Consider the following 41693-nt stretch of genomic DNA (forward strand, 5'->3'; position numbering starts at 1 on the left):
GGTCAAGCCCGGAGCGGTGGTGTACGAGGTGATCGTTCGATGGTGATGTTCAGGCGCTGATGGCGCGGGCGATCAGGTCGGGGTTCACCTCCTCGGTCAGGAGGACTGTCTCGCGGTCGGCGAGGGCTGCGCGGGCTTGTTTGAGGGCCTCGAGTCCGAGGTAGCGGCGTTGTTCGGCCCATTCGTCGTGTTGCTCGGCCAGGACGGCACCGACGAGGCGGATGATCGCTTCGCGGTTGGGGAAGATGCCCACGACATCAGTGCGCCGGCGGATCTCGCGGTTCAACCGTTCGTTGGGGTTGTTGGACCAGATCTGTCGCCACAACACTTTCGGGAAGATCGTGAAGGCGAGGATGTCGGCGCGGGCGTCCTCGAGGTGCTCGGCTACTGCGGGGAGCTTGTCGTGCAGCCCCTCGAGGACGCGGTCGAACTGGGCGTGGACGGCTTGGGCGTCGGGTTGGTCGTACACCGAGTGCAGGAGGGCTTTGACCCAACCCCACTGCGATTTGGGGGTCGCGGCCATGAGGTTCGCGGCGTAGTGGGTGCGGCAGCGTTGCCAGGACGCAGCTGGCAGGGTCGCGCCGATGGCCTCGACCAAGCCGGTGTGGGCGTCACTGGTGACCAGGCCGACCGGGCCTTCTTTGGTCAGGCCGCGGGCGACGAGGTCGCGGAAGAACCCCAGCCAGCCCGCACCGGATTCGGTTGTCGCGCACTGGATACCGAGGATTTCGCGGTAGCCGTCGGCGTTGACGCCGGTGGCGACCATGACCGCGACCTTGACCACCCGCCCGTTCTCACGCACCTTCATCGTGAGCGCGTCGGCGGCCACGAACGTGTACGGCCCCTCGTCCAAGGGTCGGGTCCGGAACGCCTCGACCTGGGCGTCCAGGTCCTTGGCCATCTCGGAGACCTTTGACTTCGACAAGCCGGTGATGCCCAGCGTGCGCACCAGTTTGTCCATCCGGCGGGTGGAGACCCCAAGCAGGTAGCAGGTGGCCACGACGGTGGTCAGGGCGGCTTCAGCGCGGCGGTGCCGTTCCAGCAGCCACTCCGGGAAGAAGCTGCCTTCACGCAGCTTGGGGATCGCGATGTCGAGAGTGCCGGTGCGAGTGTCCAGGTCCCGATGCCGGTACCCGTTGCGCCGGTTCGTCCGCTCGGTTGACCGGGTCCCATAGTCGGCGCCGCACACACTGTCGGCCTGCGCCGACAACAAGGCGTTGACGAAGGTGGAGAGCAGGTCACGCATCAAGTCCGGGCTGGCCTGCGCGAGCTGCTCGTGCAAGAACACGTCAGGGTCGATACTGAGGTTCGCGGTCATCGCGATGCTCCATTCGAGAGTGCTGTGAGAGGTTCACTCGAAGGATCACGCGGTGACCGCACCTGCATCCAGCAGGGACACGCCACCGGTGTCGACGTACACCAACGCTACGGACTCAACTCCGCTCGCCCATCTGACGATGGCGGGGGGTGAGGGCCGCGTTTGCGTGAAGGCGAGCAGATGTTGTCATCGAAGCGACTCGAGGCCTGGGCCGGTCAGCTCGCCTCGGCGAGGTGCGCGTCCCGAGATGAGCATGAGGATCTCTACCGCGGGCCCGACGATTTGAGCACCTTCACCGCGAGACCACCCAAGGTCCTCCGCCGTGAGTTGCTTGCCAGTCAGGTTCTCGCGGAAACCTCCGAATCTTGTGCTCGTGGTGGCTTGATAGCTGATTGCAGTCTTCAGATCCTCGGCCTGGTAGGTGCGGTGCAGACCAACGGCGCGTCGAATGTCCTCGCCGTGCACGATCTCCTCCACCAGACGACTCGCCAACGGGGCCATGAACTGCGGTGGGCCCGAAGTTCGTTCAGCAACCTGTCCGAGCAGCGCGACAAGTTCGGCTGGATCACTTGAGTTGTAGCGCTTGAGCCCGAGGTCGTTTTGCCGATCGAAGTCGAACTTGGCTCTCACCATGGCGGTCAGGAAGGAGAGTGGTGTGGTGGTGGCCGTGTCGATCAGATGCGCGACCACCTCGCGAACCCGCCACCCCTGACACTGGGTCTCGATCGCCCAGTCATCGGGATCCAGTTGGCCAAGATCGCGGATGAGGGCGGCGCGCTCTTGGTGAACGGAGTCCCAGATCGGATCCATCAGAAGTCCTCACGTCGTCACTACATAATGTGTAGCAACAAGGTACTACACAAACTGGAGTTAGGCTTGACAGATGGCTGGTCGGCGCACTTACGGGTCCTACGACGACGGATGCGCGGCTGCGCACGCTCTCGACATCATTGGCGAGCGCTGGAGCATGAGCATCGTTCGCGAGCTAGTCCTGGGGCCGAAGCGATTCGTGGAATTGCAACGTGACGTGGCGGGCATTGGCCCCACCATCTTGGCGCGTCGCTTGGAGGGGCTCGCAGCAAAGGGCGTCTTACGTCGCAACCCAGGTGGGCGCGAGACCGGGGGGCACGTCTACGAACTCACCGAGTGGGGCTATCAACTGGAACATGTCAACGCGGCTCTGGGCGCGTGGGGGGCGCGGTCCGCAGCACTTCCACGGAAGGCAGCCATGACGCCCGACACAATCGTCTTGGCAATGCGCGCGCATCTCGCCCATGCCAGCGGCGTGCGGACCCCTCGTTCGGTTCTGCTCGACATCCGCGATACACGGACTCCCGGAACATCGACCGCGACCTACATCGCCTCACTCACCGCGCAAGGGGCAAGCATCGCGCGGACTGACACGCCCACTCCAGGCGGTTGCGATGCGGCGCTCACGTGTTCAACGGAGGCGCTCAAGAACGTGATCATTGTAGGGGCTGACTGGGGCAGAACCGATGATTTTCACGTCACCGGGGACCGCGCAGCCGTTGACGACCTCATCGAGGCGGCTCGATTCCGCTGAGGCCGCCCAACGATGCGCTAAGCGCATCCGCCACTCGGTCAAGCCTTTGTCAACCAACGTCTCCGGTCAGTACACCTTGCGGGGCGGGTTGCTCCATGAGGAGGGTCGCTCAGCGGGGAGGGTTGAGGACGGCGTCGGCCCCCGCGAGCGCGATGCGCGAGCGCACGTCGGCCGCCGCCTCAGCGAGACCGGCCGGCACGGTGGTGCCGACCAGAGCGTCCAACTCGGGCCAGACCATCGAGGTGAACCTGAGGTCGAGCACTTGCCCGCTGGACTGCCCGGGCAGCACCGTCGTGCGCAGCGGGCGGTGGAGGACTCGGCGTGACTCGCCGATGAGGTGGCCGACCGTCACGGGTTGACCCGAGCAGAGGATCTTGGTGACGACGGCCCCCGCGGGCTCGAGGCGCAGCCGCTCGAGACCGGCGATCACCATGGCCGCCGCGTCGGCGGAGTGGAGGTAGTCACGCGTGGTGTCCAGTGACACCCGGACCTGCAGTGGTGTGCCCAGGGCATCGGCGACGCAGATCGTGGAGATGAGCCCTTGGGCCTTGTCCAGACGTTGTCCCGGCCCATAGATGTTGGCCAACCGACCGATGAACGCTCGCACGCCGGTGCGCTCCGCGAGCCCTCGGACGGCAGCCTCCATCGCCACCTTGGCGTAGCCATAGGGCACGAGAGGGGCGACGGGCGTCTCCTCGGTGAAGGGCGGATCGGCCGACCCGGCGTGCACTCCCCCGGCGGAGGACGCGAGGAAGATCCCGCCGCGTGCCGGGTCGAGCAGCCCCTCGTGGATCAGGCCCTCGACCGCGCGCAGTGCCCCATCGTGGACATCGACCTCCTGGGCCAGGTCGTCCTCACTGGTCGCGACAACCCCGGCCCCGGCGCACCAGGCCAGAGCCCACTCACCGGTCACTTCGGCGGCGAACTGTCGCAGGTGGGCAGCCAGCGCCTCGATGCTTGCGCCCGGATCGGTCCAGGGAATGTCCGGGACGCGCACGGCATACCCCGCCGTGAGCCCGGCAGCGACGACCTGGCGACCGACCAGACCACCTCCCCCAACCACACAGAGGTGCGGTGCGGTCATCGCCGGTCGCGCCCCAACGGCCCATCCTGCGGGTCACGCACGGGGAGGTAGAGCGGCTTGCCCATTGCCATGTTGACCGCTCGACCGACGTACTCGGCGATGACGCCGAGACTGAAGAGGATGAGCCCGGTGGCGAACATCAGCATGAGCATGGTCGAGGTCCACCCCGGGTAGGCCCACTGGTTGGTGAGGCGTCCGACGATGAGGACCAGCGCCAACAGCGTTGCCAGCAGTGAAAAGCCAGCTCCCATGACCGAGACAGCGCGCAACGGCTTGGTCCCGCTGGAGAGGACCAACCGCCAGAAGTGCGAGAGCAGCGACCGCAGGTGGTAACCCGAGGGGCGGTCACCCTCGCGGCGCATCTCGACCGGGCTGGTCGTGGTGCGGCGGGCCACCCAGGAGACAGCCACGTCGAGGTAGATGTCGGGGCCGGCATACGCCGCGACGCTGCGGGCGACCTCGCCGAGGAGGAGTCGGTAGCTGTGGAAGTCGTCGGTGGGTATGCCGCTGGCGAACCAACCGACGAGCCGTTTGGCTCCCCGGGAGGCCAGGTTGCGGAGGGGGCCGTGGGGCGGTTCGTTGGTCGGTTTGGCGTAGACCACATCGGACTGGGTCCGCATCGCGGTGTCGAGCATTGATCCGATGGCGGCCGGGTCGTGCTGACCGTCCTCGTCGAGGGTGACGACCCACTCGCCGCCTGAGGCGGCGATGCCCGCGAGGGTGGCGGGATGCTGACCGAAATTGCGGCTCAACCAGACCGGTCGGATCCAGGGGTGACGTCGGGCCAGGTCCCGGATCGTCTCGTCCGAGGCGTCGGGTCCGTTGTCGTGGACGAGCAGCACCTCGGTCACCCGCAGCTCGCGACCCTCAGGAGTGGTCGCGCGGTGGACCAGAGGGGCGATCTCGTCCATCAGGGCCGGCAGCGTGGCGGCGCCCTGGTAGACGGGTATGACGACCGAGACCGTGTGGGCGGGCACGTCCAGGGTCTGGGTCACGCGATGACGATATCGAAGGGATCGAGCCGGGCCAGCACGTCCGGTGCGGTGAACCGGGCGCCCTTGACGCGGGTCTCACGGGGGTCGATGGCGTAGCCGGTCGCGCCGCTGAGGTCGGCCTCCCTCAGGTCCGCCCAACAAAGCGCGCACCGTCGAGTCGTGAGCCACAGAATCGGGCCAGGTCGCCGGAGAGCGCAGCGTCGACGACCGCGGCCGGCCCGAGGTCCTGCACCTGCTCGCGCAGGGACGCTCGGTTGGCCGTGATCATCAGGATGGATCAGTCGCGGGTGAGCTTGCGGTAGGTCACTCGGTGCGGGCGCGCGGCGTCTTCGCCGAGGCGCTCCACCTTGTTGGCCTCGTAGGACTCGAAGTTCCCTTCGAACCAGTACCACGCAGCGGGGTTCGCATCGGTGCCCTCGTAGGCAAGGATGTGCGTCGCGACGCGGTCGAGGAACCAGCGGTCGTGGCTGATGACGACCGCACAGCCGGGAAACTCCAGGAGTGCATTCTCCAGCGATCCCAGCGTCTCGACGTCGAGGTCGTTGGTCGGCTCATCGAGGAGCAGCAGGTTGCCGCCCTCCTTGAGGGTGAGCGCAAGGTTGAGGCGGTTCCGCTCGCCACCGGAGAGGATGCCGGCCTTCTTCTGCTGATCGGGACCCTTGAAGCCGAACTGACTGACATAGGCGCGCGAGGGGATCTCGACGCTACCGACGTTGATGTAGTCGTGGCCGCCGGAGACGACCTCCCACAGGTTCTGGTTGGGGTCGATACCACCGCGGCTCTGGTCCACATAGGAGATCTTCACGGTGTCGCCGACATCGACCGTGCCCGAGTCTGCCTTCTCGAGGCCGACGATCGTCTTGAAGAGGGTGGTCTTGCCGACGCCATTGGGGCCGATGACCCCGACGATGCCGTTGCGCGGCAAGGTGAACGAGAGGCCATCGATGAGAACGCGGTCGCCGAAGCCCTTCTTGAGGTTCTTGACCTCGATCACCTTGCTGCCCAGGCGTGGACCCGGTGGGATGGCGATCTCCTCGAAGTCCAGCTTCCGGGTCCGCTCCGCCTCCGACGCCATTTCCTCATACCTGGCCAGACGGGCCTTCGACTTGGTCTGGCGCGCCTTGGCGTTGGAGCGCACCCACTGGAGTTCTTCGGCGAGCCGCTTGGCCAGTTTGGCGTCCTTCTTGCCCTGGACCTCGAGGCGGGCTGCCTTCTTTTCGAGGTAGGTCGAGTAGTTGCCCTCGTAGGGGTAGGCGCGGCCCCGGTCGAGTTCGAGGATCCACCCGGCGACGTTGTCCATGAAGTAGCGGTCGTGGGTGACGGCGACGACGGCGCCGGGATACTTGGAGAGGTGCTGCTCGAGCCAGAGGACCGACTCGGCGTCCAAGTGGTTGGTGGGCTCGTCAAGCAGCAGCAGGTCGGGCTTCTGCAGGAGCAGCTTGCAGAGGGCAACGCGACGGCGCTCACCACCGGAGAGCGTCGTGACGTCGGCGTCCGGTGGCGGGCACCGCAAGGCATCCATGGCCTGCTCGAGCTGGGAGTCCAGGTCCCACGCGTCGGCGTGGTCGATCTCCTCCTGGAGTTTGCCCATCTCGGTCATCAGGGCGTCGAAGTCCGCGTCGGGCTCGGCCATCTCGGCGCTGATGGCGTTGAAACGGTCGAGCTTGGCCTTGATCTCGCCAGCGCCCTCCTCGACGTTGCCCAGGACCGTCTTCTCCTCATTGAGCACCGGCTCCTGCATGAGGATGCCGACGCTGTAACCCGGGGTCAGCCGCGCCTCACCGTTGGACGGCTGGTCCAGTCCGGCCATGATCTTGAGCACGGACGACTTTCCGGCGCCGTTGGGTCCCACGACGCCGATCTTGGCGCCGGGGAGGAACGACAGCGTGACGTCGTCGAGGATGACCTTGTCGCCGTGCGCCTTGCGGGCACGGGACATGACATAGATGAACTCGGGCATGCGACACAGGCTAGCCAAGCCCATGCCGCACCCCCGAATCCCCGAGCCTTCACGCAGCCGACTCGGCGGCTCCCTCCTCGACCTCGGCGCCGACCTCCGCGATGACCCCATCCTCATCCACAACGCCGTAGGGCACGGTGGTGCCGTCCTCGCGGCCGGGGCCGGTCGACGCGAAGCGTCCGCTGGCCATCGCGGCATACGCAGCGATCGCTGACTGGAGCGGGTCGGAACCCCCACCTTCCACGCTCTGGCGGGACACCTTGGCGAAGCCGGACACACCCCAACTGAGATCGTGCCCGATCTGCCGGGCCGTGATGTCGGCGGCGGAGCCCTTGCTGCCGTCCTGTCGGTCGAAGGTGCTGACTTCGAGCGCCCCGGTCACGACGACCGGCTCGCCACGATGCAACGAAATCGCCGCATTGGCCCCGAGTGACTTGTACGCCGAGATGTTGTAATAGCTGGTCGGACCGTCCTCGAACTCGCCCGTCCCGGGCCGGTTCTTGCGAGCATTGGTGGCGATCCGGAAGGTCGTCACGTTCGATCCGGCGTAGGTCTGTCGGATGACGGGGTCGGCGACCAATCGGCCGACCACCGTGATCGTGGTCTCGTTCATCCTCACGTCCTCTCTGCTGGCTCCCGAATGGAGCAGGTGAGTGGAGTCTTCGACGGTGAGGGTTCAATCGGCCACCACGAGCCCTTCGCCCTGTGGACGACACACCTGCCCGACCACTGCCTGTGGACAGCGGAACATCTGGGCGTCAGATCGCGCGCGCCCGATTCAACGCCTCGCGGGTCGCACGGTGGCGCGCCAGGACGGCGGCGACGGGGGCCGTGATCTCCCGATCTGCCACCGCGGCAATCGCCTCGCGCAACCTCGCCTCCACTGCGGAGGCGCGACGTCTGGCCCCGACACCAGCGAACGCTCGTGACAGGGCGGCGAGCAACAAGCCCAGGGCCAGCCCACCGACGATCAACAGGAAGGGCACTGGCACCACGCCACCGACCAGGGGCGGATCGGGCACGGGGAAGGACAGAGCCCCCAAACCCCACAGGAGCACGTACCAGAGCACCCCAGCGACCGCCGAGAGCGCGAGCAGCACGTGGACCACGCCGATCAGGCGCCACCAGATGGGGTTGCGGCCGCGCAGCGGGGTCGCCACGACGGCACGGTCCAGGTCATCGGTGAGGGAACCTCCGGGCGGGTCCGCCGCCGCATCCACCGCGTCGGCCCACGGTGTGGGCAAACCGGCCCCGGCGACCCCGGCGAGGTTGCGGGTCGCGAGCGCGACCGCCGCCTTTGCCGCTGGGCTGGGCGGTGGGATGGACGACCGGCCCAGGACGGATCGCACGTCCTGGTCGCGCACCTCGATGGTCTTGTCCTCGAGGCGCAGTCGCCGCAGAGGTCGGGGGCGAAAGGCCTGAACCCAGCGGGTGAAGGGCCAGCCGATGTGACCGGTTGCCTCCATGCGGTAGTCCCGCGCAACGGCATCGACCACCATGGGCACCCCGGCTGATCGAGCCAGGGCATCGATCAGTTCGTGCTGGTCGGCCGCAGCGACCGTGGGCTCACTGTCGGCGACGCCACCGGCCAGACGCTGGGCCGCACTGCGGACATCAGCCGCCAGCCGCGTTCGCGAGGCAGCCGCGCCGGCAACCGTGTTGGCGAGGCGCTGGCCGAGCGCGTCCAGGCCGGCGCCCGTTTGTGCAGAGACCGGGAGGACGGTGGCCTGGCGTACTCCGTCACGGACCAGGAGGCGCTTGAGGTCGGCGACGCACTCTTCGACCTCGTGGGGGGTGAGGCGATCCACCTGGTTGAGCACCACGAGCATCACGGCGTCATGGCTGGCCAAGGCCGCCACATAGTCATCGTGCAATCGGGCATCGGCATACTTCTGGGGATCGGTGACCCAGACGAACAGATCCACCAGGGCGAGGACCCGCTCGGCCTCGGCACGGTTGCTCACATCGCGGGAGTCGAAGTCGGGAAGGTCGAGCAGGACCAATCCTTCGAGACTCCCCACGGCGACAGACGAGGTCGAGGTGACGTGGTGTCTGGTCGACACCCCGAGCCAGTCGAGCAGGTCACCAGCTGGTTCGCTGCCCCATTGCGCAGCCGTCGGCGTGCTCGTCGTCGGCCGTCGGGCACCGACGGTGGCGACTCGGGCTCCGACGAGGGCGTTGAAGAGGCTCGACTTCCCACTTCCCGTGGCGCCGGCCAGGGCGACGACGGTGTGTCCACCGACCAACGCGCTGCGTTCACTCACCTTGCGGACCACATCGGTCGCCGCCCGCCGGGGTGCGTCCGGCAGTTGCTCACCACCTGACTCGACAGCCTCGCCGAGGGCTCCGGAGGCCGCCGCGAGCGCCTCTGCAGTCACGGGGGCGACCGTGGCACGCCCTGCCCTGATCGGGCTCATCGTGCCGCCTCGGCCACGGCCTGCGCGGCCCGGTCGAGTCGCTCGGCGGCATCATCGACGTTGCCCGCCTCGGTGATGGCGTCCTGGAAGCGGGCGCGCTCCGCGGCATACAGGTCGTCGACGCGTGCCAGGAGCGCCTTGCGGGCGCGGGCGGCCATCTCACGGACCGCCTGGTCTCCGAAGATGGCCTCGAGGACGCGCTGCGCCAGGACGGAGGTTCCCCCCGCGATGCCAACCTCCGCGCCGGTGAGACCGCCGGTGTGGGCGAAGGAGACGAGCATGAGGAAGAGGCCGATCCCGTTGACTCCGTAGGCCGCGACCCGGGCATTGGTGCGTCGGTTGCCGCCCTCACTGCGCACCATGTCGAAGATCTCGCCCTGCCAATCGCGGACCAAGCGGTCGACCCGATCCCGGAACCCGGGAGAGCCAGTGGACAGGTCGGCCCGGCGCCCCAGGATCCCCTCGCCGCCGGGCAGGCGGCGCAGGTCGCGGACCGACTCGTGCACTGCTGATTCCCCATGAGAGGTGACGAGAGCGGCGACCCCGGATTGCAGCGCTTCGCCGAGATTGGCTGCGGGAGCCGGCGCACCCTTGACGGCAGCCGTGAGGCGATCGCGCCACTTGCCGATCGTGGTCTCGACCTGCCGGAAGAACTCGCCGGTGCCGACGAACTCCTGCCAGCGCGCGAGTACCTCGCCGCGAAGGAGGGTGCCGTCGGTCATTCCGTCCTTGACCTCGCGGTGGGCTCTCTCGAACTCCTCGTCGATGGCGCGCCGCAGACCGTCCTGTGCCGTGCGTTGTTCGTGGGCCGCCTCGGCGAGCCGGCTCGTGCGGTCACCCAGCGAGGCAATAGCGCCCCGCAGCGTCTGGCTGACGACGATGGATCGCGCACGGGTGTCGGACGCGAGGGCGTCGAGCCATGCCTTGAGGCGCGCCATGGCCTCCTGCGGAAGATGACCTTGGGTGGTCAGGGTGGACTCGGGGATGGAGAACACGGGGGCGGTGGAGAGACCCTGCTCGCGCAGCATCGACACCAGGTGCGGGCGAATCTCCTCGACCGCCTCGGGTGGCACGCGGTCGAGGATGATCGCGACGGCCGTGCCCCGCTCCGAGGCTGTGCGGAGCAGGTCCCACGGCACGGCATCGGCGTAGCGGGCGGCCGTGGTGACGAAGAGCCAAAGATCGGCGGCAGCGAGCAACTGCCCGGCGAGTTCGCGGTTGGCCTGGACCACGGAGTCGATGTCGGGGGCGTCGAGCAGCGCCATCCCAGGAGGCAGGGCGGTCGAGCGGACCAGTCGCACAGTGCCGGGCTGCGCCTCGGCGGTCTCGGCGCCCGTGACCCGCGCCAATCCGGGCAGGATGCGGTCGTCCGCAAACCAGTGAGCGTCATCGGGGTGGTGGACGAGCACTGGCCGCGTCGTCGTCGGCCGAATGACCCCGGTGCGGGAGACCTGCGCCCCGACCAAAGAGTTCACCAGGGTCGACTTCCCAGCACCGGTGGAGCCACCGACGACAGCCAGGAGCGGCGCATCGAGGGCGCGAAGCCGGGGCAGAACGTAGTCGTCGAGCTGGCGAAGGAGGGCGATGCGGTTCTCCTCGGCCTGGTCTCGGCCGGCGAGCGGCAGGGGCAGAGAGGTCTCTGCAACGGCTCCACGCAGGCTGTCCACGGCGTCAACGAGCAGTTGGCTCTCGGCGGGGGCAGCAGTCACGGGCCCAGCCTAATGGGGTGCTCGCTGGCGACCCGCGCACGCCGGGATGGTCCTCACGGGCGAGTCTCAGGAGGGCGAACCCTGCAGCGCCCCCGGCAGGACTCGAACCTGCGACCTAGAGATTAGAAGGCTCTTGCTCTGTCCAGCTGAGCTACGGGGGCCGGCCCACACATGTGCGCGCAGGCAGTCTAGTGAGGTGTTGAGTCTCGAGCGCAGCGGCGCAGGGCCAACTCAGCGAGCGCAAGCGCCATGTCGGGCACGACGGCGTCGTCGAAGGTCGCTCGCGGTGAATGGTTGTCGTCGACCGTCGCCGGATCGACCCCAGGTGGTGTCGCCGATACGTAGAGGTAGGCGCCGGGCACCTCTCGCAGGACGAAGGACATGTCCTCGGAGCCGGCTTCCGGGTCCTTCATCGCGGTCCATCGCTGTGCACCGAAGAGGTCGATGACCGTGTCGCGAGCGAAGGCGAACTCGGCCGGATCGTTGCTCGTCAGCGGGTAACCATGATCCTGGACGATCTCAGCCGTCAGGCCGTGGGCAGCCGTGACGCCGTCGGCGACCCGAGTGATCTCGGCGAGGGTGAGGTCGCGCGCCTGGTCGCTGAAGGTGCGGACCGTCGCGTAGATCTCGGCGGTGTCGGCGATGATGTTGCACTTGGTGCCGGAGGTGATTCGTCCGACGGTGATGACGATCGGCTCGAACGCGCTGAAGCGGCGCGTGACCATCGTCTGCAGGGCCAGGACGATCTCGCACGCGACCGGCACCGGATCGAGGGCCCGATGAGGCGCCGAGCCGTGTCCGCCCCGGCCGGTCACGATGATCGTGACCTCGTCGGCGGCCGCCATCGTCGGCCCCGGCCGTCCGTACCAGACACCGTGCGGCTCCTCGGCCGCGATGACATGGATGGCGTATGCCGCATCTGCCCGCTTCCCCGCCACGTCGAGCAGGCCCTCCCGCACCATGATCTCTGCCCCGCCGGGGCCCTCCTCTCCCGGCTGGAACATGAAGATGACGTCGCCGGCGAGTTCATGGCGGACCTCGTGCAGGATCTGGGCGGCTCCGACGAGGCCGGCGACGTGGAGGTCGTGACCGCACGCGTGCATGACACCGGGCACGGTCGAGGCCCACGGGTCCGTGACCTCTTCGGAGACCGGCAAGCCGTCCATGTCCCCACGCAGCAGGACGACCGGGCGCTCTGCCAGATCTGGCGAACCATCGCCGCGCAGGACCGCCACGACCGAGGTCAGGTCGGCGCCGAGGGTGACCTCGAGGTCCAGACCAGCCAACGCCTCGAGGATGCGGGTCTGGGTCCATGGGTTGTCGAGGCCGAGTTCGGGTCGCTGGTGGAGTTCGCGGCGCAAGGCGCGCAGGTCCGGGGCAAGTCGTTCGGCGATCGCCCGCGTGTCGCTCATGGCAGGGCCCGACCGACGAAGGCGCGCCGGGAGCGCACGAGCCGATCGAGCAGGTCGCGTTCGGTCTGCAACGACTCACCGTCCGCGGCGCCGGCGATCATCCGCCGCCGCAGCAGGGCCAAGTCGCTCGCCGTGTCCTGGAAGGCTCTCATCGATGACAACCCGATCCGACCCGTGTTGGCCCGAGCCCAGGCACGCGCCTCACGTCGCCGACCCATGTTCGACAGCATCCAGACCTCGGCCGGCGAGAGCCAGCCCGCGTCGGCGTACGGCCGCAGGAACATCCCGATCAGGTTGCCTTCCCGTCGCCGAGCCCAGAGCACCAGAGCCACCCAGGCCAGGAAGATCGGCACCTCGATGAGGAGGTAGACCACGAACATTCCCTGCCCGCTCGTGATGGCCGCGAGGTTCCAGAGGGCATGGGTCAGGACGGCGACCAGGTAGCCGAGCAGTGGCGCGCCGATCTTGGTGACCCACGACCGCGAATGGGAGGCGATGCCGATCCCGATCCCCGTCATGACCGTGAACATCGGGTGCGCGAAGGGCGACATCAGGCCACGACTGATGAAGGTCGCCGTGAAGAGATCACGCCCCCCGTCATTCCAGGCCTGGGCCAAGTACTGGATGTTCTCGGTGAAGGCGAAACCCGCCGCGACGACCCCGGCATACACCATCCCGTCGATGAGACCGTCGAACTCACGACGCAGGAACCACCAGACGAAGAGGACGAAAACCCCCTTGGCGGCCTCCTCGACGAAGGGTGCGACGAGCACCGCGGTCGCGAGCAACGCGTCGCTCTCACTGACCGTCGCCTGGATCACCGCCATCGCGGAGGTGTTGATCGTGGCCGCGATGACGGCGGCCGCCAGGGCCCCCCAAAGAAAAGCGGCCACGAGGTAACGGGTCGGTTCGGCCTCGAAACGGTCGAGCCAGATGAAGGTCGGGATGACGATCAGGAGAGGCACGGCCGACACCAACAGGGCGAGCAACGCAGCCTGGACGCCGAAGGCCGCACCCATATAGGTCGACACCAGCAGCGCCAAGGCGAGCGCTCCCACGGCGAAGACCCCGGTGACCACCCAGGTGCGCACCAACCGACGCCCACTGCTGCGGTGGACGCCGTGTGCTCGCTCGAGGGCCGGAGCAGTCATGAGGGCAAACCTATCGGTCGAGGACCCCTATCGTTGGCCCATGCCGCACCAGCCCGTCGACCGTGCCCACACCGATCGGATCGTCTGGATCGACTGCGAGATGACGGGCCTGTCCCTCGACGCCGACGCCCTTGTCGAGGTCGCGGCGCTCGTCACGGACTTCGAGCTCAACCAACTCGGCGACGGTGTCGATGTCGTCATCCGCCCACCCGAGGCGGCCCTGGCCCAGATGGGTGACTTTGTTCGCGAGATGCACACCGGCTCGGGTCTCCTCGATGCCCTGGCCTCGGGGACCACCTTGGAGGATGCCCAGGCGCAGGTCATGGCCTATGTGACGCAGTGGGTGCCCGAGCCCCGCAAGGCGCCGCTCGGCGGCAACACCGTCGGCACCGATAGGGGCTTTCTCGCCCGCGACATGCCTGGGCTCGAGCAGCATCTGCACTACCGGGTCATCGACGTGTCCTCGATCAAGGAGCTCGCCCGCCGTTGGTACCCGCGAGCCTTCTTCGCCGCCCCCACCAAGTCGGGGGGACACCGCGCTCTCGCCGACATCCGCGAGTCGATCGCCGAGTTGCGTTACTACCGGCAAGCGGTCTTCATCGAGCCTCCCGGGCACACCAGCGAGGAGTTGCGCGCCTTCGCCCTGGAACACGTGGTCGACCATGGGTCGGCCGCTGAGGCGAGGTCATGAGCACCCCGTCCTAGCAGGTACGATTGTCGGCGCTGCCTCGGCTCCTCCCTCGTGGGTGGGTATGCCGCGGCACCACCTTGGTGGGTGTAGCTCAGCTGGTAGAGCACCTGGTTGTGGTCCAGGATGTCGCGGGTTCGAGCCCCGTCACTCACCCCACCCGCACAGCCCTCACGCCCCGCGTGGGGGCTGTTGCCGTTGGGCGGGATGATGGGGGCATGCTCGAGTTCTTCGCCAAGCCCGTCGTCCGGATCACGATGGGTGCTCTGGCGCTCCTCGCGCTCGTGTTCCTCGTCGTCACGCCGGCCTTTGCGCATTCGAATCTCCGATCGGTCGACCCAGCTGACGGGTCGACGATCACCTCTTCGCCGCCGGCACTCACCCTCGCCTTCACCGACGACGTCCTCGCCGACTTCACCAAGGTCGACCTGCTGGGACCCGATGGCAACCTGGTCGCCCTGGCGCCACCGGTCACAACTAGCGACACCGTCCTCCAAGTACTCCCTCCGCTCGCCAACGGGCTCTACCGGATCACCTTCCGCGTCGTCAGCGCCGACTCCCACCCCATCTCGGGCACGACGACCTTCACCGTCAACGCCCCTGAGCAGCAGTCGCCCTCACCGAGCGAAGCCGCCCCGACGAGCAGCAGCCCCACAGCGGTCGCCAGCCCCTCGGTGTCACCGAGCGCGTCAGAGTCCGCCTCGACCAGCACCGACGCGTCCCGTCCGACCGCAAGCGACACGGGGTGGTCACCGGTCAACCTCTGGCTCATCGGAGGCATCGTGGCGCTGATCGCGGCCGTGCTGGCCTTCCTCGTCACCCGCCGGCGGGATCGATACTGACCGGACGCGGCACCGATTTCCTCCCACGCGCCTGCGCTGGTACTGTCCTTCCTCGCGCGCCATTAGCTCAATTGGCAGAGCAGCTGACTCTTAATCAGCGGGTTCGGGGTTCGAGTCCCTGATGGCGCACCAACCGCAGCCCCGACCACCGGTCGGGGCTTCGTCGTTCGCCCAACGCACGCTCGATCATTGCCTGGGCGCGGGTTCCATCTCATAATCTGGCGTTACCTGTTCCATAACTGATCATTGGGGCACGATGCTCCCGTGACCACGATCGACATTCGCCTGGCCGAGACGACACTCTTCGCCGGTGGATCCTCGATGTGTTCCGCCCTGACCGCCCGGGCTGCCTTTCAGGAGGCCCTCCACGGGCGAGCATCCATCCTCGACCTGCGCAGCGGGAGCGAGCGGGCCCGCGAGGGCGAGCTCCCGGCATACCTCTCCTCCGGCGCCGAGGGCGGTCACCGTCGCCTCATCGCCCTGGTCGGCGCCGACGGCCTGACGTTGGACCTGCCGGCGATCGACGGCGGGTTCGCCGCGTGGCGTGACGCGGGTATGCCGGTGGGCTGAGCCCTAGAGGTAGAGCCCGGTCGGCTCGTGGTCACCGATCTCGGCCGCCGCGACGGCGTGGAGGTCTCGTTCCCGCAGGAGCAGGTAGTCCTTGCTCTGGAGTTCGACTTCGGCGCGGTCCTCCGGGTCGAAGAGGACGCGGTCGTCCACACAGACCTGTCGCACGTGCGGGCCCGTGGCCACCACGTGCGCCCAGACGAGACGCTTGCCGATGCTTGCGGTGGCGGGGATGAGGATGCCGCCGCCCGACTTGCGTTCACCGGGCTCCCCCTCGAGGGAGACAAGGATTCGGTCGTGGAGCATCCGGATCGGCAGTCGACCCTTGGACTTGCGCGGGCGGTCAGCCACGACGGCGCTTGCGGCGTCGACCGCCCCAGACCCGCAGCGCCACGACGACCACCACTGCGGCCGCAACCGCGGCGATCCGCTCGACACGCAGTTCCCCGTCCGGGGTGGTGGTTGCGGCGGCAAACCTGGCCTTGACCGCGTCGGTGTTCTGCTTGAGCAGGGCCTGCGGGGTGACCCGTGCGGCAAGTTCGTCGACGGTGCCGGCCAAGGACTGGCGCTTGGCCACGACGTCGGCCTGGAGGGCCTCGATGGAGGGGCTCATGCGGTCATCCTCTGCTCCTGCTCAGTCCAGTCCGAGGTCTCGACGCAGTTTGGCGACGTGACCGGTGGCCTTGACGTTGTACCACGCATGCTCGATCTTGCCCTCCTCGTCCACGACAAAGGTGGAGCGGATCACGCCGGTCACCTTCTTGCCGTACAGCATCTTCTCGCCGAAGGCGCCCCACTCCTTCATGACCGACTTGTCGGGATCCGACAGGAGGGTGATCGTCAGGTGGTCGCGCTCGCGGAACTTCGCCAACTTCTCCGGCTTGTCAGGACTGATCCCGATCACCGTGTAACCATGCGCTTGCAGTGAGTCGAGTGACTCGGTGAAGTCGCAGGCCTGCTTGGTGCAACCGGGCGTCATGGCGGCCGGATAGAAGTAGACGATCACCCGGTGTCCACGCAGTTGACTGAGCAAGAAATCCCGTCCGGCGTCATCGGTGAGCTGGAACTGTGGCGCGGCAGCACCGATCTTTAGACGATCGCTCATCAATCCTCCTTGGGGCTGGACGCACAGTCCAACCTACCGCCGTGGAGACAGAGCCCCAACAAGACAAGTCACTCGGGCCGATGGAATCTGAGCCTTGTAGCTCGGTTACATGTCCCCTCCGTCGCAGCACTAGCCTGAGGGGTGACGTCTCCACCACAACAAGGAATACAGTGAAGCGCGCGCTCATCACCGGCATCACCGGACAGGACGGCCTCTACCTGGCCGAGTTGCTCCTGGCCAAAGGCTACGAGGTCCACGGGATCATCCGCGGGCAGAACAATCCCAAGCGAGCCCTGGTCGAGGCCATCGTCCCCGAAGTGGTCCTGCACACCGGCGACCTGACCGACCTGTCGGGTCTGCTCCGCGCCCTGCACGCCTCGCAGCCCGACGAGGTCTACAACCTTGGTGCTGTCTCCTTCGTTGCTTACTCGTGGGAGAACGCGCAGGTGACCACGGAGGTCACCGGCAACGGTGTGCTCAACATCCTCGAGGCCATCAGGCTGTATGCCGGCGACGACGTCTCGAAGGTCCGCTTCTACCAGGCGAGCAGTTCGGAGATGTTCGGCAAGGTCCAGGAGGTCCCGCAGCGCGAGAGCACCCTGCTCTGGCCCCGCTCCCCCTACGGGGTCGCCAAGGTCTACGGGCACTACATGACCATCAACTACCGCGAGTCCTATGGCATGCACGCGAGCAGCGGCATCCTCTTCAACCACGAATCCCCGCGTCGCGGGCCGGAGTTCGTCACCCGCAAGGTGACCCTGGCAGTTGCCGAGTTCGCACGCGGCCGCACCGAGCCACTGGCGATGGGTAACCTCCATGCCAAGCGTGACTGGGGCTATGCCGGCGACTACGTCGAGGGGATGTGGCGGATGCTGCAGCAGGACACGGCCGACGATTACGTCCTGGCCACAGGCCAGACCCACTCGATCCACGAACTCCTCGATGTCGCCTTTCGACACGTGGGGATCGACGACTGGGCGGGCCACGTGACCCAGGACCCACGATTCATGCGGCCAGCAGAGGTGGACCTCCTCATCGGAGATGCCTCCAAGGCTCGCGACGTGCTCGGCTGGCAACCCACCGTCAGCTTCGAACGGCTGGTCACGATGATGGTCGACTCCGACCTGGCCGCCCTCGACGCCCGCCGGTCGTGACCTCACCTGTTGCGGTCGTCACAGGCGCTGCCGGTCAGGACGGCAGCTATCTGGTCGAGCGCCTCGTGCACGATGGGTATGCCGTGCACGCGGTCGCCCGCTCGGCTGACCGGGCTGCACTCCTCAGCGCAGACGACGTCACCATCCATGAGGTCGACCTGACCGAGCATGAACGCCTCAGTGGCCTCATCCTCGACCTCCGGCCTGACGAGATCTACAACCTCGGTGGACTCAGTTCAGTGGCGCACTCCTGGCAGGAGCCGATCGCTGCCGCCGAGGTCAGCGGAGTCGCCCCGATCGTTCTCCTCGAGGCGGCCCTGCGCCTTCAGCACCAGTCGGGACGACCGGTGCGCGTGCTCCAGGCGTCGAGCGCTGAGATCTTCGGCGAGCCCTCTGAAGTCCCGCAAACCGAACTCACGCCGATCCGACCTGTCAGTCCCTATGGAGCGGCCAAAGCCTTGGCGCATCACGCCGTCCATGTCTTCCGAGGTCGCGGCCTGCACGCTTCCTCCGTGATCCTCTACAACCACGAGTCACCGCGGCGACCGACCACCTTTGTGACTCGCAAGATCACGGCCGCGGTGGCCGCCATCGCGACCTCCGGGTCGGGCACCTTGGCGCTCGGCAACCTGGACGCTGCCCGAGACTGGGGCTGGGCACCGGACTACGTCGACGCCATGGTCCGCGCGGTCCGCCACGGAACCGCGGGCGACTACGTCATCGCGACCGGGACAGCACACACGGTGAGGGAGTTCGTCGCTGCGGCGTTCGGACACGTCGGGGTCGCTGACTGGCACGAGCACGTGACCATCGATCCGGCCTTTGTGCGACCGGCGGATCCCAGCATTCTGGTGGGAGATGCGAGCAAGGCTCGCGCAGACCTCGGGTGGCGCCCGTCCAAGGACTTCCGTGACCTCGTCTGCGCCATGGTCGACCACGATCTGGCGCTTCTGAGGGCCCGCTGAGACAACGGCGTCGTCCGGACCGTTTCCCCAGTAGGAGGGCACTGCACGAGGCCAGCCAGCGCCACCGCGATCGTCGCGCCCACACGGTCAGCCTTGCCCACCTGAGTCGAGCGACCGCAGCAACTCACCGGCCAAGGTCTCCTGGAGCCAGGTGAGGAAGTCGTAGACGACCATCGCATAGACGAGCGGATCATCGGGCGCCAAGGTGTCGACGATGACCTCCAGGCGCTCCACGTCGGTGTCGTCCCGGAGCTCGAGTCGCTCGCCGAGGACCAGCCGCACGTCCGTGAGCGCCGCGAGCAGGAGAGGCGCAGTGGCGGCGTCGACCTCGACCGACCCGGAGTCGCCGCTCAACGCCGCGATGGACCGTCGGAGCGCGGCAGCCTTTCTCTGCTTCAGTCCGTCCTCTGTCAGCCGACGGAACTCTGCAGACACCTGCTCGTCCGATCGGTTGCCGGCGGGAAGCAATCGTTGCAGAGCCGGGTCCCGCTCGCCGAAGGACCGGGCATCCTCGGGCACCGGCCCGGCGGATGGCCAACCCTGCTGATCCTCGGGAAGGACCGATACCCCGATCCCGAGTCCACCCATGCCCGCGACGATCTGGTCGAAGGGGTCCGCGGCCTCCGTCGGTGCGGCCGGAGCATCCAACAACTCGATGACCTGCTCCATGAGTCCGATGACCACCCCACGTTCGACCTCGTCGAGCTTCGCGGCATACCGCAGGTCGGCGCCCTTGCCGCGGCGACGGAAACCGCGGGCCATCAGTGGTCCTTCTGGAAGGTGGCCCAGAGGCCGAACCCTTGGAGAGCCTCGGTGTCGATTTCCATCTTCTCCCGCGGCCCGGTCGACACGACGGCTCGTCCCTTGGTGTGCACGTCCATCATCAGCTTCTCGGCCTTCTCCCGGCTGTAACCGAAATAGGACTGGAAGACATAGGTCACATAGGACATGAGGTTGACCGGGTCATTCCACACCAAGGTGATCCACGGGACGTCAGGCGCGAGGTCACCCGAGGACTCGGTGACCTCCTGCTCGACGGGCGCAATGGACACGCCCCAACTGTATGCCGCGGGTGCGGCTCTCAGCTGCGGCCCCAACTCCATTGGTAGACACCGTCGTCACAGGCCCGGCCGCCCTCACCCAACTCGAGAGGCTTGAAGGTGTCGACCATGACGGCCAACTCCTCGAAGCGCTCGGCGCCGATCGATTTCTCGGCCGCCCCCGGTTGCGGGCCGTGCGCGTGCCCGCCCGGGTGCAAGGACACCGACCCGCGCTCGATGCCCGAGCCCTTGCGCGCCTCGTAGTCGCCGTCGACGTAGAACATGACCTCGTCGGAGTCGACATTGGAGTGGTAGTAGGGCACCGGGATCGCGAGCGGGTGGTAGTCGACCTTGCGCGGCACGAAGTTGCAGATGACGAAGTTCCAGCCCTCGAAGACCTGGTGGGCCGGCGGTGGCTGGTGGATCCGTCCCGTGATGGGCTCGAAGTCGCTCACGTTGAAGACGTACGGGTAGAGGCATCCGTCCCAGCCGACGACGTCGAGCGGGTGGAAGGGCACCGTGTGCACGGTCCCGACGATGCCGCCCGAGCTGCTGGGCCCACTCCCCCGGTGCTTGATGTAGACATTGGTCACCTGCGCCGGGTCCTCACCGATGTCCTCGGCGAGCAGCGGGCCGAGCGGCTGTCGCAGGTCGCGCTCACAGAAGGGGGCGTGCTCGAGGAATTGGCCGTACTTGCTCAGATAGCGCTTCGGCGGCGCGATGTGGCTGTTGGCTTCGATGCAGATCAGGCGCAGCGGGTCCTTGCGTGAGCGCTTCGGCAGCCAGCGGTGCGTGACCGCCCGCGGGATGATGACGTAGTCACCCTCACCGACCTCGAAGGACCCGAAGACGGTCTCGACCCGCGCCTTCCCGCGCTCGACGTAGATGCACTCGTCGCCGATGGCGTTGCGATACCACGGAGAATCGGTGCCGCACACGGCATACGAGAGCCGGACATCCCCATTGCCCATGAGGAGACGACGTCCCGTGACGGCATCGGTGGAGCGGACAATGGCGTCGGTCTCGAAGAGGTCATGGGGCTTGAGGTGGCGCGCCATCAGCGGATGGTTGGCCGTGGTCGACAGGTCGCCGACGGCCCACTCCCGGACACCGGCGACGGTCGACGGGATGTGGCGGTGGTAGAGCAGGCTGCTGTCGGAAGAGAAACCCTCCTCACCCATGAGCTCTTCGTAGTAGAGCTCGCCGGTGCCCGTCCCGACGCCACCGTGCGGCCCGGCGTTCTTGGGGCGGCGGTGTTGCGTGTGCCGCTTGGGCGGAATGCTGCCCATGGCTGCGTAGTGCGCCATCAACTCACCTCGTCGTGATCGTGGGGGTGCAGGCAGGGTATGCCGCGGGCGCGCCTCGGCGACAGCGGGACGGCACCTGCGGGATCAGATTGGTCATTGCGTCTGCCGGGACGGGGAAGGGAGTGGTCAGAGTGTGCAGTGGATGTGCGGGCGGGCGGACATCGCGCTCCGGATTCCGTAGGGTGAACCGCATGCCTGCGCCGTCGCCGGACCTCCTCACCGGACTCATCGACGACGCCGCCGTCTTCCCGCCCGGCAATGCCCCGCTCGACGTGGCCGTGCAGCGTCACCGGGCTCACCGCAGCAGTGCGTATGCCGCGTGCATCGGTCCGCTGCTCGTGCCGGCCTCCGCCGCGGCAGACCTCACGGCAATGGCCACTGGTCCACTCTCGGTCGGCCTCATCGTGCGGCCCGGTGGTGACGCCGGGGACATCACTCGTGCTCGAAAAATGCTGGCCGGGACGGAGGTGGACGTGGCCGGAGCTGAGTGCGGTTGGTCCAAGGGGTGGCGCGAGAGCGTCGGCGACGGCTTGCCCGTGGCCCTCGAGATCCCGCGTGGTGCGGGCCAGGCGGCAGCCCTGGACGATCTTGCGGTGGCCGTCGCGGACGGCAGGCCTGTCGTGGGCAAATTCCGCACCGGCGCGACGTCATCATGGGCGTGGCCCGACGAGGCCGAACTCGCCGGTGTCATCCGTGCATTCCTGGATCGCGGCATCCCCTTCAAACTCACCGGGGGCCTGCACCACGCCACGCGCGGGAGTTATGCCGTCGCGGGAGTGCCGGAGGAGAATCACGGCGTGCTCAACGTCCTGATGGCGGTCCGGCATGCCTCGGACGGCGCCGACTGCACAGAGTTGGCCGACATCCTGGGCGACCGTGACGGTGAGAACCTCGCTGATGCCTTCGCCAGGGTGGCCGACGATGTCGAGTACGCGGAGTCGATCCGGACTCACTTCGTGGGTTTCGGCTGCTGCGAGGTGACCCACCCGATCACCGAGTTCGTCGCTCTCGGACTGCTCCCGCCCGACCATCGCCCAGGAGGCGTTCGATGACCACCAAGCTCGACCTGACCACCAGTGATCCCTTCGGAGTCCAGAACCTGCCGTACGGCGTCTTCACCCATGGGGGCCACACCCGCGTCGGTGTGCGCCTCGACAACTCCGTGCTCGATGTGTGCTCGGTGCCGGACGCTCCCTTCGCCGACGCGTGGGCTACCCCTTCGCTCAACGCCTTCCTTGCCCTGGGGCGAGAGTCGTGGACCACCGCACGAACCTGGCTGCAGGACCTCGTCGGTGACGGCGACGAGCGCCCGACGATCGAGCAGCACCTGATCCCCCTCGCCGACGTCCAGATGGAGATGCCCCTCGTTGTCGGCGACTATGTCGACTTCTACGCCAGTGAGCACCACGCCACCAATGTCGGTCGTATCTTCCGTCCGGACTCGGAGCCATTGACGCCGAACTGGAAACACCTGCCGATCGGGTACCACGGGCGCTCGGGCACCGTGGTGGTGTCAGGAACCGACATCGTCCGCCCGAGCGGTCAGCGCAAGCCGCCGACGGAGCCCACTCCGGTCTTCGGCCCGAGCGTGCGGCTCGACATCGAGGCCGAACTCGGCTTCGTCGTCGGCGGCGCCCCCAGCCGATTGGGCGAGCCCGTCAGCCTGGCCGAGGCCGACGACCATCTCTTCGGCGTCGTCCTGCTCAACGACTGGTCGGCTCGAGACATCCAGGCCTGGGAGTACGTACCCCTCGGGCCCTTCCTCGGCAAGTCCTTTGCCACCACGATCAGCCCGTGGGTGGTCACCATGGATGCGTTGCGGGCAGCGCGGGTCCCCCTGCTGGGCCAAGACCCCGAACCGCTGCCCTACCTGCGAGGTGAGCCCACCGACGACGGTGCGTCCACGGCATACGGATTGGACATCGACTACGAGGTGGAGTGGAACGGCACCGTGGTCTCACGGCCGCCCTACCGGACGATGTACTGGTCACCGGCGCAGATGCTGGCTCACCTGACGGTCAATGGGGCCACGATCCGGCCCGGAGACCTCTTCGGTTCCGGCACGATCTCCGGGCCGGAGAAGGCACAGCGCGGATCCTTCCTCGAGTTGTCGTGGAGCGGTCAGGAGCCGATCCGGCTCGACGACGGCTCGACCCGGGCTTTCCTCGAGGACGGCGACACTGTCGTGCTGCGCGCCGTCGCCCCCGGGCCCGACGGCGCAGTCATCGGGCTTGGCGAGTGCACAGGCACGATCACGCCAGCTCGCTAGTTCACCGCTTCTGGTGACCGACGACAACCTGAGTGTCGGCCACCTTGTCGTGCAGGGCCTGTCGACGCGGGTCACTCAGCGGCCACAGCAGGTCGGCCACGGTCGCCGCGAGGGCGACGAAACCGATGAAGGGCAGGTTGCCCAGGGCGGAGAGCAGGCTGGTGAAGGCGACCCGCCGCGAGGCCGAACCGACGTCGAGGATGCCGGCCCGGTCGGTCCGTCGGACACTGATCCCGAGCATCCGCTTGCCGGGCGTGGCACTCCAGCGAGTGAGGAAGAAGAAGTTGTAGGCCATCGAGAGGATGAGCGCGACCGCGGAGTAGTAGCCGACGTAGCGCACGTCCAGCAGGGCGATGGCTGCGTTGATGTCGTCGGGCGTGGCGGTCGCGAGGTCACCCAGGGCGTCCAAGACCGGGGTCATGGCCTTGACGAGGAACCAGCCACCGACCAAGAGGCCGAGAAGACCGACGATGATCGAGTCGATGATGTAGGCCGCAACCCGCAGACCATACGACGCCAGCGGTATGCCGTCCGCGGTCGTGAGCAGCCGCCGCGCGCCGACGGGGACCGGCGGAGCGCTCGGCGCGGCATACGGATTGGGCGCAGGCGTCGTGGAGTGGCCCGCCGCGTACGGATTCTGCGGGGGCGGGGACACCTGCGGGGCGGGCGCCGCCGCACGGGTGCGCTTGGGGGTGACGTTCTTGGTCCACAGGATGCCGTCGAAGTAGCGCAGCTGGTCGGGATTCTCGGGGTCGTCGAACCATCCCGCTGACGTCGGCTGCTCGCTCATGCCGCCAAGCCTGACACGCCGCGGCGCCGGCCCCGAATCGGGGACCGGCGCCGGCGCGATGGCTCAGAGGTTGCCGCGCTTGTCCTGCTCGCGCTCGATGCTCTCGAAGAGGGCCTTGAAGTTGCCCTTGCCGAAGCCCAGCGACCCGTGCCGCTCGATGATCTCGAAGAAGACCGTCGGCCGGTCACCCAGCGGCTTGGTGAAGATCTGCAGCAGGTAGCCGTCCTCGTCACGGTCGACGAGGATCTTGCGCTTCTGCAACTCCTCCACCGGCACCCGGACCTCGCCGATCCGCGCCCGCAACTCGTCGTCCTCGTAGTAGGCGTCCGGGGTGTCGAGGAACTCCACACCTTCGGCGCGCAGCCGGTCGACGGTGTCGAGGATGTCGTTGGTTGCGAGCGCCAGGTGCTGGGCACCGGGACCGGCGTAGAAGTCGAGGTACTCGTCGATCTGGCTGCGCTTCTTGGCGATCGCCGGCTCGTTGAGGGGGAACTTGACCCGGTGGTTGCCGTTGGCCACGACCTTGGACATGAGGGCGGAGTAGTCGGTGGCGATGTCGTCGCCGACGAACTCGGCCATGTTCACGAAGCCCATGACCTTGTTGTAGAAGGCCACCCAGTCGTCCATCTTGCCCAACTCGACGTTGCCCACGACGTGGTCGAGGGCCTGGAAGAGCCGCTTGGGGGCACCCTCGCGCTTGACATACCCCGACGTGCGCGGGACGTACCCCGGCACGTGCGGGCCGGCATACCGGACCCCGTCGACCTCGAGCTGGACCAGGGTGTGCCGGGTCTCGCCATAGGTCGCGATGGACGCCAGGCGGACCTTGCCGAACTCGTCCTCGATGACGTGCGGCTCCTCCAGCACGGTCGCGCCTGCGCGGCGGGCCTGCGCGATGCACCGGTCCACGTCCGGCACCTCGAGGCCGATGTCGACGACACCGTCACCGTGCTTGGCGTGATGCGCGATGAGCGGGCTGTCCGGGCTGACCGCACCCTTGAGGACGAACTTGATGGAGCCGGACTTGAGGACGAACGCCTTGTGGTCGCGGTTCCCGTTCTCCGGGCCGGAGTAGGCGATGAGCTCCATCCCCCACACGCTCTGGTAGTAGTGCGCGGCCTGGGTGGCGTTGCCGACGATGAAGACGATCGCGTCCCACCCGGTGACCGGGAAGGGATCCTTGGCGGCGTCGTAGTCGACCAGCCCCACGAGTTCCTTGAGCTGTTGGAGGTTGAGCCCGGCGTCGCGCTCCTGGTCGGTCAGTTCGATGTGCTGGGACGTCGTTGTCTCGGTCATCCCGCCACTGTCGCGGCTTGTGACAGAGTGCGCAATCGTATGACGCACGGCTGGGCAGTCTGCCCGTTCCCTTGCCGCCCGGCGAGGTCCGTGACGACAATGTGCGCATGGCCACTGGACAGAGCGTGGATGCGCTCGACGCCCGCATCATCGACCTGTTTACCACCGACCCCCAGGTCGGCATCCTGGGCGCGAGCCGCCGGCTCGGGGTCGCAAGGGGCACCGTCCAGGCGCGGCTGGACCGGCTGCAGGAACGCGGCGTCATCAAGTCCTTCGCGCCGCAGATCGACCCGCGCGCCCTGGGCTACCCGGTGACCGCCTTCTGCACCCTGGAGATCCGGCAGCGGCAGGGCCACGCCCCGGTGGTCGCCCACCTGGCCGCGATCCCCGAGGTGCTCGAGATCCACTCGATCACCGGGGTGGGTGACCTCATCGTGCGGGTCGTGGCACGCGACAACGCCGACCTCGGCCGGGTCATCGACGAGATGATCGACGACGTCCACGTGCTGCGCGCCAACACCTCGATGTGCCTGGTGTCCCACCTGGACCACCGCACCGGTCCCCTGGTCCACTCCGCCGCGAGCTCCTGACCGCCAGTCCCCTCAGCTGGCGGCGCAGGACGTGGGGGTCACCGGACCGGGTTCAGCAGCGTGCTGGACCACCTCCGAGCCACTGACCATGAGGCCGACCGCGACCACGGCCGTCACGACCAAGGTGCCCCGACGAAGAGCCATCCGTGTCTTCGGGACGCTTGCGATGGCGGTGAGCAGGGTCCCCCCGAGGAATCCGGCCGGACGCCCGCTGGCCACGGTTCGACCTACCTTCCGGGTGAGCACGAGCATGAGGCCACCTGCGGCGAGGACTGCTGCCAGCAGAGAGTCCGGCGACCACACCGGTGACGGCCCGGCCCTGAGGTAAGGCATGCCCTCAGTCCACATCCACCACCCCGAGACCTTCTGGAGCCCGAGCCAGACCGAGTCCACAGGGTGACTGACGTAGAACCGGAGGAGGTCGCCATGGGACGTCGGGGCCGTCGAGTCGCGCGTGCTCGGCCATCGCCGGTCGCGGTAGAAGACCCTTGGATCCGCCCCCTCGCGAGAAGTGGCGTAGAGCGGCACATACGCCCAGTACCGAAGCTGGACGTCCTGCACCAGCGACCCCTGCATCGGGAATGGACTCGGCCCACCCCCCAGCTTGATGTTGAGCGCCACCTGCGGGACCAGGGCCAGCGCGAGGCCGACAAGGACCGGCACCGCCTTCCTGCGCAGGCGGACCATGAGCAGGAGGAGGATCGATGCGACGGAGACGTAGGAGGCGGGCCGAAGGTTGAGCGCAACCCCCACGAAGGCCCCGGCGACCAGGTGGGGCCACCAACGACCTCGGTCCACCAGGACGAGCGAGGCTGCGAGGAGAATCAGCGGCCACGGATCGGTCAGGCTGAAGGGGCCGAGCGGGCCTCGCGCAAGAATCGTGACAATGACCGAGACGGCCAGGGCCGGCCCGGCGCTGACGCCGAGCCGGCGACCGACGGCAGGGAGCAGCCACACACCTCGGCCGGCCAGCCATCCCGGACCAACGGGTCTGTGGCCCTGGGCGATGGCGACGCTGCCTGCCCAGTACGAGGCGGCGAAGGCCTGTCCGGCGGCCTCGTCCTGCCAAAGGATGGCCACGAAGAGGCCGATGACCGCCAGCGCTTGGGCCGGCCACCGGAAGGGTGCCTGGCCGGCACTCCCACGCGGCGAGGCGTTCGGCGTTACCCGCGTCCACGACGAGGCGCGCGTGTGCTCGACACTTCTCGCTCCCGTTCTCCCTGCACGAGGGTTCCCACACCCCCGACCTCTCCCGTCTCGAGGACATGACGACGGGATGAAGAGAGCCTAGAGGGAGAGCTCGCCGGGCGGACGTCACCCAGGGCCTACCGCCAGTGCTGTGCCGTCAGAAGCTGTAGAGGGAAGCGAAGAGCCCTGCCACCATCAGCACCGCAGGCACGATGAGGGGGACCGTCGGCGTCAGGTCCACGACCGTGCCGGGCGTCGAGCGAAAGTGGCGCGTCAGCATGACCGCCCACGCCAAGACACAGCCGAGCTCGGCCACGGCAGCCCACCAGGCGATCGCCGGCTTACGGCTCATCACGCCAATGGCGATGAGGAGGAGCGGAAAGACCCAGAACAGGCACATCCCCATGATGAAACGCGCACCGTAGATGTTGTCCGCCATCGCGCTCCGCCAGAAGTCACCGAACCGCACGCCCGCTCCTCACCAGGTCCCGTAGTCGTCCGGCCGCGGACCGGACGAGGGAGGCGGATCCGGTCGCCGCCACGGCTCGGGCCGCGGAGGCTCAGGTAGGTGGTCCTGGTCGGGGTCGGGGAAGGTTTCGCCCCGCTCCTCAGCGGCCGCCTGTTCGATGGTCGGGCCGAAAAGTTCACGCAGGGCGTCGGCCGACGGGTCCCTGTCCCGGCCGGAAAGGATGTCGGCCATCGTCGTCTGCTGAAGGTCCATCCGCTCCTGGAGCCGCTTGATCCCCGCGCCGAACCTGCCCTCGCGAATCTCTCGCTCGATGCGCTTCTCCTCCGCCTTGCCCTGCTCGTCCTCGCGCTCCTCCTCGATCTCGACCCGGTACTTCTCCACGTCACTGCGCAGCTCGGCCAGGTCAGAGAGGTAGGAACGCATCGCGTCGTCCATCTGGCGAGCCGCCGAGCGCATCTCGCCGCCCGCGATCTCCATCTCCTGCTCGGCGGACGACATCAGTAGACCGCGTCCGCCGTGTTGTCGACGTTGCTGCCGGCGTTGACGTGGGCCCCGATGTTGAGGGTCCGCATGAGCAGCTTGAAGGCAATCGCCATGCGCGAGAAGCCGCGGGCTGCCACGAGCAACGGCGGGATGATGTCCTTGAGCTTGTCGATCAGCTCGATGGCGCGGCGGAGCAGGCTGATCCACCTCTTGACCTTGGCGGCTCCGGTGAGGATCCAGCCGAGGACCTTGGCGATGGGGACACTGAGCAGCTCGTCGATGACCATCCCGACGATGCCCACCGCCAGCTTGACGCCTTCGAAGGTGGCCGTCATGAAGTGACCGACCTGTTGGGCCATGAGGGTCAGGCCGTCGCCCTGGCGCTCACAGGCGGTGGCCGTCTTCTGGAAGGCCGACGTCGCCTTCGTCGCCGAGGGCGCGCGCCACGAGGAGTCCACGGCGCCGGCGATCTCCCCGAAGTTGACGCCGAGGGCGCGCGAGCAGGAACCCATCCGATCGAGGTTGCCCCGGACCGCATCTGCGTCGCTGAACGAGCCGGCGATGGGGCCCAGGATGGCGTCGAGGAGGTGGATGCCCATCTTCTCGAGCACCCAGTTGATGCCTCCGACGATGCCACCGAGCTCACCCTTGAGCTCCTCGATGAGCGGGCCGGTGTTCATGCCTGAGACCGGGGTCAGGGCGGAGCTGACATCGAAGAGGTTGATGGCGCCGGACTGGCGGTTCTTCAGCACAGGGGTGTTGCCGTCGATGCCGGAGCCGCCGCTCTCGAAGTCCTCGTACGACCGGTTGTCCTTGAGGGCGTTGCCCATGGAGTCGGCGGCATTGATGGCGTCCTTGCCGTCGTAGTAGGTGCCGACCAGGTCACCGAATCCGCCGCGTCCACCGATGAACTTGGGACCGGGCAGATGGGTGTCCAGTGGGTTTCCTCGCCAGTTCCTCTCCATCGCCCCGTCGAAGGGGTAGCTCCCCCATTGCGCACCGCTGCGCACGTTCGCGTTGTACGGCAGCACCGCGCCTGGCCCCTCGGCCATCGGGGGCGGCGTGTAGTCGTTGTCGACCTTCCACGTGCCCTTGAGGGTCGACGAGGAGTCGACGTCGTCCTGACGGTACTGCTTGACGTTGCTGGCGATGGTTTCCCCGAACCCACCGGCGGTCGCCGTCGCCTTGCTCAGGCCATCCGTCACGTCCCTGGCGGCATCGGAGTAGATGGGGCTGAAGAGGGTGAGGACCGGGATGCTCGAGAACTTGTCGGATCCGCAGTTGGCCGTGAAGAAGGTGCCCATCGTGGCGAACGCGGCCTTCTGGTCCTCGCAGGCTCCCTTGAGCGCAGCCATCCCCTGGTAGTTCACCTCGACGGTCATGCCGTTCCTCCCCTACGTTGCAACACGTTGCTCCGGCTTCGGCGAGTCTAGGCCGCCTCAACGGTTCGGACGATGGGGAGCAATCCCCTCAGCGTCGCCCGACGAACCACCGGCGGATGCGTTCGATCCGCTCGGCGACCTGCTCGCTGCTTGCCTGGGCCAGCTCCGGGCCCCCGCAGGCGCGCCGCAGCTCGAGGTGGACATTGGCGTGCGGGGCGCCGGTCTTCTTCGCCCAGGCCGCGACGAGGGAGTTCAGCTCCTTGCGTTGGGCGGCGAGCGCCCGGTGGGCGGAGATGGGCGCCGCGGTATGCCGCGCGCTCCCCCGCGTCTGTCGGCTCTGCTTGGCCTGTCGCTCGTTGAGCAGGGTTGCCACCTGGTCCGGTTCGAGCAGGCCTGGGAGGCCGAGGTAGTCCTGTTCCTCCTCGGACCCGACAGCGGCATGCAGGCCGAACTGCTGCCTGTCGAAGAGGACGTGGTCGAAGTGCGCATCGGACTCGAGCGCCTCGAAGGTGGGCTCGTCGAGGCCCAGTGTGCGCTCGGTGCGGTTGGCGGCGGCGAGCAGCCCCTCCTCCTCGGCCCACAGCGAGGCCTCCCCGTCGTCGGTGGAGGGCCGGTCGAGGGCGTGGTCGCGCTGGGCCTCCATCGTGGCCGCGAGCTCGAGCACGACGGGCACGCTGGGGAGGAAGACCGAGGCGGTCTCACCGCGGCGCCGGGCCCGCACGAACCGGCCGACCGCCTGCGCGAAGAAGAGCGGGGTGGAGGTTGAAGTGGCATACACGCCCACGCACAGGCGCGGCACGTCGACACCCTCGGACACCATGCGCACCGCCACCAGCCAGCGGCTGGTGGCTGCGGCATACTCCTCGATCCGGGCTGATGCGCCGGAGTCGTCGGAGAGCACGACCGTCGGCTTCTCGCCGGTGATCGCCTCGAGGTGCCGCGCGTAGGCGCGGGCCGCGGTCTGGTTGGACGCGATGACCATCGCGCCTGCATCGGGCACGTGACGACGCACCTCGGTGAGGCGCTTGTCGGCCGCCCGAAGGACCGAGGGGATCCACTCCCCCTTCGGGTCCAGCGCGGTGCGCCAGGCCTGCGCGGCGGCGTCCTTGGTCATCGGCTCACCGAGGCGGGCGGCGACCTCGTCGCCGGCCTTGGTCCGCCACCGCATCGCGCCGCCGTAGGCGAGGAAGAGGACCGGCCGGACGACCCCGTCCCGCAAGGCCTCGGCATACCCATACGAGTGGTCGGCTGCCGAGCGCAGGATGCCCTGCTCGTCCATTTCGTAGCGCACGAACGGGATCGGGCTGGTGTCGGAACGGAAGGGTGTGCCGGTCAGGCTCAGGCGCCGGGTCGCGGGCTCGAAGGCCTCGCGGATGGCGTCACCCCAGCTCTTGGCATCGCCGCCGTGATGGATCTCGTCGAGGATCACCAACGTCGGTCGGGCCAGCGTGCGCTGCCGGTGCAGGTCGGGACGGCTGGCGACCTGGGCATAGGTGAGGGCCACGCCGCCGTACTCATGGCTCTGCACCGCAACGGAATTCGCGAAGGCCGGGTTGAGGTGGATCCCGACGCGGGCGGCGGCGTCGGCCCACTGGTGCTTGAGGTGCTCGGTCGGCGCGACCACGGTGACCTCACGGATGAGGCCGCGGTCGAGGAGTTCGGTGGCCACCTGCAGGGCGTAGGTCGTCTTGCCGGCGCCGGGCGTGGCCACCGTGAGGAAGTCCTTCTCACCGGCCGCGCTGCGCTCCAGGTATGCCGCGAGCGCGCCCTCCTGCCAGGCGCGCAGCTTGGGAGCGGTACCCCAGGCTGCCCGCTCCGGGAAGGCGGGTGAGAGGTGATGGGCGGCGGAGGTACTCATGAGCCCCGCCACCCTAGCCCGATCGCGGGCCTTTGCTGACCCGGCGCCCGGCGTGCCGCCCGACCACGCCAGTCGAGAGGGACCAACACGCGGGAGATCAGGTCCTGCGCCCGCGTGTCGGTCCCTCTCGACTGGAGGGGGTGGCGGGGCCTGAGGCCCGCGCACCGCCGGTCAGTCGCCCTCGGCACCCCACACGGCGTCGGCGATCTCCTTGCACATCGGGCAGATCGGGAACTTCTCGGGATCGCGCCCAGGCACCCAGACCTTGCCGCACAGGGCGGTGACCGGCTCACCCGAGAGGGCGCTCTCGAGGATCTTCTCCTTGCGCACGTAGTGGCTGAACCGCTCGTGGTCCCCCGGCTCGACCGGCTGCGTGAGTGTCTCCTCACGCTCCAGCACGGCGGTGGAGGTCTGGCGGGCGGGCTCGAAGGGGTCCTCCGGCATTCCCAATGGCTCACTCATGGCGCCCATCCTCGCATCAGTTGATCGACGGATCCTCGGGCAGCAGGGCCACCCACGACAGTTCACCCGGCTGGCGGCGCAGCACCTGGGCCCACAGGGCGTCGGGGTCGAGGGTGAAGGTGTCCTCACGGCGGGCGTCCACGGCATACCAGCTGCCGGTGCGAAGTTCGCCCTCCAACTGCCCCGGCGACCACCCGGCATACCCGACGAAGACACGGACGGCCTCGACCTGGGAGGCGACCAACGCGGGCACCGCGTCGAGGTCGACCAAACCCACCCCGGGCCACAGCTCCTGGACCGAGGACACGGCGGTGGCCGAGGTCGCGACCAGACCGAGAGCCGAGTCCAGTTGGACGGGACCGCCCTGGAAGAGGGTCGCGGGCTCGCTGACGTGATCGCCCCACCCGGGGAGGATCGCGTCGACCTCCGCAGTGAGGGGCTTGTTGAGGACGACTCCTTGCGCGCCGTCATCGCCGTGCTGGAGCACGAGGATGACGCTGCGGTGGAAGACCCCCTCGTCGATCAATGGCGTCGCGACGAGGAGGCGACCGGTCAGTCGCTCAGCGCTCACCCTCCCATTGTGCCCGTCGACCGCTCGGGCGACCGCCCGGACGCGGACCACGACGGTCGCCGCGGCGGTGGTGCTCGCCACGGGAGCCTCCCGGGGTGCGGCGCCCCTGACGACCACGCGGCGCGGCCTCGATCAGTGGCCGGAACTGCTCCTCGGGGATCGGCTGGCCCGACGGAGCCGAACCACCGGTCGCGAGCACGTGGGCGTCGCCCGGCTTGACCCGCACGGGGGCGGTGTCGACACCGGCCTGCTCGAGGAGACGCTCCATCATCCGCTTCTGGTGCGGCAGCGCGAGGGTGACGACGGCACCGGACTCCCCGGCGCGGGCCGTGCGACCCGAGCGGTGGAGATAGTCCTTGTGGTCGCGCGGCGGGTCGACCTGGAGGACGAGACCGACATCGTCGACGTGGATGCCGCGGGCGGCGACATCGGTGGCGACGAGCACCGGGATCCGACCCTCACGGAAGGCGCCGAGCACCCGGTTGCGGACAGCCTGCGACAGACCACCGTGGAGGGAGGCGGCGAGGACGCCACGCTCCCGCAGCTCACGGGCGATCCGGTCGGTGCCGAGCTGCGTGCGGGCGAAGACGATCGTCGGGCCCTGACGGTTGGCGACCTCGGAGGTGACGGCCTTCTTGTCCTGGGGATCGATCAGGAGCACGTGGTGACTCATCGTCGTCACGGCGGCCTGCGCGTCGTCGGTCGAGTGGGTGACCGGGTCGGTCATGTACTTCTCGACGAGGGTGTCGACGCCGCGGTCCAGGGTGGCGGAGAAGAGCAGTCGCTGACCACCCTCGGGGATGGCGTCGAGGATGCTCGTCATCTCCTCGACGAAGCCCATGTCGGCCATGTGGTCGGCCTCGTCGAGGATGGTGATCTCGACCTTGTCGAGGTGGACGGCACCGCGATCCATGAGGTCGACGAGTCGGCCCGGGGTGGCAACGAGCAGGTCGATGCCCTTGGCCAGCGCATCGATCTGCTTGTCGTAGGACAGGCCGCCGGCGACCAGCTTGTGCCGCAGGCCGCTGACATGGACCAGCGGCTCGAGGGCGTCGCTGACCTGCATGGCGAGCTCACGGGTCGGGACGAGCACGAGGGCGCGGGGCCGCTTGGACTCCCGCTTGGTGCCGTCACCCAGACGGGTGATCGTGGGCAGGCCGAAGGCGAGGGTCTTGCCGGAGCCGGTGCGGCCACGGCCGAGGACGTCGCGCCCGGCGAGCGCATCGGGGATGGTCGCGGCCTGGATCGGGAAGGGCTCGGCGATGCCGTCGCGGGCCAGTCGCTCGACGAGCAGCGTGGGCAGGCCGAGGGCGGCGAAGCCGTTGTCGGCCGTCACCTCCGCGGGACCTCCCTTGGCCTTCGACGCGTATGCCGTCCAGCTGTCGGCCTCGGCGCGCTGCGCCTCGCGCTCCTCGAAGGTCACCTCGGGCTCAGGCGTGAGGTGGCGGCCCTCGTGGCGATCGCGACGGATCGGGTCGGCGACGCGCTGGTAGCGCGGGCGGTCACCACTGCGGTCGTCACGGTCGAAACGCCGCGGTCGATCGTCCCGGTCGAAGCGGCGGGGACGGTCGTCACGCTGGAAACGCGGCCGGTCACTGCCCCGGTCGTCGCGGTCGAAGCGACGCGGGCGGTCACTGCCCCGGTCGTCGCGGTCGTGACGCGCCGGGCGCTCGTCGCGCTCGAACCGCGCAGGACGGTCGTCACGCTCGAAACGACGCGGCCGATCGTCACGGTCGGAGGCACGAGGACGATCGTCACGCTGGAAACGCGGCCGGTCACTGCCCCGGTCTTCACGGTCGTCGCGACGGGGACGGTCGTCATGCTCGAAGCGACGCGGGCGGTCGTCCCGCTGGAACCGGGTCGGACGATCGTCGCGCTGGAACCGCGGCCGGTCACCGCTGCGGTCGTCCCGCTCGAATCGGCGGGGGCGCTCATCGCGGTCGTCGCGGCGCGGACGGTCGTCCCGCTCGACACGCGCCGGACGGTCGTCCCGGTCGAATCGACGGGGACGATCCGCGGACCGATCGTCGCGCGCCGGGCGGGAACGCCGTGGGTCCTGGGCATCCCAGCGCGGCGAACGCTCGTCGCGGGGACGCTTCTGCTTCGGCTCGGTGCTCGACGCCCTGTCGTCCTTGCGACGGGGGCCATCGGGCTGGCCGCGGTGGTGGGCCTTCTTCGGGCCCTTGCCACCCTTGCGGGCCTCGGCCTTCTTGGCGGCTGACCAGCGGGCCTTGGGCGCGCCGGAGTTGCTGGATTTCGGGGACACGCGAATCGACTTCTCTCGGTGGTGCTTGTCAGGACAAGACGCGTCCTGAGCCACGGCAGCGTGACCGAATGAGACGTGTCTTCTTCAGGCCGTCGAGGTGACGGCGGGGGCGGCCAGGATCGGGTTGGATCACCTGATTGGGGCCGCGGGGACAACCAAGTCTAGCAGCGCAGCGAGGTCCCACTGGACGCTCAGCGGGTCCCACCCTCGCGCCGACGCCCCACCCGTCGCACGAGGAGCGCACCCAGAGCCACCCCGACCAGATCGGCCACGACGTCCCACGGGTCCCCGGTGCGATGGGGAAGGAACCAGTGCTGGACCAGCTCACTGACCGGGGCGTGCAGCGCGAAGAGCAGCGGCACCACTCGCTGCGAGAAGCCCAACAGCAGGGCGATGGCGACCGGGGCCAAGAAGATCAGCGCGTGGATCACCTTGTCCGAGAACGGAAATGACGGACCCCCCGACGGAGCGGGGTCATAGAGCACAAAGAACTGCGCGGCGACCGTCATGCCCAGCCCCATCGTGCCCAGGCGACGGAGGAGCTCAGGGGTGACGGGCGGCATACCGGCCATCCTCCCCCGACGCTGACGATGTCAGGACACCGCCCCCACTTCACCGAGCCAACGGTCAGACCCCCGACGAGGTGCTTCTCGATGAGCGCGCAGAGGATGACGACCGGGACGACCGCAATGACGGGCGCGGCAAAGAGCTGGCCCATCGCCGATGCGTCGCTGGCGATCGCGCGCGCCTGTGCGGTGAGGCCCTGAGCGCCGAGGCCGAAGGACTCCAACGCCTCCTCGCGGATGGGGGAAGCGCCAGACCCTAGGCTTCGCCCATGTCGCTGCTCGACGCGGTGGGCTGGTTCGGGTCCGCACTTCTCGTCTTCTCGCTCATGCAGGCGCGTGTCCTGCGCTTCCGGATCATCAACACGGTCGCCTGCGTGATCCTCACCATCTTCAACGGCGTGCTCGGGATCTGGCCGATGGTCGCGATGAACCTGGTCCTGACCGCCATCAACCTGTGGTTCATCGCCAAACTGTGGCGCGACCGCCGCAGCGACACCGCGTATGCCGTCCTGCAGGTCGCCGGCGACGACACCTACCTCCAGCACTTCCTCAAGGTCGAGGGCGCCGAGATCGCGCGCACCGCCCCCAAGTTCGATGGGCTGACCGACAGTGGCGAGCGCACGGCATACCTCGTCCTGAAGGGTCACGAGACGGTGGGTGCCGTCGTCGTCCGCGACGTCGGTGACGGCGTCGCGCGCATCGAGTTGGACTACGTCACGCCGCGGTTCCGCGATTTCACCCCCGGCGAGTTCGTCTATCGGCAGTCGGGGCTCTTCCGCGGGCACGGGTTCCGCACCATCGCCACGCCGCCCGGGATGGTCGACGCCTATTACGACCGGCTCGGCTTCACTCGCAGCGGTGACCACTGGGAGCTCGTCGTTCCGTCGTCCTGACCTCGCTGGTCACCGACTGTGATGATGGGTCTAGTTTGGACACAGGAACAAACCCACACCCCGGAGGCACACCATGGCGCCATTCGTGCACGACTTCGAACACGGCAACAAGGACGCCAAGGATCTGTTGGGGGGCAAGGGAGCCAACCTCGCCGAGATGACCAACCTCGGCATCCCGGTGCCCCCGGGCTTCACCATCGACACCGACGCGTGCCGTGCCTACCTGGCAGCCGGCGCCATGCCCGAATCGCTGGCCGCGGAGGTCGACGAACACCTGGCGACCCTGGAGGGCAAGGCCGGCCGGCGGCTCGGGGACGCCGGTGATCCGCTCCTGGTGTCGGTGCGCTCCGGCGCGAAGTTCTCGATGCCCGGGATGATGGAGACCGTCCTCAACGTCGGTCTCAACGACGAGTCCGTCGAGGGTCTGGCCACCCAGACCGGGAATGACCGCTTCGCGTGGGACTCCTACCGGCGACTGCTCCAGATGTTCGGGAAGACCGTGCTCGATCTCGAGGGTGAACGCTTCGAGGACGCGATGGACGCGATCAAGAAGGCCAAGGGCGTGACCGGCGACCTCGACCTCGACACCGACGACCTGCGCGACCTCGTCGCGGCCTACAAGGTGATCATCCGCGAGGACAGCGGCGCGGAGTTCCCACAGGATCCCAAGGCCCAACTCATGGGGGCCGTCGAGGCCGTCTTCAACTCGTGGAACTCCGACCGCGCCGTCCTCTACCGCCGCCGTGAGCGGATCCCGTCGGACCTCGGCACGGCCGTCAACGTCCAGGCCATGGTCTTCGGCAACCGCGGGATGGACTCGGGGTCCGGAGTTGCCTTCACCCGTGACCCGTCCACCGGCGCCGTGGGGGTCTACGGCGACTACCTCCAGAACGCCCAGGGCGAGGACGTCGTGGCCGGCATCCGCAACACGCTGACGCTCGCGGACATGGAGCGCATCGACCCGAAGAGCTATGACGACCTGATCGCGATCATGGCGCAACTCGAGGCGCACTACCGCGACATGTGCGACATCGAGTTCACCGTCGAGAACGGCAAACTCTTCATGCTCCAGACACGCGTCGGAAAGCGCACTGCGGGAGCGGCGTTCCGGATTGCCGTCGACATGCTCGACGCCGGCCTCATCAGCGAGGACGAGGCGCTGCAGCGGGTGACCGGGGATCAGTTGGCGCAGTTGATGTTCCCCCACTTCGCGCACGACGGCGCGCAGGCCCTGCTGACCAAGGGCATGAGCGCCTCGCCCGGTGCGGCCGTCGGGAAGGCCTACTTCACGTCCGAGGCTGCGGTGGCAGCGGCCGAGGACGGCACGCCGGTCATCCTCGTGCGTCGGGAGACCAACCCTGACGACCTGCACGGAATGGTTGCGGCACAGGGGATCCTGACCTCACGCGGAGGCAAGACCTCGCACGCCGCCGTCGTCGCCCGTGGCATGGGCCGCACCTGCGTGTGCGGCGCCGAGCAACTCGAGGTCGACGTCCGGGGGAAGAAGTTCACGGCGCCCGGCGGCATCGTCGTCAAGGAGGGCGACACCATCTCGATCGATGGTGCGACCGGTGAGGTCTTCCTCGGCGAGGTGCCGGTCGAGTCCTCCCCTGTCGTCCAGTACTTCGAGGGCGAGATCGACCCCGACGCCGAGGACGCGGACCCCATCGTGCGTTCCGTGCACCGCCTCATGCAGATCGCCGACCGGGTGCGCCATCTGCGCGTCCGGACCAACGCCGACACGGCCGAGGACGCCGCCCGCGCCCGCCGCTTCGGCGCGGAGGGCATCGGTCTGTGTCGGACCGAGCACATGTTCCTCGGCGAGCGTCGCGCCCTGGTCGAGCGGTTGATTCTCGCCGAGGGGCCCGAGGAGGTCCAGGCCGTCCTCGACGAGTTGCTCCCGTTGCAGCGGGGCGATTTCGTCAAGATCTTCGAGGCCATGGATGGTCTCCCCGTGACGGTGCGCCTGCTCGACCCACCGCTGCACGAGTTCCTGCCGAGCCTGACCGATCTGTCGGTCAAGGTGGCGCTCAACGAGGCCAAGGGCGAGGTCAACGAGCACGACGACATCCTGCTCGCGGCCGTGCTCCGCCTCCACGAGCAGAACCCGATGCTCGGCCTGCGCGGGGTGCGCCTCGGCCTGGTGATCCAGCACCTGTTCCAGATGCAGACCCAGGCCATCATGGAGGCGGCGGCCATCGTCGCCACGAAGGGCGCCGCGGTGACCGCCGAGATCATGGTGCCGCTGGTCGGCTCCGTGAACGAGTTGGCGCTGATCCGTCAGGAGATCGACTATGCGGTGCACGAGGCCCGGGTCGCCCACTCCGTGCACTTCGACCACAAGGTCGGCACGATGATCGAACTCCCCAGAGCGGCGGTCACGGCCCGCGAGATCGCCACCGTGGCCGACTTCTTCTCCTTCGGCACCAATGACCTGACCCAGATGGTCTGGGGCTTCAGCCGCGATGACGTCGAGTCGTCCTTCTTCTCGGAGTACCTCGAGAAGGGCATCTTCCCGGCCTCACCCTTCGAGACCATCGACCGGGACGGCGTGGGCCGACTGGTGCGCATCGCTGCCTGGGAGGGGCGGGAGACCAAGCCCGACCTGAAGCTCGGAATTTGCGGTGAGCACGGCGGTGACCCGGAGTCGATCCACTTCTTCCACGAGTCAGGGCTCGACTACGTGAGTTGTTCGCCCTTCCGGGTGCCAGTGGCTCGGCTGGAAGCCGGCCGGGCGCAGGTCATGGAGTCGCAGGGGAACGCCGGCTGACGGGCTTCACACGTCGTCCTCGTCGGGCCCTTCGTCGCAGTCGAGGGCCTCGTCGGCATCGGTCTCGCCGAGCATCTGAGCGCTGACCGGGTCGGCGACCAGGTCCGGTCGCTGCGCGACCCACTCACGCGCTTGGGCCACGACGTCCTCGAAGCCCGGCCCCGCCACCGCGCCGAGGGTTTCCCCGCCCACCCCGGTGACCCGCACGGCGGCGCGTCGGTGGTCGAGGTCGGTGAGGCGGGTCCGGCCATCCGCGTCCTCCCAGATCACCTTCGGGCGCGGCTGAGCCTCCACCTGTTGCACCTGGGCGATGGCCAACCGTTGCTCGATGCCGTTCACGGTGACCAGGCGCAACTCGTCGGTCGTGACTTCGAGCCACGGCTCACGACCGGACGCAGCACGCAGGACGCGCACGGTGACATAGGCCAGCGTGACCACGCCCGCCGCGAGGAAGAATGTCGCGGGCGCCGACAGGTCGTGGGACTGGGTCCAGACCCCGACCATGGCGCTGGCCACGACGAGCAGGGCGATCCCGCTGAGTCCAAGGCCGATGCGCTGGCGACGCGTCGGCCTCGTCGAGGCGAGAACACCATCACCCTGGTTCGTCGGCTCGGTCATGCCGGCGCCTCCGGGTGCGCGTGGTGCCGCACGGTGAGGACCAGACGATGGACGGTGATGACCCCGAGCACCCAGGCCGCACCGAGCAGCCATCCAGCGACGACGTCAGTGAGCCAGTGATGGCCGAGCCAGACCCGCGAGAGCCCCATCGTCGCGGCATACCCGATGGCGAGGACGACACCGAGGATCCCCAGCCACCACCGTCGGGTCACGATCAGCAGCAGGTATACCGCGAGCCCGGCCAGGACGGTCGCGTTGAGCGTGTGCCCCGAGGGAAAGGACGCGCTGACTTCGAAGGGCGGCACGGCGAGCGCCTGGGGAGGGCGAGCCCGGCCGGTGACGTCCTTGCCGACGACGGTGAAGAGCAGGGCCCCCACGAGCCCGGGCACCATGACGAGCACCGGGGTCCACTTCCGCCACGCCCAGACGAGGGCCCCGACCACCGCCAGCGCGACGATCGGGCCACCGACGGTGCCGCCGATGTGGGTGAAGTCGGTGACCCAGTGGCTCGAGGTCGGTGTCCGGTTCGCGACGGCCCAGTCGAGAACGGGCTGGTCGAGGCCGGCGATACCGCTCTGGTGCTGGACGTCCTCGTAGACGTCGGCCCCGGCTTCGGCGACGGCCGCCGCGAGGGCGCCCCCGACAAGGAGGATGGCAAGGACGGTCAGGTGCAGGCTCCAGCCGCGCCAGATCCGCTCGCCCCGGACGACGAGGGTGGCGAACATCCGCAGCAGCCGACGACCGGTCCGCGTGCGCCAGTCGCGCAGGTCGCGGTCGCCGATCGTCTCGTCGTGCCGCGGCGGATCGGCTGCCGTCGCAGCGACCGGGACGATGTCGGCGGCGCCCACCTCGGGGAGCGGCGCCGGGGACGGTTGCGGTGCGGACGGCATACCGGTCATTGCACCACGGTCGAGCAGACTGGGGGGATGCCGAACATCCCCACGTGGTCCGACCTGCTCTCCTCCCCCGCGGCCATGCGCCGGTTGATGCGCGCGTGGCCCCCGTATGCCGCGGCCGGGATCCGGATGGTCGAGATCGCCGACGACTGGTCACGATGCGTGATGGAGCTGCGCCTGCGGCCGTGGACGGCGAACTTCGTCGGCACGCAGTTCGGGGGCTCGATGTTCTCGATGACCGACCCCTGGTGGATGATCCTCATGTTGCGCCGGCTCGGGCCGGGATATGTGGTGTGGGACAAGGCTGCCGAGATCGAGTTCGTCGCGCCGGGTCGCGGCGACGTGCGGGCGACCTTCGAGCTCACCGACGAGATGGTGGCCGAGGTGCGGGCGGCGGCCGACCGCGCAGAGAAGGTGCTCCAGTGGTATCCCGTGGACATCGTCGGCCGCGACGGCACGGTCGTGGCGCGCGTGCGCAAGCAACTCTACGTGCGCGCGAAGCGCTGAACTCCTCAACAGTGTGGGACCGCCGCGATGGTGGAGGCGGCGGGAATCGAACCCGCGTCCACTGACGGGAAACCAGGGCTTCTCCGGGTGCAGTGCGCTGAGGAGTTTCTCGGCCCCGGGGCTCGCACGCACACGTTCCCCGACAGGCCCAGTCGGATTGGAGTCCCGCCTCACCCCCCGACAAGGGATCGGCAGCAAGATCTCTAGATGACGCTGGTGACTATGCCGAGATCATGCATAGGCCAACGGACTTCGGGCTCGCTCAGGCGGCGAGGGCGAAGTCGGTGCGCTTGGAGTTGGCACCTATTGGTTTGTACGGAGCGTTGACGAGATGACCGTACGTCCTCGACCCGCTTCCCCTGATCAGCCGACCAATGTCGAAACCGATCGCCCCCCTGAGGGGGTGGTCCCACACTGTTGAGTTGTCGCCTCTGGCTCAACACCGGAGGACTCCACAGTATGCCGTGCGCTTCCGACAGTCCCAAACGGATTCCCCGGCACCCCCCCGAACAGATCTCGCAGCCGACCACACCCATACCTG

At 68.3% G+C, this 41693-nt stretch carries 44 protein-coding genes, 3 tRNA genes and 1 other RNA gene; 15 read left to right on the forward strand and 33 right to left on the reverse strand.

Translation table 11 applies throughout. The features are described 5' to 3' along the window. Positions 1-49: 49 nt before the first annotated feature. Both BN10_RS09325 and BN10_RS09330 read right to left on the reverse strand, forming a co-directional pair. Entirely contained in the window at positions 50-1318 is a 1269-nt protein-coding gene (locus BN10_RS09325) for an IS256 family transposase (RefSeq protein ID WP_010849552.1), read from the reverse strand. A gap of 186 nt (positions 1319-1504) precedes the next feature. Then, complete coding sequence (locus BN10_RS09330; RefSeq protein WP_010850997.1) at positions 1505-2128, reverse strand: maleylpyruvate isomerase family mycothiol-dependent enzyme; 624 nt, start codon at positions 2126-2128, stop codon at positions 1505-1507. A gap of 73 nt (positions 2129-2201) precedes the next feature. On the opposite strand from BN10_RS09330, the gene BN10_RS09335 reads away from it, so the two are divergent. Next, a complete protein-coding gene (locus BN10_RS09335; protein WP_010850998.1) occupies positions 2202-2882 on the forward strand; it encodes a winged helix-turn-helix transcriptional regulator in 681 nt (226 codons plus the stop codon). 109 nt (positions 2883-2991) lie between these two features. Here the strand turns inward: BN10_RS09335 and BN10_RS09340 are convergent, their stop codons facing one another. The 10 genes from BN10_RS09340 to BN10_RS09380 all read right to left on the reverse strand — a co-directional run bounded on the left by BN10_RS09340 (position 2992) and on the right by BN10_RS09380 (position 13610). Continuing rightward, entirely contained in the window at positions 2992-3966 is a 975-nt protein-coding gene (locus tag BN10_RS09340) for an NAD-dependent epimerase/dehydratase family protein (RefSeq protein WP_010850999.1), read from the reverse strand. Next, positions 3963-4961 (reverse strand): glycosyltransferase, encoded by a 999-nt coding sequence (locus BN10_RS09345; protein WP_010851000.1) that lies wholly within the window; start codon positions 4959-4961, stop codon positions 3963-3965. The genes BN10_RS09340 and BN10_RS09345 overlap by 4 nt, the downstream gene beginning before the upstream one ends. A gap of 124 nt (positions 4962-5085) precedes the next feature. After that, on the reverse strand, positions 5086-5229 hold the full coding sequence (locus BN10_RS16870) for a hypothetical protein (RefSeq protein WP_010851002.1): 144 nt from the start codon (positions 5227-5229) through the stop codon (positions 5086-5088). A 9-nt stretch (positions 5230-5238) separates the two neighbouring features. Then, the gene (gene ettA / locus BN10_RS09350; protein ID WP_040751355.1) at positions 5239-6921 is read right to left on the reverse strand and encodes an energy-dependent translational throttle protein EttA; all 1683 of its coding nucleotides are present in this window, start codon (positions 6919-6921) and stop codon (positions 5239-5241) included. A 49-nt stretch (positions 6922-6970) separates the two neighbouring features. Further along, positions 6971-7534 carry a single-stranded DNA-binding protein gene (locus BN10_RS15755; RefSeq protein ID WP_010851004.1) on the reverse strand — a complete coding sequence of 188 codons (564 nt, stop codon included), beginning with the start codon at positions 7532-7534 and terminating at the stop codon, positions 6971-6973. Between the two features lie 145 nt (positions 7535-7679). Next, positions 7680-9299 carry a YfjP family GTPase gene (locus BN10_RS09360; protein WP_233354297.1) on the reverse strand — a complete coding sequence of 540 codons (1620 nt, stop codon included), beginning with the start codon at positions 9297-9299 and terminating at the stop codon, positions 7680-7682. Positions 9300-9334: 35 nt separating this feature from the next. Then, positions 9335-11047 (reverse strand): dynamin family protein, encoded by a 1713-nt coding sequence (locus BN10_RS09365; protein WP_010851006.1) that lies wholly within the window; start codon positions 11045-11047, stop codon positions 9335-9337. An 87-nt stretch (positions 11048-11134) separates the two neighbouring features. Beyond that, a tRNA-Arg gene (locus BN10_RS09370) sits at positions 11135-11208 on the reverse strand. Between the two features lie 27 nt (positions 11209-11235). Continuing rightward, entirely contained in the window at positions 11236-12459 is a 1224-nt protein-coding gene (locus BN10_RS09375) for a M20 metallopeptidase family protein (protein ID WP_010851007.1), read from the reverse strand. Next, entirely contained in the window at positions 12456-13610 is a 1155-nt protein-coding gene (locus BN10_RS09380) for a PrsW family intramembrane metalloprotease (protein ID WP_010851008.1), read from the reverse strand. The genes BN10_RS09375 and BN10_RS09380 overlap by 4 nt, the downstream gene beginning before the upstream one ends. A gap of 40 nt (positions 13611-13650) precedes the next feature. Here BN10_RS09380 and orn point away from each other — a divergent pair, with 40 nt between their 5' ends. The 5 genes from orn to BN10_RS09405 all read left to right on the forward strand — a co-directional run bounded on the left by orn (position 13651) and on the right by BN10_RS09405 (position 15710). Further along, on the forward strand, positions 13651-14301 hold the full coding sequence (orn, locus tag BN10_RS09385; protein WP_040751357.1) for an oligoribonuclease: 651 nt from the start codon (positions 13651-13653) through the stop codon (positions 14299-14301). 80 nt (positions 14302-14381) lie between these two features. Next, positions 14382-14457 (forward strand) — tRNA-His (locus BN10_RS09390). Between the two features lie 59 nt (positions 14458-14516). Then, positions 14517-15140: a copper resistance CopC family protein gene (locus tag BN10_RS09395; protein WP_010851010.1), complete on the forward strand. Its 624-nt coding sequence runs from the start codon at positions 14517-14519 to the stop codon at positions 15138-15140. Between the two features lie 56 nt (positions 15141-15196). After that, positions 15197-15272: transfer RNA gene (locus BN10_RS09400), tRNA-Lys, on the forward strand. 132 nt (positions 15273-15404) lie between these two features. Continuing rightward, complete coding sequence (locus BN10_RS09405) at positions 15405-15710, forward strand: hypothetical protein (RefSeq protein WP_010851011.1); 306 nt, start codon at positions 15405-15407, stop codon at positions 15708-15710. Positions 15711-15713: 3 nt separating this feature from the next. Here BN10_RS09405 and BN10_RS09410 read toward each other — a convergent pair whose 3' ends face one another. Genes BN10_RS09410 through bcp form a run of 3 tightly spaced genes read right to left on the reverse strand, consistent with a single transcriptional unit; the run spans position 15714 to position 16812 of the window. Further along, on the reverse strand, positions 15714-16058 hold the full coding sequence (locus BN10_RS09410; protein WP_010851012.1) for a GroES family chaperonin: 345 nt from the start codon (positions 16056-16058) through the stop codon (positions 15714-15716). Then, the gene (locus tag BN10_RS09415; RefSeq protein ID WP_010851013.1) at positions 16051-16320 is read right to left on the reverse strand and encodes a DUF3618 domain-containing protein; all 270 of its coding nucleotides are present in this window, start codon (positions 16318-16320) and stop codon (positions 16051-16053) included. Before BN10_RS09415 ends, BN10_RS09410 begins: the two co-directional genes overlap by 8 nt. Before the next feature lie 21 nt (positions 16321-16341). Next, positions 16342-16812, reverse strand: a complete 471-nt coding sequence (gene bcp / locus BN10_RS09420; protein WP_010851014.1) for a thioredoxin-dependent thiol peroxidase — start codon at positions 16810-16812, stop codon at positions 16342-16344. 170 nt (positions 16813-16982) lie between these two features. Between bcp and BN10_RS09425 the strand changes: the two genes are divergently transcribed. Further along, complete coding sequence (locus tag BN10_RS09425; protein WP_010851015.1) at positions 16983-17966, forward strand: GDP-mannose 4,6-dehydratase; 984 nt, start codon at positions 16983-16985, stop codon at positions 17964-17966. After that, positions 17963-18931: a GDP-mannose 4,6-dehydratase gene (locus BN10_RS09430; RefSeq protein ID WP_010851016.1), complete on the forward strand. Its 969-nt coding sequence runs from the start codon at positions 17963-17965 to the stop codon at positions 18929-18931. The genes BN10_RS09425 and BN10_RS09430 overlap by 4 nt, the downstream gene beginning before the upstream one ends. A gap of 87 nt (positions 18932-19018) precedes the next feature. Here the strand turns inward: BN10_RS09430 and BN10_RS09435 are convergent, their stop codons facing one another. The 3 genes from BN10_RS09435 to BN10_RS09445 are packed head-to-tail and all read right to left on the reverse strand — an operon-like array spanning position 19019 to position 21278. Then, complete coding sequence (locus BN10_RS09435) at positions 19019-19693, reverse strand: DUF2017 family protein (protein WP_010851017.1); 675 nt, start codon at positions 19691-19693, stop codon at positions 19019-19021. After that, positions 19693-19983, reverse strand: coding sequence for an ATP-dependent Clp protease adapter ClpS (clpS, locus tag BN10_RS09440; RefSeq protein WP_040751367.1), 291 nt, complete (start codon positions 19981-19983; stop codon positions 19693-19695). Before clpS ends, BN10_RS09435 begins: the two co-directional genes overlap by 1 nt. A gap of 29 nt (positions 19984-20012) precedes the next feature. Then, positions 20013-21278: a homogentisate 1,2-dioxygenase gene (locus BN10_RS09445; RefSeq protein WP_010851019.1), complete on the reverse strand. Its 1266-nt coding sequence runs from the start codon at positions 21276-21278 to the stop codon at positions 20013-20015. A gap of 191 nt (positions 21279-21469) precedes the next feature. Here BN10_RS09445 and BN10_RS09450 point away from each other — a divergent pair, with 191 nt between their 5' ends. Next, a complete protein-coding gene (locus BN10_RS09450; RefSeq protein ID WP_010851020.1) occupies positions 21470-22330 on the forward strand; it encodes a hypothetical protein in 861 nt (286 codons plus the stop codon). After that, positions 22327-23547 (forward strand): fumarylacetoacetase, encoded by a 1221-nt coding sequence (fahA, locus tag BN10_RS09455; protein ID WP_010851021.1) that lies wholly within the window; start codon positions 22327-22329, stop codon positions 23545-23547. The genes BN10_RS09450 and fahA overlap by 4 nt, the downstream gene beginning before the upstream one ends. 1 nt (position 23548) lies before the next feature. Here the strand turns inward: fahA and BN10_RS09460 are convergent, their stop codons facing one another. Beyond that, positions 23549-24337, reverse strand: coding sequence for an RDD family protein (locus BN10_RS09460; RefSeq protein WP_010851022.1), 789 nt, complete (start codon positions 24335-24337; stop codon positions 23549-23551). A gap of 63 nt (positions 24338-24400) precedes the next feature. Further along, entirely contained in the window at positions 24401-25633 is a 1233-nt protein-coding gene (gene hppD, locus BN10_RS09465; protein ID WP_010851023.1) for a 4-hydroxyphenylpyruvate dioxygenase, read from the reverse strand. A gap of 107 nt (positions 25634-25740) precedes the next feature. Here hppD and BN10_RS09470 point away from each other — a divergent pair, with 107 nt between their 5' ends. Further along, positions 25741-26223 (forward strand): Lrp/AsnC family transcriptional regulator, encoded by a 483-nt coding sequence (locus tag BN10_RS09470; protein WP_010851024.1) that lies wholly within the window; start codon positions 25741-25743, stop codon positions 26221-26223. 12 nt (positions 26224-26235) lie between these two features. Here BN10_RS09470 and BN10_RS09475 read toward each other — a convergent pair whose 3' ends face one another. The 8 genes from BN10_RS09475 to BN10_RS17780 all read right to left on the reverse strand — a co-directional run bounded on the left by BN10_RS09475 (position 26236) and on the right by BN10_RS17780 (position 34059). Further along, positions 26236-27303, reverse strand: a complete 1068-nt coding sequence (locus tag BN10_RS09475) for a hypothetical protein (RefSeq protein WP_010851025.1) — start codon at positions 27301-27303, stop codon at positions 26236-26238. A 265-nt stretch (positions 27304-27568) separates the two neighbouring features. Continuing rightward, positions 27569-27880, reverse strand: a complete 312-nt coding sequence (locus BN10_RS09480; RefSeq protein ID WP_010851026.1) for a hypothetical protein — start codon at positions 27878-27880, stop codon at positions 27569-27571. A 9-nt stretch (positions 27881-27889) separates the two neighbouring features. Next, on the reverse strand, positions 27890-28378 hold the full coding sequence (locus tag BN10_RS09485; protein WP_010851027.1) for a hypothetical protein: 489 nt from the start codon (positions 28376-28378) through the stop codon (positions 27890-27892). Continuing rightward, positions 28378-29745, reverse strand: a complete 1368-nt coding sequence (locus BN10_RS09490) for a hypothetical protein (protein ID WP_010851028.1) — start codon at positions 29743-29745, stop codon at positions 28378-28380. Before BN10_RS09490 ends, BN10_RS09485 begins: the two co-directional genes overlap by 1 nt. Before the next feature lie 88 nt (positions 29746-29833). Continuing rightward, positions 29834-31603, reverse strand: a complete 1770-nt coding sequence (locus BN10_RS09495) for a DEAD/DEAH box helicase (protein WP_010851029.1) — start codon at positions 31601-31603, stop codon at positions 29834-29836. A gap of 171 nt (positions 31604-31774) precedes the next feature. Then, the gene (locus tag BN10_RS09500; RefSeq protein ID WP_010851030.1) at positions 31775-32065 is read right to left on the reverse strand and encodes a DUF3039 domain-containing protein; all 291 of its coding nucleotides are present in this window, start codon (positions 32063-32065) and stop codon (positions 31775-31777) included. Positions 32066-32081: 16 nt separating this feature from the next. After that, positions 32082-32636, reverse strand: a complete 555-nt coding sequence (locus BN10_RS09505) for a YqgE/AlgH family protein (protein ID WP_040753074.1) — start codon at positions 32634-32636, stop codon at positions 32082-32084. Continuing rightward, on the reverse strand, positions 32626-34059 hold the full coding sequence (locus BN10_RS17780) for a DEAD/DEAH box helicase (RefSeq protein WP_233354298.1): 1434 nt from the start codon (positions 34057-34059) through the stop codon (positions 32626-32628). Before BN10_RS17780 ends, BN10_RS09505 begins: the two co-directional genes overlap by 11 nt. Positions 34060-34089: 30 nt before the next feature. Between BN10_RS17780 and BN10_RS17785 the strand changes: the two genes are divergently transcribed. Then, positions 34090-34857 (forward strand): hypothetical protein, encoded by a 768-nt coding sequence (locus tag BN10_RS17785; RefSeq protein ID WP_233354299.1) that lies wholly within the window; start codon positions 34090-34092, stop codon positions 34855-34857. 236 nt (positions 34858-35093) lie between these two features. Here the strand turns inward: BN10_RS17785 and BN10_RS09515 are convergent, their stop codons facing one another. Both BN10_RS09515 and BN10_RS17790 read right to left on the reverse strand, forming a co-directional pair. Beyond that, entirely contained in the window at positions 35094-35465 is a 372-nt protein-coding gene (locus BN10_RS09515) for a VanZ family protein (RefSeq protein ID WP_010851034.1), read from the reverse strand. Continuing rightward, the gene (locus BN10_RS17790) at positions 35408-35692 is read right to left on the reverse strand and encodes a hypothetical protein (protein WP_010851035.1); all 285 of its coding nucleotides are present in this window, start codon (positions 35690-35692) and stop codon (positions 35408-35410) included. Before BN10_RS17790 ends, BN10_RS09515 begins: the two co-directional genes overlap by 58 nt. A 45-nt stretch (positions 35693-35737) precedes the next feature. On the opposite strand from BN10_RS17790, the gene BN10_RS09525 reads away from it, so the two are divergent. Both BN10_RS09525 and ppdK read left to right on the forward strand, forming a co-directional pair. After that, the gene (locus BN10_RS09525; protein WP_010851036.1) at positions 35738-36361 is read left to right on the forward strand and encodes a hypothetical protein; all 624 of its coding nucleotides are present in this window, start codon (positions 35738-35740) and stop codon (positions 36359-36361) included. Between the two features lie 73 nt (positions 36362-36434). Next, entirely contained in the window at positions 36435-39131 is a 2697-nt protein-coding gene (gene ppdK / locus BN10_RS09530; protein ID WP_010851037.1) for a pyruvate, phosphate dikinase, read from the forward strand. A gap of 6 nt (positions 39132-39137) precedes the next feature. Here ppdK and BN10_RS09535 read toward each other — a convergent pair whose 3' ends face one another. Next, positions 39138-39749: a hypothetical protein gene (locus tag BN10_RS09535; protein ID WP_010851038.1), complete on the reverse strand. Its 612-nt coding sequence runs from the start codon at positions 39747-39749 to the stop codon at positions 39138-39140. After that, a complete protein-coding gene (locus BN10_RS09540) occupies positions 39746-40639 on the reverse strand; it encodes a phosphatase PAP2 family protein (RefSeq protein WP_051369662.1) in 894 nt (297 codons plus the stop codon). Before BN10_RS09540 ends, BN10_RS09535 begins: the two co-directional genes overlap by 4 nt. Before the next feature lie 36 nt (positions 40640-40675). Here BN10_RS09540 and BN10_RS09545 point away from each other — a divergent pair, with 36 nt between their 5' ends. Further along, positions 40676-41152 (forward strand): DUF4442 domain-containing protein, encoded by a 477-nt coding sequence (locus BN10_RS09545; protein WP_010851040.1) that lies wholly within the window; start codon positions 40676-40678, stop codon positions 41150-41152. A 28-nt stretch (positions 41153-41180) separates the two neighbouring features. On the opposite strand, the gene ssrA is transcribed toward BN10_RS09545, so the two are convergent. Beyond that, positions 41181-41547, reverse strand: a transfer-messenger RNA (tmRNA) gene (gene ssrA / locus BN10_RS16410). Between the last annotated feature and the right edge of the window lie 146 nt (positions 41548-41693).

Origin of the sequence: Phycicoccus elongatus Lp2 (assembly GCF_000367525.1) — a bacterium.
GTDB lineage: Bacteria > Actinomycetota > Actinomycetes > Actinomycetales > Dermatophilaceae > Phycicoccus_A > Phycicoccus_A elongatus.

Coding starts and splice junctions, on each gene's coding strand:
- BN10_RS09545 (WP_010851040.1), top strand. CDS start 40,676: ATGCCGAACATCCCCACGTGGTCCGACCTGCTCTCCTCCCCCGCGGCC.
- BN10_RS09460 (WP_010851022.1), bottom strand. CDS start 24,337: ATGAGCGAGCAGCCGACGTCAGCGGGATGGTTCGACGACCCCGAGAAT.
- BN10_RS09535 (WP_010851038.1), bottom strand. CDS start 39,749: ATGACCGAGCCGACGAACCAGGGTGATGGTGTTCTCGCCTCGACGAGG.
- BN10_RS09445 (WP_010851019.1), bottom strand. CDS start 21,278: ATGGCGCACTACGCAGCCATGGGCAGCATTCCGCCCAAGCGGCACACG.
- BN10_RS09540 (WP_051369662.1), bottom strand. CDS start 40,639: ATGCCGTCCGCACCGCAACCGTCCCCGGCGCCGCTCCCCGAGGTGGGC.
- BN10_RS09415 (WP_010851013.1), bottom strand. CDS start 16,320: ATGAGCCCCTCCATCGAGGCCCTCCAGGCCGACGTCGTGGCCAAGCGC.
- BN10_RS09395 (WP_010851010.1), top strand. CDS start 14,517: ATGCTCGAGTTCTTCGCCAAGCCCGTCGTCCGGATCACGATGGGTGCT.
- BN10_RS09490 (WP_010851028.1), bottom strand. CDS start 29,745: ATGACCGTCGAGGTGAACTACCAGGGGATGGCTGCGCTCAAGGGAGCC.
- BN10_RS15755 (WP_010851004.1), bottom strand. CDS start 7,534: ATGAACGAGACCACGATCACGGTGGTCGGCCGATTGGTCGCCGACCCC.
- BN10_RS09450 (WP_010851020.1), top strand. CDS start 21,470: ATGCCTGCGCCGTCGCCGGACCTCCTCACCGGACTCATCGACGACGCC.
- hppD (WP_010851023.1), bottom strand. CDS start 25,633: ATGACCGAGACAACGACGTCCCAGCACATCGAACTGACCGACCAGGAG.
- BN10_RS09515 (WP_010851034.1), bottom strand. CDS start 35,465: ATGCCGCCCGTCACCCCTGAGCTCCTCCGTCGCCTGGGCACGATGGGG.
- BN10_RS09500 (WP_010851030.1), bottom strand. CDS start 32,065: ATGAGTGAGCCATTGGGAATGCCGGAGGACCCCTTCGAGCCCGCCCGC.
- orn (WP_040751357.1), top strand. CDS start 13,651: ATGCCGCACCAGCCCGTCGACCGTGCCCACACCGATCGGATCGTCTGG.
- BN10_RS09330 (WP_010850997.1), bottom strand. CDS start 2,128: ATGGATCCGATCTGGGACTCCGTTCACCAAGAGCGCGCCGCCCTCATC.
- BN10_RS09380 (WP_010851008.1), bottom strand. CDS start 13,610: ATGACTGCTCCGGCCCTCGAGCGAGCACACGGCGTCCACCGCAGCAGT.
- BN10_RS16870 (WP_010851002.1), bottom strand. CDS start 5,229: ATGATCACGGCCAACCGAGCGTCCCTGCGCGAGCAGGTGCAGGACCTC.
- BN10_RS09525 (WP_010851036.1), top strand. CDS start 35,738: ATGTCGCTGCTCGACGCGGTGGGCTGGTTCGGGTCCGCACTTCTCGTC.
- BN10_RS09470 (WP_010851024.1), top strand. CDS start 25,741: ATGGCCACTGGACAGAGCGTGGATGCGCTCGACGCCCGCATCATCGAC.
- BN10_RS09435 (WP_010851017.1), bottom strand. CDS start 19,693: ATGGCCCGCGGTTTCCGTCGCCGCGGCAAGGGCGCCGACCTGCGGTAT.
- ettA (WP_040751355.1), bottom strand. CDS start 6,921: ATGCCCGAGTTCATCTATGTCATGTCCCGTGCCCGCAAGGCGCACGGC.
- BN10_RS09325 (WP_010849552.1), bottom strand. CDS start 1,318: ATGACCGCGAACCTCAGTATCGACCCTGACGTGTTCTTGCACGAGCAG.
- bcp (WP_010851014.1), bottom strand. CDS start 16,812: ATGAGCGATCGTCTAAAGATCGGTGCTGCCGCGCCACAGTTCCAGCTC.
- ppdK (WP_010851037.1), top strand. CDS start 36,435: ATGGCGCCATTCGTGCACGACTTCGAACACGGCAACAAGGACGCCAAG.
- BN10_RS09375 (WP_010851007.1), bottom strand. CDS start 12,459: ATGAGCGACACGCGGGCGATCGCCGAACGACTTGCCCCGGACCTGCGC.
- BN10_RS09340 (WP_010850999.1), bottom strand. CDS start 3,966: ATGACCGCACCGCACCTCTGTGTGGTTGGGGGAGGTGGTCTGGTCGGT.
- BN10_RS09495 (WP_010851029.1), bottom strand. CDS start 31,603: ATGAGTACCTCCGCCGCCCATCACCTCTCACCCGCCTTCCCGGAGCGG.
- fahA (WP_010851021.1), top strand. CDS start 22,327: ATGACCACCAAGCTCGACCTGACCACCAGTGATCCCTTCGGAGTCCAG.
- BN10_RS09335 (WP_010850998.1), top strand. CDS start 2,202: ATGGCTGGTCGGCGCACTTACGGGTCCTACGACGACGGATGCGCGGCT.
- BN10_RS09485 (WP_010851027.1), bottom strand. CDS start 28,378: ATGTCGTCCGCCGAGCAGGAGATGGAGATCGCGGGCGGCGAGATGCGC.